Annotated in this window: 60 protein-coding genes (1 of these 60 cut by a window edge); 34 read left to right on the forward strand and 26 right to left on the reverse strand. The window is 63.7% G+C overall.

The genetic code is table 11. The features are described 5' to 3' along the window. The first annotated feature begins 336 nt into the window (after window positions 1–336). From B9A23_RS18100 to B9A23_RS18175, 16 genes are all read left to right on the forward strand, one after another. Complete coding sequence (locus tag B9A23_RS18100; protein WP_139797548.1) at window positions 337–618, forward strand: hypothetical protein; 282 nt, start codon at window positions 337–339, stop codon at window positions 616–618. Further along, entirely contained in the window at window positions 615–851 is a 237-nt protein-coding gene (locus B9A23_RS18105) for a hypothetical protein (protein ID WP_084280514.1), read from the forward strand. Before B9A23_RS18100 ends, B9A23_RS18105 begins: the two co-directional genes overlap by 4 nt. Then, window positions 848–1300, forward strand: coding sequence for a terminase small subunit-like protein (locus tag B9A23_RS18110; RefSeq protein WP_084280515.1), 453 nt, complete (start codon window positions 848–850; stop codon window positions 1298–1300). The genes B9A23_RS18105 and B9A23_RS18110 overlap by 4 nt, the downstream gene beginning before the upstream one ends. Beyond that, a complete protein-coding gene (gene terL, locus B9A23_RS18115) occupies window positions 1269–2777 on the forward strand; it encodes a phage terminase large subunit (RefSeq protein ID WP_217806624.1) in 1509 nt (502 codons plus the stop codon). Before B9A23_RS18110 ends, terL begins: the two co-directional genes overlap by 32 nt. Window positions 2778–2818: 41 nt before the next feature. Then, window positions 2819–4216: an anti-CBASS protein Acb1 family protein gene (locus tag B9A23_RS18120; protein ID WP_084280516.1), complete on the forward strand. Its 1398-nt coding sequence runs from the start codon at window positions 2819–2821 to the stop codon at window positions 4214–4216. Beyond that, a complete protein-coding gene (locus tag B9A23_RS18125) occupies window positions 4213–5367 on the forward strand; it encodes a hypothetical protein (protein WP_084280518.1) in 1155 nt (384 codons plus the stop codon). Before B9A23_RS18120 ends, B9A23_RS18125 begins: the two co-directional genes overlap by 4 nt. 6 nt (window positions 5368–5373) lie before the next feature. Continuing rightward, the gene (locus tag B9A23_RS18130) at window positions 5374–5823 is read left to right on the forward strand and encodes a hypothetical protein (protein ID WP_084280519.1); all 450 of its coding nucleotides are present in this window, start codon (window positions 5374–5376) and stop codon (window positions 5821–5823) included. 12 nt (window positions 5824–5835) lie between these two features. Next, the gene (locus B9A23_RS18135; RefSeq protein WP_084280521.1) at window positions 5836–6873 is read left to right on the forward strand and encodes a major capsid protein; all 1038 of its coding nucleotides are present in this window, start codon (window positions 5836–5838) and stop codon (window positions 6871–6873) included. Between the two features lie 8 nt (window positions 6874–6881). Beyond that, a complete protein-coding gene (locus B9A23_RS18140) occupies window positions 6882–7439 on the forward strand; it encodes a hypothetical protein (protein WP_084280522.1) in 558 nt (185 codons plus the stop codon). A 105-nt stretch (window positions 7440–7544) separates the two neighbouring features. Continuing rightward, a complete protein-coding gene (locus B9A23_RS18145; protein ID WP_084280523.1) occupies window positions 7545–8036 on the forward strand; it encodes a DnaT-like ssDNA-binding protein in 492 nt (163 codons plus the stop codon). A 17-nt stretch (window positions 8037–8053) separates the two neighbouring features. Then, on the forward strand, window positions 8054–8446 hold the full coding sequence (locus B9A23_RS18150; RefSeq protein ID WP_084280525.1) for a hypothetical protein: 393 nt from the start codon (window positions 8054–8056) through the stop codon (window positions 8444–8446). Beyond that, window positions 8443–9639 carry a structural protein gene (locus tag B9A23_RS18155; RefSeq protein ID WP_139797549.1) on the forward strand — a complete coding sequence of 399 codons (1197 nt, stop codon included), beginning with the start codon at window positions 8443–8445 and terminating at the stop codon, window positions 9637–9639. Before B9A23_RS18150 ends, B9A23_RS18155 begins: the two co-directional genes overlap by 4 nt. Before the next feature lie 11 nt (window positions 9640–9650). Further along, window positions 9651–9836 carry a hypothetical protein gene (locus B9A23_RS18160; RefSeq protein WP_139797550.1) on the forward strand — a complete coding sequence of 62 codons (186 nt, stop codon included), beginning with the start codon at window positions 9651–9653 and terminating at the stop codon, window positions 9834–9836. Next, complete coding sequence (locus B9A23_RS18165; protein ID WP_217806625.1) at window positions 9837–10271, forward strand: hypothetical protein; 435 nt, start codon at window positions 9837–9839, stop codon at window positions 10269–10271. Further along, window positions 10271–10714, forward strand: a complete 444-nt coding sequence (locus B9A23_RS18170) for a phage tail terminator-like protein (RefSeq protein ID WP_084280530.1) — start codon at window positions 10271–10273, stop codon at window positions 10712–10714. Before B9A23_RS18165 ends, B9A23_RS18170 begins: the two co-directional genes overlap by 1 nt. Before the next feature lie 39 nt (window positions 10715–10753). Next, window positions 10754–11146 (forward strand): SMP-30/gluconolactonase/LRE family protein, encoded by a 393-nt coding sequence (locus tag B9A23_RS18175; RefSeq protein WP_139797551.1) that lies wholly within the window; start codon window positions 10754–10756, stop codon window positions 11144–11146. 2 nt (window positions 11147–11148) lie between these two features. On the opposite strand, the gene B9A23_RS18180 is transcribed toward B9A23_RS18175, so the two are convergent. Beyond that, the gene (locus B9A23_RS18180; protein WP_084280532.1) at window positions 11149–11433 is read right to left on the reverse strand and encodes a hypothetical protein; all 285 of its coding nucleotides are present in this window, start codon (window positions 11431–11433) and stop codon (window positions 11149–11151) included. Between the two features lie 178 nt (window positions 11434–11611). On the opposite strand from B9A23_RS18180, the gene B9A23_RS18185 reads away from it, so the two are divergent. Together B9A23_RS18185 and B9A23_RS18195 are read left to right on the forward strand one after the other, a co-directional pair. After that, window positions 11612–11848 carry a hypothetical protein gene (locus B9A23_RS18185; RefSeq protein ID WP_139797552.1) on the forward strand — a complete coding sequence of 79 codons (237 nt, stop codon included), beginning with the start codon at window positions 11612–11614 and terminating at the stop codon, window positions 11846–11848. 377 nt (window positions 11849–12225) lie between these two features. Next, a complete protein-coding gene (locus B9A23_RS18195; RefSeq protein WP_084280535.1) occupies window positions 12226–12891 on the forward strand; it encodes an extensin family protein in 666 nt (221 codons plus the stop codon). A 60-nt stretch (window positions 12892–12951) separates the two neighbouring features. Here B9A23_RS18195 and B9A23_RS18200 read toward each other — a convergent pair whose 3' ends face one another. The 5 genes from B9A23_RS18200 to B9A23_RS18220 all read right to left on the reverse strand — a co-directional run bounded on the left by B9A23_RS18200 (window position 12952) and on the right by B9A23_RS18220 (window position 17883). Further along, a complete protein-coding gene (locus B9A23_RS18200) occupies window positions 12952–13572 on the reverse strand; it encodes a response regulator transcription factor (protein WP_084280536.1) in 621 nt (206 codons plus the stop codon). 265 nt (window positions 13573–13837) lie between these two features. Next, entirely contained in the window at window positions 13838–14602 is a 765-nt protein-coding gene (locus B9A23_RS18205) for a proteasome-type protease (RefSeq protein ID WP_084280537.1), read from the reverse strand. A 50-nt stretch (window positions 14603–14652) separates the two neighbouring features. After that, entirely contained in the window at window positions 14653–15465 is an 813-nt protein-coding gene (locus tag B9A23_RS18210; protein WP_084280539.1) for a transglutaminase family protein, read from the reverse strand. A 20-nt stretch (window positions 15466–15485) separates the two neighbouring features. Beyond that, window positions 15486–16433 carry an alpha-E domain-containing protein gene (locus tag B9A23_RS18215; RefSeq protein ID WP_084280541.1) on the reverse strand — a complete coding sequence of 316 codons (948 nt, stop codon included), beginning with the start codon at window positions 16431–16433 and terminating at the stop codon, window positions 15486–15488. Between the two features lie 16 nt (window positions 16434–16449). Further along, window positions 16450–17883 (reverse strand): circularly permuted type 2 ATP-grasp protein, encoded by a 1434-nt coding sequence (locus tag B9A23_RS18220; RefSeq protein WP_084280543.1) that lies wholly within the window; start codon window positions 17881–17883, stop codon window positions 16450–16452. Window positions 17884–18067: 184 nt separating this feature from the next. Here B9A23_RS18220 and B9A23_RS18225 point away from each other — a divergent pair, with 184 nt between their 5' ends. Next, a complete protein-coding gene (locus B9A23_RS18225; RefSeq protein WP_084280545.1) occupies window positions 18068–20128 on the forward strand; it encodes a molybdopterin oxidoreductase family protein in 2061 nt (686 codons plus the stop codon). On the opposite strand, the gene B9A23_RS18230 is transcribed toward B9A23_RS18225, so the two are convergent. Both B9A23_RS18230 and B9A23_RS18235 read right to left on the reverse strand, forming a co-directional pair. After that, on the reverse strand, window positions 20125–20916 hold the full coding sequence (locus B9A23_RS18230) for an alpha/beta hydrolase family protein (RefSeq protein WP_139797557.1): 792 nt from the start codon (window positions 20914–20916) through the stop codon (window positions 20125–20127). The genes B9A23_RS18225 and B9A23_RS18230 overlap by 4 nt on opposite strands. Window positions 20917–21004: 88 nt before the next feature. After that, entirely contained in the window at window positions 21005–21553 is a 549-nt protein-coding gene (locus tag B9A23_RS18235) for a DUF3617 domain-containing protein (RefSeq protein ID WP_176218060.1), read from the reverse strand. Between the two features lie 110 nt (window positions 21554–21663). On the opposite strand from B9A23_RS18235, the gene uvrB reads away from it, so the two are divergent. The 4 genes from uvrB to B9A23_RS18255 all read left to right on the forward strand — a co-directional run bounded on the left by uvrB (window position 21664) and on the right by B9A23_RS18255 (window position 25101). Beyond that, window positions 21664–23853: an excinuclease ABC subunit UvrB gene (uvrB, locus tag B9A23_RS18240; RefSeq protein WP_084280551.1), complete on the forward strand. Its 2190-nt coding sequence runs from the start codon at window positions 21664–21666 to the stop codon at window positions 23851–23853. 101 nt (window positions 23854–23954) lie between these two features. Beyond that, complete coding sequence (locus tag B9A23_RS18245) at window positions 23955–24236, forward strand: type II toxin-antitoxin system RelE/ParE family toxin (RefSeq protein WP_084280553.1); 282 nt, start codon at window positions 23955–23957, stop codon at window positions 24234–24236. Continuing rightward, window positions 24211–24528: a HigA family addiction module antitoxin gene (locus tag B9A23_RS18250; protein ID WP_084280555.1), complete on the forward strand. Its 318-nt coding sequence runs from the start codon at window positions 24211–24213 to the stop codon at window positions 24526–24528. The genes B9A23_RS18245 and B9A23_RS18250 overlap by 26 nt, the downstream gene beginning before the upstream one ends. 6 nt (window positions 24529–24534) lie before the next feature. Further along, window positions 24535–25101 (forward strand): hypothetical protein, encoded by a 567-nt coding sequence (locus B9A23_RS18255; protein WP_084280557.1) that lies wholly within the window; start codon window positions 24535–24537, stop codon window positions 25099–25101. Window position 25102: 1 nt separating this feature from the next. On the opposite strand, the gene B9A23_RS18260 is transcribed toward B9A23_RS18255, so the two are convergent. Genes B9A23_RS18260 through tsaD form a run of 4 tightly spaced genes read right to left on the reverse strand, consistent with a single transcriptional unit; the run spans window position 25103 to window position 29188 of the window. After that, window positions 25103–25639, reverse strand: a complete 537-nt coding sequence (locus tag B9A23_RS18260; RefSeq protein ID WP_084280559.1) for a helix-hairpin-helix domain-containing protein — start codon at window positions 25637–25639, stop codon at window positions 25103–25105. Window positions 25640–25672: 33 nt separating this feature from the next. Further along, the gene (locus B9A23_RS18265) at window positions 25673–27199 is read right to left on the reverse strand and encodes a lipopolysaccharide biosynthesis protein (RefSeq protein WP_254895186.1); all 1527 of its coding nucleotides are present in this window, start codon (window positions 27197–27199) and stop codon (window positions 25673–25675) included. After that, a complete protein-coding gene (locus B9A23_RS18270; protein ID WP_084280562.1) occupies window positions 27144–28139 on the reverse strand; it encodes an NAD(P)H-dependent glycerol-3-phosphate dehydrogenase in 996 nt (331 codons plus the stop codon). Before B9A23_RS18270 ends, B9A23_RS18265 begins: the two co-directional genes overlap by 56 nt. Further along, a complete protein-coding gene (gene tsaD, locus B9A23_RS18275; RefSeq protein ID WP_084280564.1) occupies window positions 28136–29188 on the reverse strand; it encodes a tRNA (adenosine(37)-N6)-threonylcarbamoyltransferase complex transferase subunit TsaD in 1053 nt (350 codons plus the stop codon). Before tsaD ends, B9A23_RS18270 begins: the two co-directional genes overlap by 4 nt. Window positions 29189–29233: 45 nt before the next feature. Between tsaD and hemC the strand changes: the two genes are divergently transcribed. From hemC to B9A23_RS18290, 3 genes are read left to right on the forward strand one after another with little or no spacing between them, the layout of a single operon-like run. Further along, window positions 29234–30196 (forward strand): hydroxymethylbilane synthase, encoded by a 963-nt coding sequence (hemC, locus tag B9A23_RS18280; protein ID WP_084280565.1) that lies wholly within the window; start codon window positions 29234–29236, stop codon window positions 30194–30196. After that, complete coding sequence (locus B9A23_RS18285) at window positions 30193–30882, forward strand: uroporphyrinogen-III synthase (protein ID WP_084280566.1); 690 nt, start codon at window positions 30193–30195, stop codon at window positions 30880–30882. Before hemC ends, B9A23_RS18285 begins: the two co-directional genes overlap by 4 nt. Window positions 30883–30920: 38 nt before the next feature. After that, on the forward strand, window positions 30921–31844 hold the full coding sequence (locus B9A23_RS18290) for a mitofilin family membrane protein (RefSeq protein WP_254895187.1): 924 nt from the start codon (window positions 30921–30923) through the stop codon (window positions 31842–31844). Between the two features lie 691 nt (window positions 31845–32535). On the opposite strand, the gene B9A23_RS18300 is transcribed toward B9A23_RS18290, so the two are convergent. Continuing rightward, on the reverse strand, window positions 32536–33771 hold the full coding sequence (locus tag B9A23_RS18300; protein WP_176218061.1) for a UbiH/UbiF/VisC/COQ6 family ubiquinone biosynthesis hydroxylase: 1236 nt from the start codon (window positions 33769–33771) through the stop codon (window positions 32536–32538). After that, entirely contained in the window at window positions 33750–35438 is a 1689-nt protein-coding gene (locus B9A23_RS18305) for an alkaline phosphatase family protein (protein ID WP_084280570.1), read from the reverse strand. Before B9A23_RS18305 ends, B9A23_RS18300 begins: the two co-directional genes overlap by 22 nt. Before the next feature lie 122 nt (window positions 35439–35560). Here B9A23_RS18305 and B9A23_RS18310 point away from each other — a divergent pair, with 122 nt between their 5' ends. Further along, window positions 35561–37615: a protein-disulfide reductase DsbD family protein gene (locus B9A23_RS18310; protein WP_084280571.1), complete on the forward strand. Its 2055-nt coding sequence runs from the start codon at window positions 35561–35563 to the stop codon at window positions 37613–37615. A 3-nt stretch (window positions 37616–37618) separates the two neighbouring features. Here the strand turns inward: B9A23_RS18310 and B9A23_RS18315 are convergent, their stop codons facing one another. Then, window positions 37619–38392: an SDR family NAD(P)-dependent oxidoreductase gene (locus B9A23_RS18315; RefSeq protein ID WP_084280572.1), complete on the reverse strand. Its 774-nt coding sequence runs from the start codon at window positions 38390–38392 to the stop codon at window positions 37619–37621. 68 nt (window positions 38393–38460) lie between these two features. Further along, window positions 38461–40746 (reverse strand): DNA topoisomerase IV subunit A, encoded by a 2286-nt coding sequence (gene parC, locus B9A23_RS18320; RefSeq protein ID WP_084280574.1) that lies wholly within the window; start codon window positions 40744–40746, stop codon window positions 38461–38463. A gap of 111 nt (window positions 40747–40857) precedes the next feature. Between parC and B9A23_RS18325 the strand changes: the two genes are divergently transcribed. Beyond that, a complete protein-coding gene (locus B9A23_RS18325; protein ID WP_084280575.1) occupies window positions 40858–41382 on the forward strand; it encodes a type 1 glutamine amidotransferase domain-containing protein in 525 nt (174 codons plus the stop codon). A gap of 45 nt (window positions 41383–41427) precedes the next feature. On the opposite strand, the gene B9A23_RS18330 is transcribed toward B9A23_RS18325, so the two are convergent. Genes B9A23_RS18330 through B9A23_RS18340 form a run of 3 tightly spaced genes read right to left on the reverse strand, consistent with a single transcriptional unit; the run spans window position 41428 to window position 43391 of the window. Then, complete coding sequence (locus tag B9A23_RS18330; protein WP_084280576.1) at window positions 41428–42585, reverse strand: iron-containing alcohol dehydrogenase; 1158 nt, start codon at window positions 42583–42585, stop codon at window positions 41428–41430. A gap of 27 nt (window positions 42586–42612) precedes the next feature. Next, entirely contained in the window at window positions 42613–42996 is a 384-nt protein-coding gene (locus tag B9A23_RS18335) for a cupin domain-containing protein (RefSeq protein ID WP_084280578.1), read from the reverse strand. Next, window positions 42993–43391 (reverse strand): hypothetical protein, encoded by a 399-nt coding sequence (locus B9A23_RS18340; protein ID WP_084280580.1) that lies wholly within the window; start codon window positions 43389–43391, stop codon window positions 42993–42995. The genes B9A23_RS18335 and B9A23_RS18340 overlap by 4 nt, the downstream gene beginning before the upstream one ends. Window positions 43392–43492: 101 nt before the next feature. Here B9A23_RS18340 and coaBC point away from each other — a divergent pair, with 101 nt between their 5' ends. Together coaBC and dut are read left to right on the forward strand one after the other, a co-directional pair. Continuing rightward, the gene (coaBC, locus tag B9A23_RS18345) at window positions 43493–44683 is read left to right on the forward strand and encodes a bifunctional phosphopantothenoylcysteine decarboxylase/phosphopantothenate--cysteine ligase CoaBC (protein WP_084280582.1); all 1191 of its coding nucleotides are present in this window, start codon (window positions 43493–43495) and stop codon (window positions 44681–44683) included. After that, window positions 44670–45137, forward strand: coding sequence for a dUTP diphosphatase (gene dut / locus B9A23_RS18350; protein WP_084280584.1), 468 nt, complete (start codon window positions 44670–44672; stop codon window positions 45135–45137). The genes coaBC and dut overlap by 14 nt, the downstream gene beginning before the upstream one ends. A gap of 55 nt (window positions 45138–45192) precedes the next feature. Here the strand turns inward: dut and B9A23_RS18355 are convergent, their stop codons facing one another. The 4 genes from B9A23_RS18355 to secB form a co-directional block, all read right to left on the reverse strand. Next, on the reverse strand, window positions 45193–45939 hold the full coding sequence (locus B9A23_RS18355) for a DUF4136 domain-containing protein (RefSeq protein ID WP_084280586.1): 747 nt from the start codon (window positions 45937–45939) through the stop codon (window positions 45193–45195). Window positions 45940–46144: 205 nt separating this feature from the next. Then, window positions 46145–47164, reverse strand: coding sequence for a tryptophan--tRNA ligase (gene trpS, locus B9A23_RS18360; RefSeq protein WP_084280588.1), 1020 nt, complete (start codon window positions 47162–47164; stop codon window positions 46145–46147). 10 nt (window positions 47165–47174) lie between these two features. Beyond that, a complete protein-coding gene (murJ, locus tag B9A23_RS18365) occupies window positions 47175–48746 on the reverse strand; it encodes a murein biosynthesis integral membrane protein MurJ (protein WP_084280589.1) in 1572 nt (523 codons plus the stop codon). A 36-nt stretch (window positions 48747–48782) separates the two neighbouring features. Then, the gene (gene secB, locus B9A23_RS18370) at window positions 48783–49301 is read right to left on the reverse strand and encodes a protein-export chaperone SecB (protein ID WP_084280620.1); all 519 of its coding nucleotides are present in this window, start codon (window positions 49299–49301) and stop codon (window positions 48783–48785) included. 280 nt (window positions 49302–49581) lie between these two features. Between secB and B9A23_RS18375 the strand changes: the two genes are divergently transcribed. Genes B9A23_RS18375 through B9A23_RS18385 form a run of 3 tightly spaced genes read left to right on the forward strand, consistent with a single transcriptional unit; the run spans window position 49582 to window position 52127 of the window. Further along, window positions 49582–50286 carry a Tim44/TimA family putative adaptor protein gene (locus tag B9A23_RS18375; protein ID WP_176218062.1) on the forward strand — a complete coding sequence of 235 codons (705 nt, stop codon included), beginning with the start codon at window positions 49582–49584 and terminating at the stop codon, window positions 50284–50286. A 28-nt stretch (window positions 50287–50314) separates the two neighbouring features. Further along, window positions 50315–51541 (forward strand): murein transglycosylase A, encoded by a 1227-nt coding sequence (locus B9A23_RS18380; RefSeq protein ID WP_176218063.1) that lies wholly within the window; start codon window positions 50315–50317, stop codon window positions 51539–51541. Window positions 51542–51551: 10 nt separating this feature from the next. Continuing rightward, a complete protein-coding gene (locus B9A23_RS18385; RefSeq protein WP_084280593.1) occupies window positions 51552–52127 on the forward strand; it encodes a Smr/MutS family protein in 576 nt (191 codons plus the stop codon). Here B9A23_RS18385 and B9A23_RS18390 read toward each other — a convergent pair. After that, a complete protein-coding gene (locus B9A23_RS18390; protein WP_084280594.1) occupies window positions 52124–53383 on the reverse strand; it encodes an RsmB/NOP family class I SAM-dependent RNA methyltransferase in 1260 nt (419 codons plus the stop codon). The two genes, B9A23_RS18385 and B9A23_RS18390, sit on opposite strands and share 4 nt — an antisense overlap. Window positions 53384–53456: 73 nt before the next feature. Here B9A23_RS18390 and B9A23_RS18395 point away from each other — a divergent pair, with 73 nt between their 5' ends. Next, window positions 53457–53633 carry a DUF1674 domain-containing protein gene (locus B9A23_RS18395; protein WP_084280596.1) on the forward strand — a complete coding sequence of 59 codons (177 nt, stop codon included), beginning with the start codon at window positions 53457–53459 and terminating at the stop codon, window positions 53631–53633. Between the two features lie 3 nt (window positions 53634–53636). Here the strand turns inward: B9A23_RS18395 and B9A23_RS18400 are convergent, their stop codons facing one another. Both B9A23_RS18400 and B9A23_RS18405 read right to left on the reverse strand, forming a co-directional pair. Continuing rightward, window positions 53637–54065, reverse strand: a complete 429-nt coding sequence (locus B9A23_RS18400) for a DUF4112 domain-containing protein (protein ID WP_084280598.1) — start codon at window positions 54063–54065, stop codon at window positions 53637–53639. Window positions 54066–54070: 5 nt separating this feature from the next. Further along, window positions 54071–54499 carry the end of an ABC transporter substrate-binding protein gene (locus B9A23_RS18405; RefSeq protein ID WP_084280599.1) on the reverse strand. Its footprint extends 1035 nt past the window's final position, so only the last 429 of its 1464 coding nucleotides appear in the window; its start codon lies off the right edge, out of view; the stop codon is at window positions 54071–54073.

Consider the following 54499-nt stretch of genomic DNA (forward strand, 5'->3'; position numbering starts at 1 on the left):
GGCCGCATTGAACGCGGATTCCTGTGGCGCAACAGCGGCGAAGGCAGGGACGATCACGGGCTCCGTTTCGTCTCTGGCAACCCTAATGGAGTGGGCTGATATGAACCAGATAGGTTTCCGCAAACGCTCCGCAAACGACCCCTCGATTTCCGCAAACGCATATTACGATGTTCTAATAAAGCCCGGTTTTCCTACCGCAAACACACTTCAGGACCATTTCCGCAAACGACCGCAAACGCGACCGCAAACGACCGCAAACACACCCCTATGTATTACATACATAGACAGGCCCCGCCTTTGGCAGCGGCGGGCCTGTCCGATGAAGGGTCGTGGCCGGTGATCATCTTCACAACCACACCCAACATCGGAACCGTGCTCAAGCTCGACGGCCAAGAATTTGAGCTGGTGCGGGTTGAGCCGTATTTCCGTCTGGATGGCACACCATCGACGCTGCTCGTTTGGGAATCGACTTGCCCCGGATGTGCCAGCACTTTTGAGGTCAAGAGCGGTCTGAAAGCAAATGCGATCAACCGCCGGTGTGTTGGCTGTAAGCGCGTCGGAAAACCAGTTAGCGGCAAGCGGCGGCGCAAGGTCTCCGTCGAGGTCGTGTGCGCATGACCCACCTCACCCAATGGCTCAACCCCGACGCCTACTACACCGGCCCCGTCGACGCTGACCTGTCCACCCACACCGACCCCTTCGAAGCCGCGCAAGCCATCTTCGCCTTCACGACCGAAGCGAAGACCACGGACCGCACAGCCATGCGCACACGCTGGCCCGAATACCGCGGCAAGGTTCCGCCTGAGCTTGCTGCACAGATCATCGACGCGAATGAAGCGAGGAGTGCATGAAGACCATCCGGACAGATCGCGCGCGCGAGACGTTCATCGAGATGCTGGCTCAGACCTGCAATGTCTCGGAAGCCTGCCGCGCTGCGAACATCAGCCGCAGTGCTGCCTACCAATGGCGTGATGAGGACGCTGACTTTGCGGCTGCCTGGAAGGACGCCGAGGAGGCCGCTGCAGACCGCTTGGAGCGTGAGGCATGGCGTCGAGCTGTCGATGGCACAGACAAGCCGGTTACCTTTCAAGGCGTCATCACGGCGACCTACAAGGAATACTCCGACCGCATGCTTGAGATACTCCTCAAGGCACACCGGCCTGAGAAGTTTGTCGAGAGGGTTAGGAACGAACATACCGGTAAGAATGGCGGTCCGATCCAGACCGAGGACGTGACCACAGCGACCCTGATTGAGGAGGCAAAGCGCCTTGGGATCGACCCTGCCTCGCTCGGCCTCTGACGATCGTGCGGCACGCCTGTCCTTACTCTCGGCTGTCGTGGCCAAGCGCAAGGCCGTCGCGCTAGCACCCGAAGGCAAGCTGCTCGACTTCACGCGCTGGTACTTCCCGGAGCGTGAAGGCATGGAGTTCATCGAGGGGCCGCATCACCGCGTGATCGGTGACACCCTTGACCGTGTACTGACAGGAGAGATCACACGGCTTATCATCAACGTGCCGCCGGGCTACACCAAGACCGAGGCGGCCGTTGTGAACTTCATCGCCAAGGGATTTCATGTGAATCCCAAGGCGCGCTTCATCCACTCCACGTTCTCAGATGACCTTGCCCGCGAAAACAGCGACAAGGTGCTGCAGCTCATCGGGATCGAAGGTTATCAGTCGGTCAAGCCGGTCGAGATCAGGCATGACAGCAGCGCCAAGGATCGCTGGAAGACAACGGCGGGCGGTGGGATGCTTGCAAAGGCGGCGGGCGGTCCCATCACAGGCTTTCGTGCAGGCTATATGGATCGCTCGATCTTTACCGGCGCGCTGGTCATCGACGATCCTCTGAAGCCAGACGATGCGTTCTCGCCGACGAAACGCAAGACGGTCAATCAGCGTGCGACCAACACGTTCCGATCGCGTCTCGCCCATGATGACGTCCCGATCATCGCGATCATGCAGCGCCTGCACAGCGATGATTTTGCCGGGCACTTGCTGACAGGCGGCACCGGCGAGAAATGGCATCACCTCAACCTGCCGGTACTAATCAACAATGCTGAGCCTTACCCCGCCGAGTGGACGCACGGCATACCGATACAGCACAACCTGCCTGACGGGCCGCTCTGGAGCGAGAAGCACAGCGAGGCGGAAATCGAAGTGCTCAAGGCCGACGCCTACACCTTTGCCAGCCAGTACATGCAGCGACCGGTATCGATCGAGGGCGCTTTGTTCGATATGGGCGGGTTCAAGTGGTGGAACGACCTGCCGGTCTTCGACTACTACTCGGTCTATGCCGATACGGCGCAGAAGACGGGCGAGCGCAACGACTTCTCCGTGATCCAACTCTGGGGCCGTGCCGAGCATGGTATCTATCTCGTCGACCAGGTCAGAGGGAAATGGGGCGCGCCTGAGCTGGAGGAAACGGCACTCACGTTCTGGACCAAGCACAGGGGCAAGAACGTTCGCGGCTTCAACATCGAGGACAAGGCGTCCGGTACCGGCCTCATTCAAGCCCTGCGCAAAAAGGGCGTGCCCACGATCGGCATCCCGCGAGCCAAGGACAAGTACACTCGCGGTCTCGATGCGGCACCATGGATCGCGACAGGCATGGTGCACCTTCCTGCAAATGAACCGTGGACCACAGCACTGCGATCCGAACTCCAGATGTTCGACGGGCTTGGTACCGGATGGGACGACCAGGTCGACCCCCTCATGGATGCCATCGCCGACATGCTTGGAGAATTAAACTCCTCTGCTGGCTGGCTCCTCACAAGGTAATATTATTGCGCCGCGGCGCAATTTAACGTAACACATAGCGCATGGCTGCGCACAGTTCTATCATCTCGAACGTCTCGTCGGTTGTCCGCAGCCGATTGCAGCGTGCTTTTCCATGGGCCTACGGTGCCAACTCGAAGCACGATTACGCCGCGGACTATGGGTGGCCCGAGGAGCTCGACTTCCGCCACTTCCACCGCATGTACTCGCGTTCCGGTCTCGCCGCCGCTGCCGTTGACAAGACTGTTGCCAAGACATGGCAGACCATGCCGGCGCTCTGGGAATCGGACGAGCCGACCGAGAGCGAGATGGAGCAGACCATCCGCAAGCATTTTGCCCGACGCAAGATCTGGCGGGCACTGATGGATGCAGACCGGCGCTCGATGGTCGGATGCTATGCCGGTGCCATCATCCTGCTACGCGACGGCCAGAAGCTGGATCAGCCGGTCGGCGCGCTGGCGAAGGGCGTGCAAAGCGTCGTCGGCATCATTCCAGCTTGGGAGGGTCAGTTGACCGTCGTCGAGTGGGATACCCTCGAAACCAGCGACACCTATGGCGAGCCGCTCTATTTCCAGTTCGATGAGCAGGCTGTCTGCGGCAATCAGGCGACCGGTAAGGGCCAGGTCCGCATCCACCGTGACCGCGTCCTGATCTGGTCGGATGACGGCACCGTCAATTGCCGCTCGGCATTGGAGCCGGGGTTCAATGACCTCACCGATGCAGAGAAGATCAAGGGCGCCGGCGGCGAAGGCTTCTGGAAGTCGGCGCGCGGTGCACCGATCATCGAGGCCCCCAAGGGCGTGTCAGCACAAGACGTGCAGCGCGGCTTGAATGCCGCAACGCCTGCCGAGGTCATCGACAAGCTGAACGAGCAAGTCGACGATTTTCAGTCCGGCTTCGACAAGATGCTGATGCTCGGTGGCTTCAGCGTCAATCCGCTCACCATCTCGCTACCCCAGCCCAAGGAGTTCTGGGAGCCGTGCGTCCAGTCCTTTGCGGCATCGATGAGCATCCCCGTCAAGGTCCTCATCGGCAACGTGACTGGAGAGCGTGCCAGTACCGAAGATGCGCGGGAATGGGCGCAGACCAATATGTCTCGCCGCGAGAACCGCGTCCTGCCCATCCTGCACGAGTTCGTTGACCGCCTTGTCAGGTGGGGTGTGCTCGAAAAGCGTGACTGGGTTGTGGGCTGGGCCGACCTTACCGAATCCTCGCCGTCCGAGAAAATGGACCTCGCCACCAAGATGGCGACCATCAACTCGACGCTCGGAAACGAGCCAGCATTCCTGCCCGACGAAATCCGCGAGACCGCAGGGTTCAAGTCCGCCGACGATGTCGAGGGCTTTGCCGAATACCTCGCTGAGCGTGAGGGTCGCGCCGAGGACGCGATGACGGAAGCGGACCCAAGCGGAACCGAACAGCAACAGGAAGCTCAGTCATGAACAAGCAAGTCCGCCTGAATCTCAGCACTGTCGTCAACGCCAGCAAGATTCGCAGCGAGAAGCGCAACGGCCGCGACGTCATTATCGTGCCGAGCGCCACTCTGCCCGACAACATCGTGATGAACGGCAGCGGCGGCTCGATCCTGTACCCCAAGGATGAGATCGAGAAGTCGTACAAGGGTCTGGAACGCACCCCTGCCCCGCTCGGTCACCCAACGGTCAATGGCAAGTTCGTGTCAGCCCGCGATCCCGAGGGACTGACGCAGGGCTGGATCGGTGCCTGGAACGAGAACGTGCGCCGTGAGAATGGCCGCGTTCTGCTCGACAAGGTCATCGATGTCGAAGTCGCCAACCAGTCGGCGGGCGGCAAGGCCGTGCTGGCCGCGATCGAGAAGCAGCAGCCGATCCATACCAGCACCGGCATCCTGATGATGCTCGAAGTCGCCAACGCCGCCGACCACCAGTTCATCGCGCGCGACATGATCTTCGACCACGACGCAATCCTGCTGACGACCCCCGGTGCGGCCACCCCAGAGCAAGGCGTCGGCATGTTCGTGAACGCCGCTGGCGACGAAATCGAGGTGATAAACAACACCTTAGATGACGCCATCGAGCAGGAGGTGACGTGGGCGGCAGAAAGCATCTTGCGCGCTGTTGAAAGAAAAGAACAAAAACCGTTGCTAGAACAACTCAAAAGTTTTATGATGCGGATCATTCAGGGCGACCCGATGCCCGACACCACCGGGGGCGTTTCCCTGAACTCGGAGCATGAAGAGATGGATAAAGCTCAGTTTGATGCGCTTCTGGCTAAGGTGGACGCCCTTGCCGCTGCTGGTCCGGGGCTGACCGAAGAAAAGGTCGTCGAGATCGTCGGCAACGCGCTCAAGCCTGTGACCGATGCTCTGGCTGCACAGGCCAAGTCAGATGCCGACAAGGCCAAGTCAGATGCCGACAAGGCCGAGGCAGACCGTCTCGCTCTGGTAAGCCAGGTCGTTGAGGCCGGTCTGCTCGAACAGGCAGTCGCCAATGAAGCTTCGACGCCAGTGCTCAACGCGCTGCTTGCCAAGCCCAAGGCCGCCTTCCGCGTCAACGGTGCCTACAAGCCGTCGACTGACAAGAAGCCCGCGTTCATCGCGCCTGCTGCGGAGTGATCTGACATGGCACGCTACAACAAGATTTTTGCAGGCCCGGCGCAGGAGAACCTTCCGCAGGTTCAGGAGCGTATCTGCCCGACCGCCGTGCTTCCCGGCACCGCTCTGGTGGAAAACGGTTCCGCATTCGCTCAGGCTGGCGCCAACGCGCTTGGCAAGGTTTACATCGCGCAGGACAACTATCTCGCGCAGAAGGACACAGACACCGCGTGGCCTGCTGGTGACCGCATCGTCGGCATGGAGACGCTCGACGAGCTGTTCTTCAATGTCCGCGTGCCTACCGGCACCAACGTCGCACGCGGATCGCTGCTGACCACCAACTCTGCCGGCAAGTTCGTGATCGCCACGACCGGCCAGCGCGTCATCATGGTCGCGGAAGAGGCCTACAACAACACGTCCGGTTCGGATCAGCTTGTTCGTGCACGTCGTGCGCAGAACATGCTGGCCGCAGCTTAAGGGGGAAGCGAAATGCGTTACTTCGATCAGCAGTTGATCGCAAACCACCCCCGCGAGCACGGCGTGTGGTGGGACGATGTCAGCGCCGAGCGCGAGTTCTTCCACCAGACCGAGGACGCCCTTGCGGCTGTTTCCAACGCCGCCTCTGTCCTGCCGCGCGATGCATGGCTCGACATGGACAACATCACTCGCCGCGTCATGCGTGCAGATGAGGGTGCCGTATGGATGAACGACCTGATGCCGTTGGCCAAGCCGGTCAACATCGGCAAGCTCGTACACCTCAACCGCGTCTCGTCCGATGCCGGCACGGTAGTTCGCAGCATGTCGGGTCAGGTCCCGGTTCCGCTCGACAAGGTGGTCTACGACTACCGTGGCACCGTCGTTCCGATGTTCCACACCGGATATGGCCGCGAATGGCGCGAATGGAACAGCCAGCAGTCGGAAAACTTCGATTCTCTGGCAGACGATCAGGAAGCGCACACCGCCAAGATCAAGCGCGACCAGGCGCTCTATGTCTTGAACGGCGATACCTCCATCGTGTTTCAGGGCTACACTGGCTGGGGCATCCGCAACCACCCGCTCTCGAAGTCGATCAACATCGGCGCTGGTGGCGCGAATATCAACCTCACCACCGCGACGGCCGACCAGCTCGACGCGTTCTTCACCGGTGCTTTTGGCGCGATGCTCGATGCCAACTACATCACCGGCAAGGTCAACATCTACATCTCGCCCGACATCGCGCGAGCATGGGACAAGGCCTACTCTGGCGCATCGGGCTTCAAGAACGGCACCATCATGCAGTTCCTGGCCACGAACCGCCGCATCAACAAGATCGATGTCTCGTACGAACTGAGCGGCAACGAATTCTTCGGGTTCGTGCCGAACGCCGAGTACATCCGCCCGCTGGTTGGCATGGCCGTCAACACAATCGCCATGCCGCGCACCCACCCGCGCAGCAACTACCAGTTCGAACTGGCAGGTGCTCTCGGTCTGGAAATCCGCACCGACTACAACGGTCGTGGCGGCGTGTTCTACAGCATTAGCGTCTGAGGTGGGCCATGAAGACCATTCGCATCACTGGATCCGGAATTTTCGGTAACCCCACCGAAGACAATCCGACCGGAGAGTACCCGATCGGATATGAATTCGAGACCGCCTCCGACCTGCCCGCTGGATGGGCTGGCCGTGCTGTCATCGTTGGCGAAGAACCCAAGCAAGGCTCAGAATTCGTCGTCAACGATAACGATGACAGCGATGTGGGAAAGGCCCGTCGCGAGGTCATCGAAAAGGCTGAGGCAGAGTTCAAGCGCATTCGCAGCAGCTACGACGCCCAGGTGCAGGCTCTTGAAGCCCGTGCGAACAAGGCTGAGGCTGATCTGCAGCTTGCCAATGAGCAGATCGAGGCCCTGAACCTCAAGCTCAAGGCCAGCGAAGCGAATGATGCCGCCACGGCGGAAGAGATCGCATCGGCCATCGCTCTGCTCGACGCCAAGACGGACGCACACTGGACCGCTGCGGGTCTGCCTGCAGTTGATGCAGTTGCGGAACTGACCGGTAAGGCCGTCACCCGCAAGGCAATCGAAGAGGCTGCGCCGGACGCCAAGCGCCCCGCATAATCCTTTCGTCACAGGAGCAAGGCCGTGGCCCTACGACACTACCCAATAGCTGTCGCGGGCGCCACGGCCTTCTTCGTTCCACCCCAATCGCAGGAAAGCTAGACCATGGCAGCCTACGGCACCGACGAAGGCTTTTCGGATTGGCTCGACGAGCAAGGTTACAGGCTGCCTACTGGGGTGTTTCCTGCCGTCCTGCGCGCGCGGGGCAGCACCTATGTGGACAGCTACGAGGTCTACTGGACTGGCTCCCGTGCTGGTGGCGCCATGCAGGAACTGGGCTGGCCACGAGTCAATGCCTTCATGAATTGCATCACCGCTGTACCGGCTGACGCAATTCCGCCGGCTGTGATCACTGCCTCATACCGTGCGGCATGGCTTGAAGTGGAAACCCCCGGCGTTTTGGCCGGTCCGGTCACGACACCTGGCAAGCGGGTGAAACGGCAGAAGGTGGATTCAATCGAGCGCGAGTTCTTTGACGATGGCGCGGCCAAAGTCGGATCGGCAACGGCGTTCATAGACCCGATCATCGATAGCCTGTTGCGACAGTTCATTTGCGACAGAAGCGCAGGCGCATTCATCTTCTCGCTCGGTAGCTAGGACGGGGTACGCAGACCATGCCCGACTTCTATTCGGAGATGGCAGACGTTGCCCGAGATATCCTTGCTCCAACTGATCAGGATGGGCTTGGGCAGGGCACCATAGCCCTCGTCCGCTACACCTCTCAGACAGAGTTCGAGCCATGGGAGTTGCCTGCCCCACCCTCGCGCGAAGTCACCCCTCTGAATGGGGCGGCACGTGGTGTGGGCAAGGAACTGATCGGCGCGCCTGTCGAGAACGGCGGCCAGATCGTGTCCAATGACCTCACTGTGATTGTTGCCCCGTGGGGTGGTGAGGTTGAGCCAGGCCAGGTTCTCGAGCTCGACGGTAAACCGGTGACCATCCTCAAGGTCGAGAGCATTCCTGCGGTTGGTACGACGTGCGCAGTGCGCTTCGTGGTGCGCCGATGACCGAGATTATTCTCGCCCTTATCGCGCTTCTGGAGCCGCGCCTGCGTGCCGCCTTCCTTGAGGCCATGCTTAGCCTTAGGAGCGGAATCAACTACCAGGCGCTTGAGGAAGCTCTTCGCGCCAGTGACATCGATGCCGCGATAACTGCGATGAACATCGATCGAGCCGCCTTCTCGCGATATGTCATTGAACGCCAGAGCGCGTTTGCGGAGGCTGGTACAAAGGTCTCCGCCGAGATCACCAGACAAAGGGCCGCAGCGCAGCCAAAGCGCGACAGGTCCATGCCTGTATTGCGGTCTCCGATCCTGACGCCGCCCGAACCCGCTGGTCCATCACGCCCAACTGAGCCGCCTGCACCGCCTACACTGACGGCACCAGGTGGCGGAGAGGTCATTTTCCGTTTCGACATGACCAATCCTCGCGCCGAGGAACGCATCCGCACCGAGGCAGCGACACGCATCGCCGGTTATGTTGACGAGCAAGTCGCAACAGCCCGTAAGGTCATCGCTGACGGTTTCGCGCGCGGCGAAGGGCCGCAGACCATTGCCACCGACATCGCTGGAAGGGTCAACCCGCTGACCGGACGCCGAGAAGGCGGCATCGTTGGTCTATCGGATCCGCAAGTCGAGTACGTGGATAGCATGCGGACCAGACTGTTGTCCGGTGATCCGGACGAGATACTCAAGGTGTTAGGCCGCTTCAAGGACGGGAAATGGGTTGAGGGCACCGGCATGACGCTGCGCGACCGCCGTTTCGACCGCTCGATCAAGAAGGCCATCAGTGACATTGCTGCTGGAAAGCCAAACCCTCTGTCGCGCGACAAGATCGACGAGATTGCGGCGAAGTACTCTGACCGGCTGCTCGCCCGCCGCGCCGAGGATATCGGGCGTACTGAGACAGCGCAGGGCGTCATGGCCGCTCGGGCCGAGGCGACGCAACAGGCTCTCGACAAGGAAGGGCTGACTTCTGATGCCGTCACCAAGACCTGGCGACATCGAGGCGGCGTCAGACATGCCCGTGACTGGCATCTAAGCATGAACGGCAAGAAGGTGGTCGGGCTCGATACCCCGTTCTTCATGCCTGACGGTACCGTGATGCTTCACAGTCACGATCCACAAGGCGGCGTCCGGAACAACGTCAATTGCCGCTGCGATACCGACTTTTTCATCGACTTTGCGCATGGTCTTAACTGAGGAGAATGACGATGGTTTGTGTTGATTGCGAGGAACGCCGCAAGGCACTGCGTGACGCCATTATGCATGGCAAGATGGCGGAGGCGGTCAATCTGACGGTCGGCGGCCTGCGTGAGATGATCGGTTTCAAGACGGCTGATGCCGACAGCGAGGCCGACGAATCCGCTCCGGCAAAGACGGCAGCGAAGGCAAAGTAAATGAGCGCATCAGCGTGGTCGGGCAAGAACCCGTCAGATTGGGCAGAGCAGACCGACAGGCTCCTGACCGCGCTTTTACGCAACAGCGTGCAGGATCTGGCACAGGTTGCCGCCAAGACCATTCCCGAGGGCGGCAACGTTCCAGTCAAGACGGGCAATCTGGCGCGATCTGTGGTTGTTGATAACAAGCCGCCCACAGTGATTGAGGGGCTTGCGACTGGTGACTATTCGCTCGGGATCGCGAACATCAAACCCGGCGAGACCGTCTACGTTGGCTGGCAGGCGGCGTACTCACGTCGCATGAACTACGGGTTCGTCGGCGCCGACAGTTTAGGCCGCGTCTACAACCAGGCAGGCTTTGGCTTTGCAGAAGCTGCCGCAGCCCAATGGCCAGCGATTGTTGCTAGGCAGGCGGCGGCATTGGGAGGCAAGTGATGCCATCGATCGAGACAACTGACTGGCTGGCCATTAAGGCGCGCCTTGATGGCCTTGTGACCGTTCCTGAAATGTCGTGGTTCGAGCCCGGCGCATTGGTGACGCCACCAAGCGACGCGTCTGGCCCCACCCCTTTCATTCTGGTCTCTGACATCGTCAACGATCCGGTCCGGATTGGCATCTCGGCTCGCGGAGAGTCGGGTGTCGATCATATCCGATCCGGGACCCTTCTACTCACAGTGCAGTGGCCTATTGCCCGCCCAGTAACTCATGCGCAGTTGCGCGAGGTGGCGGGCCAAATCGCTGCCCATTTCAGCGCAGATACCCGTATGAGCTATGGCTCTTCAAAGCTTCGAGTACAGCAGGACGCGACCGTCGTGCAGCCCTACGTCGAAGGGGCCTACAGGGTCAGCATCGTTCGGGTGTCCTGGCGTTCAGTTTGACGGGTGGCCAAGCAAGGCGCGTGATGGCATCTATGCGCGATGAAATCGACTCCGCTCCTCGCTATCGCATTGATTTCGACAGCTTCGGTTGCCGGGCCAGAGACTGATTTTCCCCACCGCAATTGGGGAAAGATTGCTACTCTGGATATGAGTGTTGCGGATGCTTCTGCATGCATTGCGCGCGCCATGGATCGCGAAGGCTCGGTTTTGGTACTACCCGTGGACGGCGGCAATGATATTGATTTCAGCCCCGGCGGGCTTTTTGGCACAACCACGAACGAGCCGATCCTGCGATACAAGGTGCGAGCCGATGGCTCTGTCTCAACCATGCAGCTCTTCTACCGCCATCCCGTAAGCCAGAAGCTGGCGGGGCGTTATGTTGAGAAGCTCCAGAAGCGCTGCCTCAAGGTGCGCCAGATCGATGCGGCGTAACGTTATCTGACGAACTGATGGGTATACCCGACTGCGTTACCCTTGCCATCCGACAGGATTGCATAGTGGTAACCGGACCGGCCAGAGGTCTTGATCCACTGGTACAAGCGACCTTCGGCAGTCACTGATATCGAGTTGGGATAGCCGACGCGGGCAACGATATCCTTCATGGGCATGCCTCGAATGTCGCCGAGTTTCTGAAACTTACGGGCGCCATTACCCGCCCGGAGCACGCCCCATATGATGGGCACAGTCAGCACCGCCGCCGCAATCAACACAAATCCCATTAACGACTCCTGATTTTTGCTGCAAACTTCCCCATCGCGTGGAGCTTGTCCAATCGATGCGCGTCACGAACTAATATTACCACAATGCGCACAACTATTGCGTAAACCTAGCCTGTGTTGTAATGTTCGGTCACGATGGAGCAGCCCAGACGTGATGTGGGCCACAGGAGTGTTGAACATGGCATTGCAGGCTGTAGCAGGGTCGAAGATCTACATCGGGACGCGCGTTGCGCCGAAGTCGGCCGTTTCTCTGGCTGATTTCACCGCTCAAGAAGCGGCTTGGACCGAGATCAAGGGCTGGACGCAGAGCGGTGCGCTCGGTGACACCCAAGAGATCATTTCCCAGAACGTGATCAGCGAAGGGCGTAGGCGGACTCGCGATCACTACCGCCCGGCACCACGGCTAAAAAACTGATGCATGGCATGCCGTACTGATGGCGTAAGGTGCGCTCCCTCAGCCGAGGATTGCCGGTCGATCCGATTTTAATTCTGCGGCTCGGCGCGCCCCAAAAATAGCAGTACCCCTCAGGGCCAACCCAAGGGCCGCGAGTGGTCAGCAAATGGTCAGCAAATGCTTGTTTGTTCGCCATTGATTCACGCTCCGTCTTTCCGTCAGATGACGGTTTGTCGGCGTTTCAGATGGCGTTTTCTCGTTTACACCGAGAGGGTCGGCGGTTCGAGCCCGTCAGCGCCCACCATTTCCCGGCATCCCTTTCTTCTCCGCCCACCTCATCCAGCACGCCTCGCCGCAGCGTTAACGTTCTGGAAACCATAGCCTGCCAATTTTTTGGCATGGAATGGCGCGCGATCACGATCGTTGGGCTTACCGCCCTTCTGGCAGGGTGCATCGGTTCGCCCGAACCGCCCCGCGGCAAACCCGGGCGCGGCACCGCCGCTGCGATAACCCAGACCCCACAAGGGCGCGCCTGCCTTGCCAGCCTTGGCCAGGCGCGGGCGAGCTTTACCCCGCTGGCCGACCAGTACTACGGTGCGGGTTGTTCAACGCTGGGCTCTGTCAGGCTTGCGGCTTTGCAGGGCGATGATGGGCGGCTGGATATTGCGAACCTCGGCCCTGTAACCTGCCCCGTCGCTGCGGCCTTGCAGGGTTGGGCCCGCTTCGGTGTCGATCGCGCCGCCCGGCAGATCCTGGGCAGTCCGCTCGTGCGGATCGAGACGATGGGCAGCTACTCCTGCCGCAATGTGGCCGGGACCAACCGCCTCTCGGCACATGCGACCGCCAATGCCGTCGATGTCGCCGCGTTTCGTCTGGCCGATGGTCGGCGCATTGCCATTGCGGCTGACTGGAATGCCTCTTCACCGCAGATCCGCGCCTTTCTGCGAACGGTCCGCGACAGCGCCTGCAAGCGTTTCGGCACGGTCCTCACGCCCGATTACAATGCCGCCCATCGAGATCACCTGCATCTCGAACCTGGTGGCCTCAAACCCTTCTGCCGTTGACAACAAAAAAGGCGGAGCATTTCTGCCCCGCCTTGATGAACGGTTGATCTGCGTAGCTGCTCAGGCGGCGACGTCGTCCAGTCCGGCAGCTTCGATACGCAGACGCACGGCTTCTGCGGCATGGCGGGCACCAAGCTTGCCCATCATCTTCATGCGGTGAATTTCGACGGTGCGCGGGCTGATGTCTAGTTCACGCGCAATGGCCTTGTTGCTGCAACCTTCGGCAAGACGATCAAGCACTTCGCGTTCGCGAAGCGACAGGCGGGAGATACGCTGGCGGGCTTCGGCTGCACGGGCGCGCTGGGCGCGATAGGCATCCGCTTCCTTCGCCGCGCGGGCCACGGCTTCGTTGAGCGGGCCGATCTGCGATGGCATGGCGAGGTAATCGAGCGCGCCCGCCTTGATAGCGCTCACCACGGCTTCGGTCCGCGGTGCCTCTGAAATGGCTACCACTGGCAGCCATTGCCCGGCGCGCATCATCGAAGCGATCAGATGAGCGATGCCCTCGCCGACCGGCTCGTCATGGGCCAGGACCAGCCCCCCGGACGGCGCGTGAGACAGCAGCTCATCCGCGCTGGAATAGATCTCGGCATGATGCCCGGCTGCGAACGCGAGGCGTGCGAGCTGGGCCCTGCGGGCGGAATCCTCATCAAGGATGTGGAGTGTGACACGATCAACCATGGGTGGCATTAATGCTGTCAAACCCGCGCATGACCACAAGGGTTAGTTTCGGAATGAACCGAAACTGAACTGGCGCATGCCCTTGGTACAGGATTCTCCTTAGGAAGATCGCTTCGGGAACGGATGCAATCGTTGTGATTGGTTTTGCGCCATTGTGGCACGAAATAGAATCAGATGGTTAAACCGGCAAAAGCGGGCCAATCTGGAAAGCTAGCGTTAACTATGATCGGCGCTGATGCCGGGGCTGAATTGGCCGATTCGCGGTTCAGTGGCCCGTTTCCCGTTCACCATCCGCACCGAAGGAATAGTCGGGCAGCGAATGAAACGCCTGGCGCAGGGCTTCGCTCCAGCTTGACGAAATGGCCTTGAAGTAGGGATCGCTGGCAAGGATGCGGCGCTGGTGCAGAGGCTCGAAGCGGTCGCGCTCCATGATCATCAGGTCGAAGGGCAGGCCGACCGAGAGATTGGCCGCCAGCGTTGAATCGAACGAGACCATCATGAGCTTGACCGCATCCTCGAAGCTCATCGACCGGTCATAGCCCCGCAACAGGATCGGCCGGCCATACTTGGTCTCGCCAATCTGGAAGAAGGGCGTGTCAAAGCTGGCCTCGATGAAGTTGCCTTCGGGATAGACCATGAACAACCGCGGTTCCATGTCGCGGATCTGCCCGGCCACGATCATCGACGCGGTAAAGCGCGGTCCCTCGCCGCGCATGCCGCCCTCCTGCCGCCCTTCTATGACGCCGCGCAGCAGATTGCCCACAGTCGTGGCCACCTGGAACATCGTCGGCGTCTCGAGGATCGACGGGCGCCTGTCGCTCGGCGCCTTGTTGCGTTCTTCAAGCTGCGAGATCACCGCCTGCGTCGTTGCCAGGTTGCCGGCGGTCATGATCGTGATCTGGCGCTCGCCCGGCACCGACCAGTGGAACATCTTGCGGAACACCGAGATGTTGTCGACGCCGGAGTTCGTGCGGGTGTCGCTCATCAGGACCAGCCCCTTGTCGAGCACCATTCCCACGCAATACGTCATCGCCTGCCCCGATTTCCTCCGCCCGGTCCCGCTATCGAGTCCGGGAGGAGCTATTGTTCCACACGCTGTTGCTCGACGGCAAGCGTCACATGCAGGCTTTCGCCGCGCGCACCGAACCTTATCCCCGTGATTGGCGCCGCGTCGCGATAATCGCGCCCCGTGGCAACACGGACATAGCGGGCATCGGGGCTGATCCCGTTCGAGATGTCGAAGCCCACCCAGCCCAGTCCCTCGACAAACGCTTCCGCCCAGGCGTGGCCGGCGTCCTGCTCAACGCGGTCGTTCATCATCAGGTATCCGCTGACATAGCGCGCCGGAATCCCCAGCGACCGCGCAGCGCCGATGAACACGTGCGCATGGTCCTGGCACACGCCGCGGCCCGCCGCCAGCACGCCCTCGGCGGTCGTCGCGGCATCGGTATGGCCGGTCGAATACTCCACCCGTTCCCGGATCAGCGCCGAAAGCGCGTGGAGCATCGGCAGGGTATCGCCGCCCTGCGCAAGGCCTGACAGCAGGGATCGCATGCGTTGCCCTGCCTTGGTCAGGTCAGTCTGCTCGACGAACTGCCACATCGGCAGGAATCCGGCGTGCTTGCCGATGATCCCGGACTGGTCGTTGGTGTCGACCACTCCCTCGCAGCGGATCGTCACCTCGCTCACGCCCGGCTCAAACGAGATCAGCGAGACGTGATTGCAATTGGGATCGTCATATTCGACCTGCAGACGGGCACCTTCGAAATGCATCTGCCAGTCAAGGATGCGCTGCCCGGAAGAAGACTTGGGCTTGAGCCGCAGACGTTGCAGACCTGCCGCGACCGGGCCGGAAAAAACATAGTGCGTCGTATGATCGATGGCGAGGCGCATGGGCTGTCTTTTCCGGAAGCTCAGTCGATGAAGCGGTAATCGCGCTGCACCTGCATGGCCAGAGCGGTATTGTTGCGAATGAACGTGCCGATGAATTCATGCAGGCCCTGTTCAAAGATCGCATCGATGGTGATCTGGTGGAACTGGCAATCGGCATCGCGCAGGATTTCGTGGCAATGCATCTCGGTGCCGTATTCCCGCGCCAGGCTGGCAAGGTTCGATCGCAGCTTGGAATAGCAGAACGCCAGGCTGCGCGGGAAGCGCCCGTCCAGGATGAGGAATTCGGCAATACCGCGCGGGTCCATGCGACCGGCGTTGAGCCAGCGATAGGCCCGTTCGCCCGCTACAGAGCGCAGCACGTTCTCCCACTGCACGTTATCGAGGCTCGATCCGACATAGGATACCGACGGCAGCAGCACGTAATACTTCACGTCGAGAATGCGCGCGGTGTTGTCCGCCCGCTCGATGAAGCTGCCAAGCCGCGCGAAATTGTAGATCTCGTTGCGCAGCATCGTGCCTTCCATGGCGCCGCGTACCTGCGTCGATTGCCGCCTCACGAGATCGAGCACATCGCCGAGGCGCGTCTCCGACACCGGCCGCGCCAGCGCTTCCTTGAGCCGCATCCAGCCGTCATTGACCGATTCCCACACCTCGCGGGTGATGCCGCCACGGACCATGCGCGCATTGGTGCGCGCCATCTCGGTCATGTTCAGGACACTGCCGGCGTTGTCCTTGTCGCGCAGGATATAATTGAAGACGTGGGCGCCGGTATATTCGGTTCCGTAGCGGGTCTCGTAGCCGGGCCGAAGACCAAGCGTCACGATCAGCGACCGCCATTCATCCGAAGCGTCCGAAGCATCGCGCGTCAGCGCCATGCGGAAGCCCGCTTCGATGAGGCGCGAGATATTCTCCGCCCGCTCCAGATAGCGGAACAGCCAGAAAATGCCGTTTGCAGACCGTCCTAACATGCGAAATCCTTGGGCATCAGTCGTCCAGAACCCAGCTGTCCTTGGTGCCGCCGCCCTGCGACGAGTTCACCACCAGCGACCCTTTCTTGAGTGCCACGCGGGTCAGCCCGCCAGGCGTGATATCGACGCCATTGGGGCTGACCAGAACGAACGGGCGCAGATCGACATGGCGCGGCGCAAGCCCGGCCTTGGTCAGGATCGGCACCGTCGACAGCGACAGCGTGGGCTGCGCGATATAGTTTTCGGGCTTGGCGCGCAGCTTCGTCTCGAAAGCCGCCAGTTCCTTGCGCGACGAGGTCGGCCCTATCAGCATGCCGTAGCCGCCAGAACCGTGAACTTCCTTGACGACGAGTTCGGCTAGATTGTCGAGCACGTACTTCAGCGATTCCGGTTCGGCGCAGCGCCAGGTCGGCACATTCTGCAGGATCGGCTTTTCGCCAGTGTAGAATTCGACGATCTCGGGCATGAACGAATAGATCGCCTTGTCGTCGGCAATCCCGGTGCCCGGCGCATTGGCAATGGTGATGCCGCCGGCGCGATAGACATCCATGATGCCCGGCACGCCCAGCACGCTGCTTGGATTGAACGAGAGCGGGTCGAGGTATTCATCGTCGACCCGCCGATACAGCACGTCGATCGGTTCGTAGCCGCAGGTGGTGCGCATCGCGATCCGGCCATTCTCGACGCGCAGATCGCTCCCTTCCACCAGTTCCGCGCCCATCTGGTCAGCCAGGAAGGCGTGTTCGAAATAGGCGGAATTGTAGATGCCCGGCGTCAGCACCGCCACGACCGGCTTCTTGCCGTCGCAGGCCGGCGGCGAAGATGCGGCCAGGCTGCGTGCCAGGCGGCGCGGGTAGTCCGACACCTCGCGCACTCGCACGCGCGTGAAGAGTTCCGGGAACATCGCCATCATCGTCTCGCGGTTCTCCAGCATGTAGGAGACCCCGGACGGTGTGCGGGCATTGTCTTCCAGCACCATGAAATCATCCTCGCCCGTGCGGACAAGGTCGATCCCGACAATGTGGGTATAGACCCCGCCCGGCGGCGTGAAGCCGACCATTTCGGGCAGGAATGCCTCGTTGTTCCTGAGCAGGCGCGCCGGCATGCGGCCCGACCTCACGATCTCCTGGCGATGATACAGATCATGCAGGAAAGCGTTGAGTGCGCGCACCCGCTGTTCAATGCCGCGCGACAGCTTGCGCCATTGCTGCGCAGTGATGATCCGCGGCACCATGTCGAAGGGAATGAGGCGCTCCTCTGCGTCCTCGTTGCCATAGACATTGAAGGTGATACCGGTGCGGCGGAAGAAGGCCTCGGCCTCGCTGCCCTTGCGCCTAAGAAGATCCGGCGGCTGCTCGTCGTACCAGTTGCAGTACCCTGCGTAGGCAGACCGCACCGAGCCATCGGCGTTAAGCATCTCGTCATAGGACGAGGGCGAGTTTGTTGTCATAGGCACATCCCGTCTGTGCCCCAAGCTTGCACAACGCATCCGCTTTGCCAAGCACGCCCATGCTGCACCTGCGAAATAATTTTGCACCACTGTGACGGTGATGATCCGCCAAGCAATTCCACTTGCCTGCAGCGCTCCGGAATGAGACTTAATCGCTCAACTAAAAGTGCCGGGAGAAACAGCGATGCCTCAGGTCCATCACCGCACCTGCCATATCTGCGAAGCCAATTGCGGCGTTCTGGTAGAGGTCGAGGCGGGCAAGGTGCTCTCGATCAAGGGCGATCCTGCCAATCCCCTGTCGCGCGGCCATATCTGCCCCAAGGGCACCGCGCTGCAGGATCTGCAGGAAGATCCCGACCGCCTGCGCAAGCCGCTCAAGCGTGTCGGATCGCAATGGCACGAAATCAGCTTCGAACAGGCCTTTGCCGAGATTGGCGAGAAGACGCGCGCCATCCTCGCGCGCGATCCTGCCAGTTCGGCGATCTACGTCGGCAATCCCAACGCCCATTCCTATGGCAACGCGCTCAACATCGGCTTTCTCGAAAAGGCGCTGCGGACGAAGAACAAGTTCTCGGCCAGCACGGTCGACCAGATGCCGCACCAGGTCGCGAACCTGCGCCTGTGGGGCCACGCCAGCATGTTCCCGATCCCCGATGCAGACCGCACGCAGACGCTGGTCATCCTCGGCGGAAACCCGATGGCCTCGAACGGCTCGCTATGGACCGTCCCCGATTTCCGCGCCCGCATGAAGGACCTGCGCGCGCGCGGCGGCGAACTCGTCGTGATCGACCCGCGCCGCACCGAAACTGCAAAGATCGCCGACCGCCACCTGTTCATCCGTCCGGCCACCGACGTATTCTTTCTCGTTGCCCTGCTCAAGGCGGTCATGGCCCGGAAGCCCCACCACCCGGTGCAGGACTTCGTCACCGGCCTGGCCGAAGTCGGCGCGCTGATCGGCCGCTTCGATGCCGCAGCCTGCGCCGCCGCCTGCGCGATCCCGCTTGGCGAAATCGAAAGCCTTGCCGATCGCTTCGCCAGCGGCCCCGCCGTGCTCTATGGCCGCATGGGCACAGCCACGCAGACGCATGGCACGCTCAACGCCTGGCTTGTCTCATTGATCAACATTGCATCCGGTCAACTGGACCGTGAAGGCGGCTGGGTCTTCGGCAAGCCGGCGGTCGACACGCTCAGCGCCCTGCCTCCCGGTTCCATCGGCAAGCACGCCTCGCGCGTCTCGGGCCATCGCTCCGTCCTCGGCGAATTTCCCGCCGCCGCGATGGCTGAGGAGATCGAGACGCCGGGCGATGGACAGGTCAAGGCGCTGTTCGTGGTCGCGGGCAACCCGGTCCTGTCCACGCCCAACGGCACCCGCCTGGCCAAGGCCCTTGAGTCGCTGGAACTGATGGTCTCCATCGACATCTACCGCAACGCGACCAGCGCCCACGCCCATTACATCCTGCCCCCGACCGGCCCGCTGGAGCGCGATCACTACGGCCTGTTCCTCCTGCCGATGGCCGCCCGCACGATCGCGGTCTATTCACCTCCGACACTTCCCCAGAGCGATGGGTCGCTGCACGACTGGGAGATCCTGCGAGGCCTCGCGAGCGCGATCAGTGGTGAACCGGTGCAGGCGCCGACCCCGCGCGAGGCGCTTGACGGGCTTCTCCGCACCGGTCCCTATGCACTTACGCTCGAGCAGGTCGAATCCCACCCTTCAGGTATCGATCTGGGCCCGCCACCTGTCGGTCACCTACCCGAGACCTTGCGAAACCCTGACAAGACCATCGATGTCGCCGTGGACGAGTTCATGGCGGCTCTCTCTGCGGTGGAAGTGCCTGAGATCAACCCCCTCGACACCTCGCTGCGTCTGATCGGCCGGCGTCATTTGCGCACCAACAACTCCTGGCTTGCCAATAGCCGCCGGCTCATCAAGGGCCCGGATCGCTGCACGGTGATGATGCACCCGACCGATGCCGAACAGCGCGGCATCGCTGATGGCGCCGCCGTCACGGTTCGTTCAAGTGCCGGGGAAATAAAGCTTTCCGCCGAAGTGACCGAGGACATGATGCCCGGCACCGTCTCCATCCCACACGGCTGGGGCCACGGCCGCCCCGGCGTCGCCATGGCCAACGCGCTCGGCAAACCGGGCGTCAGCGTCAACGACCTGACTCTGAATGAAATTGACCCCCTCTCCGGCAACGCCGCGCTCAGCGGAATCGCGGTGGAGGTCGAAGCGGCTGCCTAGTAAGCCGCCACCAACCGCTTGAGCATTGCCGCGACATCGGGGTGTGCGGCAAAGCCCAGGTGCGTGCAACGCATTGGAATCGCGAGGTCTCGCTCCCCCTTGCGGCCGCAGGAGGACCGGGGCGAGACGATGCCGTCGCGGGCGCTCCACAGCGCCACGGTCGGCACGGGCGGCTTGGCTGCCATGTCCTGCCCGATTGGCGGCTCGTCCACCGAATGGCCAGCGATCAGCTGATAGGCGCGCCAGGCGTTGTTGGCACGGCGGTCACCGGAAAAGGGCGTGCCCATGGTGACGACCAGTCGCACGGCTTCGGGATGGCGCTTGGCAACTTCGCGCGCAAAAATGCCGCCGAGGCTCCAGCCGACCAGCACCAGCGGCTCGCCTTCCTTCCGCGCCATCGTCAGCACCCGTTCGCACAGGCGGTCGAAGCGGTCCTCGGTGGGACCGAAGTTGAAGCCCAGCCCCCAGTCACTGACGCGATGCCCGGCAGCCTCCAAGGCGATGCGCAACGGCTTCATCCGTGCCGGATGCGTGCCGAATCCGGGCAGCAACATCACAGCGCGCGATTCTGGCGCTTGCTCATCCATCGCACGGTTCCGGCGCGAGGCCTGCCAATGTTCGACCGGGGTGCGCAATTCACCCAGCAGCGCCTGCCATTTCGGTCCGCGAACGTCGGCCGGGCGTGGCTGCAGGGCAAGGCTTCCGCGCCGCGCGATCTCCTCGCGCAGCAGCGAAAGCCGCGCCGTCGCCTGCCCAAGTCCCGCCGCACGCTCGTGAAGATTGAACATCATTGCCATTGCCTGCGCGCTATCGACCTAACCGCCGATGAACGCCAGCATTTGGCAATTGTTTCAAATTCGCGTCAAGAAAGGGCAGTCAACTCTGCTCGTCGCCCTTGCAATCGCCCTGGTGCTTCGAGGTCAGCCCCATCTGCATCACCATCTGCTTGCCGTTGGGCGCGGTGCCGTTGAGATCCATGGTCATGTCATAGGTATCGGGGCTGTAGGTCCCGGTGAGCGTCATCGTGGCGGCATTGCCAGTGTCAGCGCCGGTGCCCTTGCAGGTCATCGTTGCATCGATCTTGCCATTACCCATGGTGAAGGTGTCGTACTTGCAGTCCTCACCCTGCTGGCCAAAGAACTTGCCGCCGGGTTTTTCCGCCTCCTCCTTGGTCAGACACGACGCGAAGGTGCGGGTTTCCCCGAGCATCTTCTGCATCGCCGCCTTGGCTTCGGGCGGCATGCCTTCCACTTCGAACTTCTTGAACTGCATGGTCAATTCCCAGCGACCGGGATTGAGCTTCATGCCTGCGTCCGCCACAGACTTCGCCACTTCCGCCGTGCTGGCGTTCTTCTTCTCGACCGTTGCGCCATCGTTGCAGGCGGCGAGCAAGGCCAGCGGGACCAGGACAACTGCAGCACGCATCGTACATTCCTCTCTTGTTCCGACGCGCAGGCTAACACCCTGCATGGAAAGCGCCAGTGCGCCCGCGCACTCCGGTTGAACGGACGCGGTTTGTTCCCCATATCGCACTCATGGCCGAACTCGTTATTCGCAGGGGACTCGAAGAGCCCGACACTTCCGGCACTTTCGTGCCGCACAAGCCGCAACGCCCCGACAAGGTCGAAGGCGGGAAGCGCTTCAAGGTCGTGTCAGAATACGAGCCAGCGGGCGACCAGCCCGCCGCGATTGCCGATCTGGTCGCTGCGGCGCGCGATGGTGACCAGACGCAGGTCCTGCTCGGCGTGACCGGGTCGGGCAAGACCTTCACCATGGCCAAGGTGATCGAGGAACTTCAGCGCCCTGCCCTGATCCTTGCGCCCAACAAGATCCTGGCTGCGCAGCTCTATGGCGAGATGAAGAGCTTCTTCCCCGAGAACGCGGTGGAGTACTTCGTCTCGTACTATGACTATTACCAGCCAGAAGCCTACGTCCCCCGGTCCGACACGTATATCGAGAAGGAAAGCTCGACCAACGAGGCTATCGACCGCATGCGCCACTCGGCCACGCGATCGCTGCTGGAACGCGATGACGTGATCATCGTCGCCTCGGTCTCGTGCATCTACGGCATCGGCTCAGTCGAGACCTATTCGGCGATGATCTTCGACCTCAAGGTCGGGCAGACGGTCGACAGTGGCGAGATCATCCGCAAGCTTGTGGCGCTGCAGTACAAGCGCAACGACGCGGGCTTTGCGCGCGGCAACTTCCGCGTGCGCGGCGACAATCTTGAAATCTTCCCCTCGCACTATGACGATACTGCCTGGCGCGTGAGCTTCTTCGGCGACGAGGTGGAGGAGATCGTCGAGTTCGATCCGCTGACCGGCAAGAGCGGCGCGAAGCTTTCGAACGTGCGCGTCTATGCCAACTCGCACTACGTCACCCCCGGGCCGACGATGCAGCAGGCGGCGCAGGCGATCCGCTTCGAACTGACCGAGCGGCTCAAGGAACTGGTCGAGGAAGGCAAGCTGCTTGAGGCGCAGCGGCTGGAGCAGCGCACCAACTTCGATCTGGAGATGATCGCTGCCACCGGATCATGCGCGGGCATCGAGAATTACAGCCGCTTTCTCACCGGACGTTTGCCGGGCGAACCGCCGCCAACGCTGTTCGAATATCTGCCCGACAACTGCCTGCTGTTCCTTGACGAAAGCCACCAGACGGTGCCGCAGATCGGCGCGATGGCGCGCGGGGACCATCGCCGCAAGCTGACGCTGGCCGAATACGGCTTCCGCCTGCCTTCGTGCATCGACAACCGCCCGCTGCGCTTCAACGAGTGGGATGCCATGCGCCCGCAGACCATCGCGGTTTCGGCAACGCCAGCGCAATGGGAAATGGAGCAGGCGGGCGGCGTCTTTGCCGAACAGGTGATCCGCCCCACTGGCCTCATCGACCCGCCGGTGCTGATCCGCCCGGTCGAGGATCAGGTGCAGGACTGCATCAACGAGTGCAAGCTGACCGCCGCCAACGGCTATCGCACGCTCGTGACGACATTGACCAAGCGCATGGCCGAGGACCTCACCGAGTTCATGCACGAAGCAGGGTTGAAGGTGCGCTACATGCACTCCGACGTCGAGACGCTGGAGCGCATCGAACTGATCCGCGACCTGCGGCTGGGGGTCTATGACGTGCTGGTGGGCATCAACCTGCTGCGCGAGGGGCTCGACATCCCCGAATGCGGCTTGGTGTGCATTCTCGATGCGGACAAGGAAGGTTTCCTGCGCAGCGAGACCTCGCTGATCCAGACTATCGGTCGCGCCGCGCGCAACGTCGATGGCCGCGTGATCCTCTATGCCGACCGCATGACCGGCAGCATGGAACGCGCCATTGCCGAAACCGACCGCCGCCGTGCCAAGCAGGAGGCCTACAACCTCGAACACGGCATCACCCCGCAGACGATCAAGCGCAACATCCACGATATCGTCGCCGACACGGCGAGCCGCGATGGGGTGCTGGTCGACATCGACGCAGACGGCGCCAACAACCTCGTAGGCCACAACTTGCGCGGCTATATCGAGGAACTCGAGAAGAAGATGCGCGCTGCCGCGGCGGATCTCGAGTTCGAACTTGCTGGCCGCCTGCGCGACGAGATCAGGCAACTGGAGGCGTCAGAGCTAGGCTTGCCCGAAGGCGAGCGCAAGGCGCCGATCGTGGGGCGGAGCAACGAAGGCAAGCCGGGTACGCGCAAGACGCGATATGGGAAGAGCCAGAAGACGAAGTGGGGGAAGTGAGTCATTTTTCGGAATCTGTTTCCACAGCTTTGCAAAAGAATCTTTCCAGATCAGATTGTTGAAAATTAGCGCAAAGGAGATCTGCGTAATATTATACAGCCATGATCGTCAGCTTTGCCAACAAGGAAACCGAGGCCGTCTGGTCCGGCCTGCGCAGTCGAAAGCTGCCTGCCGAAATCCAGCAACGTGCCCTTGCCAAGCTGGCGATGCTTGATGCGGCTGGTGAGTTGGATGACCTGAAAAATCCGCCGAGCAATCGCCTTCACGACCTCAAGAAGGATCGCACAGGGCAACATTCCATTTCCATTAACAAGCAATGGCGCATATGTTTCGTCTGGAAAGACGGAAATGCCCACAATGTCGAGATCACCGATTACCACTGACGAGGAATGGCTGCACAACCCGCATGCCGGGGAACTGCTTGCGTCCGAATTCATGGAGCCGCTCGGGCTGGATGCTGCATCGCTTGCTTCGGCGATCGGGATCGACGTGGCACGCGTTCTTGCACTTTTGACTGGTAACACGCGGGTCGATGGAGAAATGGATCTCCGGCTTGCCCGCTATTTCCGCATGTCGGAAGGCTTTTTCCTTCGCCTGCAGGACCAGTTCGAACTGCGCGAAGCCAAGCGATCGCTGCAGTCCGATCTTGATCGCATCGTTCCCCGCGCAGCCTGATTTTCTGTGAAGACAGTTCTAGTCACCGCCGCAGCCCTCACGCTTGCCGCCTGTTCGAAGACACCGGCCGCCCAGCCGCGCGAGGGCGCGCCGGAGAGCGCGGTGCGGCTGGCCATGCCGGAGGGCGAGGCCTTGCCGGGGATCAGGGATAGCGCATCAAGCCCGCAGTGGTCGCTCTCGGACGACCAGCAGTCAGTGCGCTTCGGCCATCCCGGGGAGCCGCCGCTCGAATCCATTGCGTGCCGGCAGGGCGTGCTGGTGGTGACACGCCATGCGGCAGCACCGGTGGGAGCGCAGGCGCTGTTTGCGCTGGTCGGCAGCGAGGGGATCATGCGGCTGCCGGTGGATGCCACCCCGGTTGCAGGGCAGCGCGGCTATGTCTGGCAGGGCACGCTTGCCGCCGACGATGCCCGCGTGAAGGTGCTCGGCGGTGCCTATACCGGCACGCTGCCGGGGGCCGGCATGATCAAGGTTGCCGCAGGAAACCCGGTGCGCGACCTGATCGCACGTTGCCGGCGTTCGGCCCCGGCAACCGCGCCCGCACCCATCGCGCCGGCGCAGGTCGCGGAATAGCTCAGACCTTGCCGAACCGTGCCTCGTAGGCAGCGGTATCGCCGCTGGCCAGGAGACGCGCCTGTTCGACCCAGTTGTCGCGCGTGGCGCGGCCGGCGAAGCTGCCGAGCTGTGCATCGATCCGCGCGATGTCCTCCTCGGTCCAGGCCGCGATCTGCGCATAGCTGGTCACGCCGAGCGAATGCAGCAGGGCCTTGAGCTTGGGACCGACGCCCTTGATGCGTCCAAGATCGTCGCCGGATGCGGAATGGGCGAGCGCAGCTTCGACTGCCTCTTCGGTGGCGGCGGCAGCAACCACCTCGCCAACGCCTGCCATCGTGCCGACAACCGGTGCTGGGGTGACCAGCGTTGCGGCACTTGGCGCATCGATCAATGCTGTGTTGCGGGCAGCCTTTTCAGCGCCTTCGGAAAGTACGTCCTGATATTCACGCTTTTGCGGCTTGGGCTTGGTGCGCCCCCATACCCACCATACCACGAAAGCGACGAGCAGCACGATGGCGGCAAGTGCGATCTGGTTGCCTTGGATGGACTCGAGCATGTGCAAACCCCCAGGGAGAATTGATGCGGCCCGTCAGGCCGGCTTCTGTTTGCGGAACAGCACGCGGTCTTCCGGACCGAACGCGCGCACCCACAGCATGTAGCAATAAATACCCAGAATCGCAGGAATGCCAAACGCCAGTTCAGCCCATTCGGGCAGCCAGGTCATGGCGATGCCGACAGCCAGCGCGGGAACGATCGCCCAGGCAAGGCCCCAACGCCAGTTGCTGATCGAGTGACCAAGCAGGCGCGCCAGCACTCGCGACTTCACCGCCGAAGACAGCCCCAGCGACAGTGCTAGCGCCAGCGAAGCGGCAGCGGCAACGTACATCGGCCCCCACCCGGCATTGCGGGCAAGGAGAATGAGCGCAATCGTCAGGACGGCCTGCAGGGCTATCGTGCCAAGGCTGATCCACAGGTTGCGCATGCGGGCAAGGTAGACCAGCGCGGCCTCGCTCACGACCGCCTTTGACGCCACGACCTCGGCAATCAGCAGGAAGGCAAGGGCTGCCGTGCCGGAAACGAAGGCAGGCCCGCCCAGGCCCATCAGGCCCTCACCCGGGATACCCAGCGCCATGGCAATACCGATCTGCGCCGCGCCGATCCAGAAACCGACCTGACAGACCTGCTTGGCGATCGCGGCATAGTCCTTTTCCTTGACGCTGCGCGTGATTACCGGACCGAGCACCGGTTCGAAGCTGGTCTTGAGCTTCTGCGGCAACGAGGCGAACTGCTGGGCGAAGTAATAGATACCGACCGGCGCTTCGCCCACGAAGAAGCGCAGGATGAACACGTCCAGCTTTCGCGTGCCCCATTCGACGGCATCGGCGCCGGCCAACGGGATGTTGCGGCGGGCAATCTGCCAGAGTGGGCCAGGACGTGGCTTCCAGACATGGGGCAAGCCATAAGTGCGCAAAAGTACGAAGACGGCCACGCCCGTCGCCGCCCAGACCGAGGCGAGATAGGCAAGGCTCAAGCCGGAGGAGGGCCAGACGAAGAAGAACGCACCGGCGGCGATGGAGATGGTCCAAGGCTCCACCACCGAACGCGCACGCACGGTCGTCGCCACATCGAAGCGGTAGGCCAGCGCGGCCAAGGCCAGATCGCCCAGGGCAAGACCGGGGATCGCCAGCACGAGCAGGCGATCGGCCAGGGTGAAGTTGCCGCTGGGATACATCGACTGCGGAAACAGGTAGATCAGCGCCCCCATGCCAAGCGCCAGCGACATGGCCAGAAGCACGGCATCGCCCACGACATTGGCGGGATGCTCGTCATTCTCGGCAAGGCGCTGCGCCAGGCCTCGCTTCTGGCCGAGCGTTGCCAGCATCCCGGCAAATTCGACCATGACCAATGCCGAGGCGAAGCGTCCCATCGCCGGTGCACCGTACAGGCGGCTGGCGATGAACAGGAACGGCATGCGCGCCAGCAGGCGCAGCAGGAAACCGAGGAAGTTCGTGCGCCCACCCTTGGCGAGCGCGGCGATGTCCTCCTGGCGGGGCGGTGTTTCAGACAAGCAGCGATTCCGCCTTGAGAGGGCGCGAAAGCAGGCCAGCCACCACATCGCGGGCAGGCGCAGCGCCTTCGAGTAGTGTCACGACGGCTTCAACGATCGGCATGGAAATGCCGCGAGTGCGTGCAATCTCGGCCAGGACCGGAGCGGTAAAGGCTCCCTCTGCCACGGAGTTCTTGGCACCTAGCACTTCGGCCGCGCTCGCCCCTTCGCCCAGCGCCTTGCCAAGCGAGAAGTTGCGGCTGGAGGTGGAGGAGCAGGTCAGCACGAGGTCTCCCAACCCGGAAAGACCCGAAAGGGTTTCGGCCCGCGCGCCCAGCGCCAGCCCGAAGCGCTGCATCTCGGCAAAGCCGCGGCTGATCAGTGCCGCGCGGGCATTCTGGCCGAGGCCCAGACCATCGACCACGCCGCAGGCGATGGCGAGCACGTTCTTGACCGCACCACCGATCTCGGCCCCCGCCACGTCATCGGAGTAATAGGGACGGAAGGTCGGGCGGGCGATGGCATCTGACAGGCGCTGCCATTGCGCCTCGCCGCCGGCACAGGCCAAGGTCACCGCCGTAGGCAGGCCGGCTGCAACTTCGTGCGCAAAGGTCGGCCCCGAAAGCACGGCAATGTCCGCGCCCGGCGCAGCATCACGGGCAACGTCGGCCATGAGCCGGCCGGTGCCAGCCTCGATCCCCTTGGAGCACAGGACAACGTCGCCACTTGTGCGCCCCATTGCGCCGAGCACGCTGGCCAGAAACTGCGCAGGTGTGACCATCAGCAGCACCGGCAGCGTCGCCATCTCGGCAAGATCGCTGGTCGCGCGGATCGACGAGGCAAGGCGAGCCGACGGCAGGAACAGGCTGTTCGTCCGCGCCGAATTGATCTCGGCCACAAGTTCGCTCTCGCGCGCCCACAGCAGCACCTCGCGCCCGTCGCTGCTGAGCATCTGCGCCAGCGCGGTGCCCCAGGCCCCTGCGCCGACCACGCCAACCCTTGCGGTCATGCCTTCACCCCTGCGCCACGCACTGGCGCGGCATTGTCGTCTAGCGGCCAGCGCGGGCGCGCCGCCACGTCGAGCGGGTCGGTATATCCCAGAGCAAAGCGTTCGGCGCCAGCCCAGCCGATCATCGCGGCATTGTCTGTGCACAGTTTCGGCGGCGGGGCGACGAGCGGCAACCCGTGGCCTTGGGCAAGCGCCTCGAGCGCGCCGCGCAGCGCGGCATTGGCAGCAACCCCGCCTGCCACGACAAGCGCGGTCATCCCCGGTGAGGCGGCACCCAGCGCGATGCGCGTGCGATCGACGACGCAATCGAGCGCGGCCTGCTGGAATGAGGCGGCGATATCGGCGTCGGCGTGAACGCCGGCATCTTTCGCCCGCATCACCGCGCTCTTGAGCCCCGCGAAGGAAAAGTGCGGCTCCCCGCTGCCGACCAGCGGGCGCGGCAGGGGCACGGCCTTGGGATTGCCCTCACGCGCGAGACGCTCCACCGCCGGACCGCCGGGATAGCCAAGGCCGAGGATCTTGGCCGTCTTGTCGAAGGCTTCGCCCAGCGCGTCGTCGATGGTCGTTGCAAGGCGGCGGTACTGACCCACACCGGCCACTTCAAGAATCTGGCAATGCCCGCCCGAGACCAGCAACAGAAGGTAGGGATAGGCCAGCGCCGGATCGGCAAGGCGTGGCGAAAGCGCGTGGCCTTCAAGATGATTGACGGCGACCAGCGGCTTGTCAGCCGCCATGGCCAGCGCCTTTGCGGTAATGAGGCCAACCATGACGCCGCCGATCAGGCCTGGGCCCGCCGTCGCGGCGATCGCATCGACATCATCGAGCCCCAGCCCTGCATCGGCAAGCACGGCCTCGATCATCGGACCCAGCACTTCGACGTGCGCGCGCGCAGCGATTTCGGGCACGACGCCGCCATAAGGGCGATGCTCTTCGTCTTGCGAAGCAATGCGTTGCGCGACGATTCGCGCCGCCAGCGTCGTGCCATTGCCGTCGATCACCGCGGCGGCGGTTTCATCGCAGCTTGATTCTATGCCAAGGATCAGGGCCATCTGGCGCTTTCCTCTAGTGATAATCCCGTTTACGGCAAGCAGTGCATGAACACATCGCCACAACCTGCCGCGCCCATAGCCGCCAAGCCTGAACGCCCGCTGAGGCTCGGCACCCGCCGTTCGCCGCTAGCCATGGCGCAAGCCGAGGAAACCCGCGATCGGCTTTGCGCTGCCCACGGCTGGGGACCGGACATGGTCGAGATCGTCCCGGTAACCGCCAGTGGCGACAAGATCCTTGACCGGCCACTCGCCGAAATCGGCGGCAAGGCCCTATGGACCAAGGAACTCGACGCCTGGCTGTTCGATGGCGAGATCGACTTCGCGGTTCATTCCATGAAGGACGTCGAAACGCTTCGTCCTGAAGAATTCTGCATTGCCGCCGTACTTCCCCGCGCCGACGTGCGCGACGTGCTTGTGGGTGCGGCCTCCATTCATGCCATTCCACCCGGCGCGCGCGTCGGTACCAGTGCCCCGCGCCGCGCCGCGCAGATGCTGCACGCCCGCCCGGACCTTACGATCGTCGGCTTTCGCGGCAATGTCGCCACGCGTCTTGCCAAGTTGCAGGCTGACGAGGCCGATGTGACCCTGCTTGCCGCCGCAGGCCTGCAGCGCCTGGGCGAAACCGGCGTGGGCACACCGCTTTCGGAATTCGAATGGCTGCCTGCCCCGGCGCAGGGTGCCATCGGCATCGAATGCCTTGTGGCAAGCGAGGACGTCCGCGGTTGGCTTGGCGCCATCGACGACCGGCCGACGCACGAGGCGGTGCTGGCCGAGCGCGCCTTGCTGGCGGCACTCGGCGGCAATTGTCACAGCCCGATTGCAGTACTGACCACGCATCACGATTCCTCGCTGACCGTGCGCGCGGCGATCTACAGCCCTGATGGTGCCGAACGGATCGAGGCCAGCGAAACCTTTGCGCCTGCCGACAAGGAGGGGCCGCGCCGTCTTGCGCATCGCTTGCTGTCGGCAGCGCCAGAATCGGTGACGGTGCACTTCTCGGGCGAATGAGCGCCTCGGAATTGTTGCCGCTGGTGGTAATCCGGCCAGAGCCGGGAAATGCCGCGACGTGCGCGGCAGCGCGCGAGATGGGGCTGCAACCTGTCGGCGCTCCGCTGTTCGAAATCGAGCCGGTAGAATGGGATGTACCGGCCATGCACTTCGACGCCATCCTTGCCGGCAGCGCCAACGTCTTTCGCCATGGCGGTCCGGGCTTGGCACGTTTCGCCGATGTTCCGGTGATCGCCGTGGGCGAGACGACCGCAGCCGAGGCCCGCGCAGCCGGCTTTGCGATCGCACGCATCGGTGGAGGGGGGCTCCAGCCGATCGTCGCGACGCTTGCGCCGGGCAATTACATCCGAATCGCAGGTGAAGATCGCGTCATTCTGGACCCGCCCGAAGGCGTGCGAATCGAAACCGCAGTCGTCTACGCCGCGCTCAAACGTGCCTTCCCGGCACAGTTGCAAGGCGTGCTGGCGCAACCGGCGGTGGTCCTGCTGCACTCCGGAGAAGCGGCCCGCCATTTCGCACGCGAATGCGAAAGACTTGGAATCCGGAAGGAAAATCTCCATCTCGCCTGCCTTGCCCCTCGTATTGCGGAACTCGCCGGCAGTGGCTGGGGCTCGGTAGCGGTGGCTGCGGGCAGGACCGATAACGAGGTTCTGGAACTAGCGCACCGGATGTGCCAGACAGTGTGACTTCGGGGCGACAGGACAAGCGAAAACGCATGGAGGAAATGGGTTATAGTCCGCGCAGAGCGGGCCAGCGAACCGGCATTGGCGGGCGATCGGTCGCCGCGCTGGTGGCGGGATGCCTGCTGGCTGGCGCGGCGGGCGCGGCCTGGCTGGGCTGGCGCAACGGCCTGATCGACGTGCGCGTTGATGATTCGGGCGTTCCGCAACTGGTCACTTCACCCTCTGCGGCGCCCTCGCCCAGCGCGTCTGCCGCAGAAGTCGCCGCCACGCAGGCGCAGATCGGCGCGCAGGTTGACAGCACGGCCGCCAAGATCGCCATGCTTGAACAGCGGCTGGCCGAACTTAACCAGCAGGCCATCGCTGCATCGGGCAATGCGACCCACGCCGAAGCGCTGCTGCTGGCCTTTGCCGCGCGCCGCGCGCTGGAGCGCGGGCAGCCGCTGGGCTGGATCGAGGCGCAACTGCGCGCCCGCTTCGGCGAGACGCAAGGCGCCGCGGTTGATCGCGTGACCGCCGCCGGCGCCATGCCGGTGACCCTCGCCCAGCTTGGCGAACAGTTCGAGGTGCTGGCGCCGGTGCTGGCTGGCGGCAAGACGGACGAAGGCACCCTGGACTGGCTCAGCCGCCAGGTTTCCGACCTGTTCGTGATCCGCCACGACGATTCGCCTTCGCCCGCGCCGGAAAGTCGCCTGCAACGCGCCCGCGCCTTCCTTGCGGGCGGCAAGATCGAGGCGGCTGCGGCAGAGGTCGAGAAGATGCCCGGTCGCGAGGCCGCCGCCGATTGGCTCGTCCGCGCGCGCGACTACATGGCGACGCAGCGGGCGCTGGATCAGTTAGAAGCTGCGGCGCTGATGGGCGCGCAGCCGGTTGCCGCACCTGCGCAGGCGGTTGCGCCGGAGCCAACGGCAAGCGCATCGCCTGCAGTGCCGCCGGCGCTACCGGCGGAGTCTACGCCGCAGATATGAGGTGGAAGTCAGGAACGGTAGGTTAGTCCGCTTTTGCGATTTTCACACCAAGGGCTGCCGTTCAGTATTCGACCCCGTTGCTGGCGCTGTGTAATACTGCCACCCTCTCCCGATGTGGAGAATAATTTTGTGGTTGCTCATCGCGATCTTTGTCCTTGGGGCAACCTATACCCTTGCGATCTCGCCCCACTCATCATTCAACCGTGCAGGTCTCGCAGGAGCAAGCGGGCGGATCGATACAGGCAAGAAGTTCGGGGTCTCCATCGGCAACAATCCGAGAGACATTGAGGTCAAATTCACAGCGTTGGGCTTCGAAAAGGTCGAGTTGACGAAGGCGCGATCTTGCCATGGCTTCGATTATGCTGAGGACCAAAATCTTCAATTGTGGTTCGACGACAGTTGGCGAAGGGGAACATTGTGCGTTGTAAGCTCAGGCAGCAGAATAATGTATCTGAGTTGGAGTTACGGGGTAGGATTTCCGTGAGCTGTCCTGAGGTCTCTGGTTCCGATTCCCACCCCAAAGCAGCCAATCAAGACCCAGTCTTGCAAACCTAAATCCCGTCGTCCCGGATTTCATCCGGACTTGGCTTTTCTTCTTCAGCGCTGGGCTGGAAGTAGGAGCCAAGCCCCGTGTCGAGCACGGGGCGACGATTAGGGGAAGGCGGTCAGGGGCGGCGCTCTGCCGCCCAACTCACGCCGCGCGCAGCAGCTTGGGCAGGTCTCCGCTCATGCCGCGTGCTTCGTCCATGAACCAGCGCTTGAGGGGCGCGGCGCGTTGGACGCCGGCCATGCCGAGGCGCCGCACCGCCGAGGGCAGCTTGCCGGGGATGCCGAACAGGCGGGTGAGAACATCAGTGGCGGTGGCGACCATGAAGGTGTCGGCGGCGCGCCAGCGTTCGTAGCGGGCGAGGAGTTGCGCATCGCCGACGTCCAGCCCCAGCCTCAAGCCATCGGACAGCACCTCGACCAGCGCCGCGACATCGCGCAGGCCGACGTTGAGGCCCTGTCCCGCGATCGGGTGCATGCCGTGCGCGGCATCGCCGATCAGCGCCAGCCGGTCCTCGACGATCCGCGCGGTGTGGTGGAAGTTGAGCGGATAGGACGTGCGCGGGCTGGCGAGTTCGATCTTGCCGAAGATGCCGTGCATCCGGCTCGCCACCTCGTTCAGGAACATCGCCTCGGGCATGGCCAGCACGGCAGCGGCGTCCTTTTCCGCCACGGTCCAGACCAGCGCGGAGCGGTGCTTGCCGCCTTCATCAAGCAGCGGCAGCAGCGCGAACGGGCCTGCCGGATAGAACACTTCCCACGCCACGTTGCCATGGGGCTTTTCGTGCGTCAGCCCGGCAATGATCGCACGGTGGCCATAGTCCCACTTGGCGGGCGTGAACCCGGCTTCGTCGCGCGTCGGGCTCTTGCGCCCTTCTGCCGCAACCATGAGCCGCCCCTTGAGCAGGCGGCCATCGGACAGGGTGACCGAAACGCCATGCTCGCCGCGTTCGCGGGCGACGACGTGGCTGTTGGGGTGGAAGGTGATCGCCTCTTCCCGCGCCGCAACGCCGTACATCGCGATGCGCAGATCGCGGTTGGCGTACATGCGGCCCAATGAGCCATCTGCCTCACCGGGCTGGAAATCGATCCGGCCCGGCTTCATCCCGTCGGTCACCGCGATCGAGGCGATCGGGCAGCCCTTGGGCGCCAGTTCCTCGGCCATGCCGAGGTTGGTGTAGAGGTTCCAGCTGGCGGTCGAGATTGCCGAGGCACGACCATCGAACCCTTCGGCGGTCTGCGCCGCAGGGTCCGAATTGTCGACCACGTGGGACGTTATCCCCGCCTTGGCGAGGCCGATGGCCAGCGTCATGCCGACGAGGCCACCACCCAGAATAACGACGTCAGCTTGCGACTCGTTCACTTGGTCATCACTCCGCATGTGTTTGCGGTGCCACCATCGAGATCGAGGCAGCGTCCGTCAAATGCCCCTTGGGGGGTCTTGAGGCCGATCAGTGCCGCGAGTGACGGCGCGATGTCCACGGTTTCAACGGGGCTGGGCTGTTCGAACCCAGTCATGCCTTTGCGCCAGAACAGGATCGGCACGCGGCGGTCATAGTCCCACGGGCTGCCGTGCGTTGCGACATAGCCCTTGCGCGCCTGCGGGATGGCGACCACGCCGCGCTTGAGCATCACCACGAAATCGCCCGAATGCAGCGGGTTGTAGGAAGCGCGGGCGCGCTCGGTCAGGGACCAGGTCTCGGGCGAGCCGTGCGGCATCGGTGTCGCGGCGATCTCGGCGGCGGACAGCACCTTTTCGACAAAAGGACTGTTCATCAGGATGGCGCTGGCATCGTCGATGATCTTGCCCTTGAGACCGACGTCGAGATCCTTGCGCAGCCAGTAGTCGCCCGCCGGTCCGTCCGACAGGATCAGGCCCTTCGGCTCAAGGCCATAGCGCTTGCCGAGCGTGGCAGAGAGCGCTTCGGCAGAAACTTCGGGCCCTACGCGCGAGGTCTTCTCCAGGGCCTGTTCATGCAGGCGCTCAGGGATGTCGAACCCGCCATGGTCAGCCGTAAGCACCACGGCATAGTCGATGCCGCGCTTGTCGAGGCTGGCGAAGAAATCGCCAAGCGCAAGGTCGAGCTGCATCAACTGGATGCACATTTCCGCGCCTTCGGTGCCGGTCGCGTGGCCGACATAGTCGGTCGCCGAAAGGCTCACGGCCAGAAGATCGGGCACGGTGTTGCGGCCAAGCTTCTGCTCGTCGACCAGCTTTACGGCAAGGTCGAGCGTGGCGCGATCGAGCCGGGGCGACACGCGGATGCCTTCGGCGTCACCGGCCTTCAGGGCAAAGTGCCTGTTGCCCACCGAAACGTCGCCCGCCTGCACCGCACGATCCGCACGGCGGCAGTATGCGGGCAGCGGGAATTCGCCCGCGCCCTTGGCCAGAAGCCTGTCGATCTCGGCATTCTGGGCAACTGCGGTGGGGCCGAGTTCGCGCCCGGCGAGCGTGACGAACTGCTTGCCCTTCCACCAATAGACCTGGTCGATGTCATGCCCGCCCATCATCAGCGCGCCACGATCCTTGCCGGAAACCGCGATGTTGCGCGCTGCCGGATTGGCCTTCTTCATCCATTCGCCCAGCGTGGGGACGAGCAGGTGCACGGGCGAGGCGACATAGTCCTTCGATCCCGCCGTGCGCTTCGAAACGTCTTCGGCGCAATAGACCACCTTGGGCCCGGTGGTCACGGACTGGTCGATCCACGAATTGGCGATGATGCCGGTGTGCGTCGGGCGGTTGCCGGTCAGGATGGTGGAGTGGCCCGGGCAGGTTTCGGTTGCCGCGTGGCTCTGGAAGCCGGCGGGGAACACGCCGCCTTCGGTCAGTCGGGCAAAGCCGCCGGTAAAGTGCTGGCGATACTGCGCAAAGAGATCGCCCGAGAACTGGTCAATCGAGATGGCCACGATCAGACGGGGGGCGCCAGCCGGCACCGCCTGGCTGACGGCGGGAGAAGGCGCGGCATCCTGCGCGGCAACGGGAACAAGCGGCAGGGCCAGCGCCGCAATTGCAGCAGCGTAACGGGTCAAGGTCTTCACGCGAAACATACTCCTGTGGGCACGTGCTCTGGACTTGAGGGAAGGCCAGCCTTAGGACGCCCAAGAGCGCTACGCATGGCCCGCCCGGCGCTCCCGTTCAAGGGGCCAATTTGGGACCGGTGACGCCCGAGATGCCGAAACGCGAAATAGCCGGGATCAAGACCTTGCGCATCATAGCCCTGTTTGTGACGCTGCTGTGGCTATCGGCCCTGACTGCGCCGTTCCCGGCTGCAGCCGCGCCCAATCACATGCGCGCCAGCCTTGTTGCCGAGGGTCCTGCCGCGCCGGGCGAGACAGTGACGCTTGCCCTGCTGATGCAGCCTGAGAAAGGCTGGCACGGTTATTGGTCCAACCCCGGCGATGCCGGGTACGGCCTCAATCTCGAATGGACACTGCCCAAGGGCGCCAGCACCGGCGCATTGCAGTATCCGGTGCCGCAGACGCTGCTGATCCAGGGCCTGATGAACCACGTTTACGAGCATGACTATGCCGTGCTCGTGCCGCTGAAGCTGCCAGCCAATGCCACGCCCGGAACGCTCCTGCCGATTGCGGTCAAGGCCCAATGGCTGGTGTGCACCAACGAGATCTGCGTCCCCGAACGCGCCGAACTGCAGGGCACAATCACTGTGGGACAGGGCGCGAAGGACGCCCGCTTCGAAGGCTGGCGCGCGGCACTGCCCGCCCCGCTTGACCGCGCTGGAACCTTTGCCGTCACCGCCAAGACACTGCGCCTTGCCCTGCCTTTTCCGGCATCGGCACCACTCGATTCGCCGCATTTGTTCCTGTCGACCGAGGCGCTGATCGACTATGCCGCGCCGCAGCGTTTCTTCCGCGATGGCGACACATTGATCGTCGAGGCGCCTTTGGCGAAGTCCCCGAAGGCCGGGCCGAAAATCGAAGGCGTGCTGGCCATGGGCAAGGACTCCGGAGGGATCGCCTTTACCACGGCTTCGGGCGCTGTGCCCGATGGCGGCACTGAAGTGGGCGGCACTGCGGCATTTTCGGTGGCGACGCTGGCTCTTGCGTTGCTCGGAGCATTCCTTGGCGGGCTGATCCTCAACGTCATGCCCTGCGTATTTCCGATCCTCAGCCTCAAGGGGCTGGCCCTGGCGCGGGGCAATTCGCACAACGCCAAGTCCGAGGGACTGGCCTATACCGGTGGCGTAGTCCTTGCCTGCCTTGCCCTTGGCGCGGTGATGCTTGCACTGCGCGCAGGCGGCGAGCAGGTGGGCTGGGCGTTCCAGTTGCAGGAACCGGGCGTGGTCGCGGTGCTGCTGCTGCTGGCTGTCGCCATCACGGCCAACTTTGCCGGACTTTACGAACTGCCGGGCCTTTCCGTGGAGCGAGGAGCGGGCAACTCCGGCGCGTTCGGAACCGGGTTGCTGGCCGCTTTCGTGGCGACGCCCTGCACCGGACCGTTCATGGCCGCAGCGATGGGTGCTGCGCTGGTCCTGCCAGTGTGGGCCGCGCTTGGGGTGTTCGCGGCGCTCGGCCTCGGCCTGGCGCTGCCGTTCCTGTTGCTGGGCTTCGTGCCCGCTTTGCGCCGCCTCCTGCCCAAGCCAGGCAAGTGGATGGACCGCTTTCGTCGCGCGATGGCACTGCCGATGGGCCTGACGGCGCTCGCGCTTGGCTGGCTCGCCTGGCGGGTCGGCGGGGCGAATTTCGCTGCGGCCGCAATCGCGATTTCTGCAGCGCTGGTCGTGGTGCTGGCCTTTGCCGGCAAGGGCCAGCGTCGAGGACGTGCGGTGATGGCATGGACTCTGCCCGCCACCCTGCTGCTTGGCGCCACTGCCCTTGCCGGGGCACCTCGGATCGCCACGCAGACGGCAGGTGAAAGCGGCGGCGTGCTTGGCGCCAAGCCCTTCAGCGAAGATGCGCTTGCCAAGGCGCGAAAGGCAGGCAAACCCGTCTTTGCCTATTTCACTGCCGACTGGTGCCTGTCATGCAAGGTCAACGAAGGCACCTCGATCGAGCGCGAAAGCACCCGGGCCGCATTCGAGAAGGCGGGCGTAGTCGTGCTGGTAGGCGATTGGACCCGCCGCGATCCGGCGATCACGAAATTTCTTACCGCGCAGGGCGCGGCGGGTGTGCCGCTCTACTTGTGGTATCCCGCAGGCGGAGGCGAAGCACGCCAGTTGCCGCAGGTGCTGACGCCGGATCTGCTCGCGGGATTGCCGAACGGGTAAAGCTCAGAGCGACTGGCCATCGTCCAGTGAGATGAAAGTGCCTGTTACCTGCCGCGAAGCGTCGGACGCGAAGAAGAGCATCATATCGTCGAGCGCGGAGATTTCGGTCAGCCGCTTGCGCGGCCACGAAGCGATCTGCGCCTTGCCGCCCTCGCTGTCGAACCATTCGCCGTCGATTTCGGTGCGGATATAGCCTGGCTGGATCACATTCACGTTGATGCCCAATCGCGCCCATTCGCGCGCAAACTGCCTTCCGAGATGCTGTACGGCGAGCTTAGTCGCGGCATAGGCGGCATCGCCGGTCGCAGTCATTTGCGCGGTGATCGATCCGGTCAGGATGATCCGCCCTCTTTCCGATTGCTTCGATCCTGCGGCGATCATGCGCCGCGCCCCTTCGCGCGCCGTCAGGTACACGCCGTTGAAGTTGGTGTCGACGACGCGGCGCATGGCATCAGCCGCCAGATTCACCGAGCGCCCTGCTGCGACGATCCCGGCATTGGCGACAACCACGTCCGGCACCCCCACCGCCGCTTCAGCCGCGTCGAAGGCGGCGACGATCGATGCCTCGTCGGTAACGTCGAGCGCCACGGCGAGAGCCTTGCCACCGCTGGCGTTGATTTCGTCAGCCAGCGCGGCCACGCGATCGACCCGGCGCGCGCCGATCACCACCGCAGCGCCCGCTGCCGCAAAGAGCCGCGCAAAGTGCGCGCCGAGCCCGGACGAGGCGCCGGTTATCAGCGCGATGCGGCCTTCCAGCGAATAGCGGGGGCGTTCCATGATCCTCTCCTCATCTTGCAGGAGATCGATTTAACTGATCCGTTAAATCCCGCAACCCGCCGAGAGTCTCAAAACCGGTTGTCGCGCGGGAAGCCATTTGGCGGCAGCCTTCCGGCAGCACCACGCGCCACCTTCCACGGCAGCAGGTCCTTCTCCACGCGGGTGCGACCGGATTCGCCGCCCATCGTCCAGGTCAGGCCGTCTTCAAGCTTCAGCGTGATGACGTCCGACATCTCCCCGTCCTTGTAGCGCTGCAAGGTCACCCCCTGCCCCTTGGCGAGCAGCGGCACTTCGGACAGGGCGAAGATCACCAGCTTGCGGTTTTCGCCGATCACCGCGACGTGATCGTGCTCGGCCGCAATCTCGCGCACGACGGCAAGCTTGACGCCGGGCTTGGTCGAAACCACGCCGCGTCCCTTTCGCGTCTCGGCGAGGAGCTCGTCCATCTCGGCAGCAAATCCCCGGCCGGTATTGGCCGCCAGCAGCAACTGGCCCTTGGGCTTGTAGACCGTGACGCTGACGATGTGCGCGTCGCTGTCGATATCGACCATCGTGCGGATCGGTTCGCCAAAGCCGCGCGCACCGGGCAGCTTGTCGGCGCCCACGGTGTAGAAGCGGCCGTTGTCGACCGCGACGAGCAGTTTGTCGGTGGTCTGGCAGTGGAACGCGAAGGCCGGGCCATCGCCTTCCTTGAACTTGAAATCGCCATCAAGCGGCACATGGCCCTTGGCGGCGCGGATCCAGCCCCTGGCGGAGAGGATGACCGTGACCGGCTCCTTCTCGATCATCGCGTCCATGCTGAATTCGCGCGTTGGCGCGGCTTCGGCGATGGTGGTGCGGCGTCGGCCGAGCGGGGTATCCTCGGCATAGTCCTTGCGCAGGGCATTGAGATCGCGCTTCAGTCGGGTGCGCTGGCGGGCCGGACTGTCGAGCAGCTTCTGCAACTCCTCCTGCTCGGCCAGAAGCGCATCACGCTCCTTGCGCAGTTCCATTTCCTCCAGCTTGCGCAACGAACGCAGCCGCATGTTGAGAATGGCTTCGGCCTGGCGGTCGGTCAGCTCGAACTCGGCCATCATCACTGGCTTGGGCTCGTCCTCGGTGCGGATGATCTCGATGATCCGGTCGAGGTTGAGATAGGCGATGATGTAGCCGCCCAGCAGTTCCAGCCGGTTGGCGATCTTGTCGAGCCGATGCTGCGAGCGGCGCAGCAGGATGTCGATCTGGCTGATCACCCATTCCTGCAGCACCAGCTTCAGGCCCAGCACGCCCGGCGTGCGGTGCGAATCCAGCACGTTGAGGTTGAGGCCGAAGCGGTTCTCAAGGTCGGTCAGCTTGTAGAGCGATTCCTTGAGCAGGTCGGGATCGACGTTCCGGCTCTTCGGGATCAGCACCAGCCGGATCTGCTCATCCGATTCGTCGCGGATGTCTTCGAGGATCGGCAGCTTCTTGTCGGCAATGAGCTGTGCGATCTGTTCGATCAGCTTGCTCTTGGGCACCATGTAGGGAATTTCGGACACGACCAGTTGCCACTGCCCGGCTCCCAGTTTTTCGATGCCGGTCTCTTCCCAGTTCCCTGCCTCATCGCGTCCGGTCGAGAACCGTCCGCGCACCCGGATCGCACCGCGCCCGGTCTCGTATGCGTTGGAAATGACCGCCGGACTATCGACGATCACGCCGCCGGTGGGCAGGTCGGGGCCATGGAACACTTCCATCAACTGGCTGTGTTCGGCCTGTGGATTGTCGATCAGCAGCAGGGCAGCATCGATGATCTCGGCCACATTGTGGCTCGGGATGTTGGTCGCCATGCCCACTGCGATGCCGCTGGAGCCGTTGGCCAGCAGGTTCGGGAAGAGGCCGGGGAAGATCTCCGGCTCCTCGTCCTCTCCGTTGTAGGTCGGCACGAAGTTGACCGTGCCTTCATCGAGCCCGGCCATGAGCTGCATCGCGGTGCGCGTCAGCCGCGCCTCGGTATAGCGGTAGGCAGCGGCGTTATCGCCATCGACGTTGCCGAAGTTGCCCTGTCCCTCGACCAGCGGATAGCGCAGCGACCAGTCCTGCGCGAGGCGGACCATCGCATCATAGACCGAGGCATCGCCATGCGGGTGATACTTGCCGATGACATCGCCCACCACGCGGGCCGATTTCTTGAAGGCGTCAGTCGGGTTCAGCTTCAACTGCCGCATCGCCCAGAGCAGGCGGCGGTGCACCGGTTTCAATCCATCGCGCAGGTCGGGCAGAGAGCGCGCGGTGATCGTGCTCAGCGCATAGACGAGGTAGCGCTCCGACAGCGCGGAATCGAACGGGGCATCGACAATTGCGTCGAAAGGATCGGGCTCGGTCGTGTCTGTCGCCATGGTCGGAACGTCCTAGCAACACGAGGAGTGGAGCGAAAGTCACGGAACAACCGCAGTCCCCGGCAATTCTAGGATGCAAGCACTCCCCCCGACATTTTCAAGGAGCATCCCATGAGCAAGCGCGTGTTGATCGTCGCGACCGATGGTTTTGAACAGTCCGAACTCGAAGGCCCGAAGAAGGCCCTCGAAGACGCCGGTATCGAAACTGTCGTCGCCAGCCTCAAGCCCGGGTCGATCACTGGCTGGAAGGACAAGAACTGGGGCGATGCCGTCGCCGTGAACATCACGCTCGATGAAGTGGACGCCAGCGAATACGACGCGCTGCTGCTGCCGGGTGGGCAGATGAACCCCGACATCCTGCGCATGGACGACCGCGCGGTCGATATCGTCAACGAGTTCGACGACCTCGACAAGCCGATTGCCGCGATCTGCCACGGCCCCTGGCTGCTGGTCGAAGCCGATGTCGTCGATGGGCGCACCGTCACCGGCTGGCCCTCGATCATGACCGATCTCGCCAATGCCGGCGCCGATGTCGTCGATCAGGAAGTCGCGGTTGACGGCAACCTCATCACCAGCCGCAAGCCGGACGACATTCCGGCCTTCTCGAAGGCGCTGATCGAAGCACTGGCTGACTGATAAACGCGTTCCCCTCCGGACAATCCGTTCGGAGGGGATTCCGCTTTATCCGAACACCTCGGCATAGAGCCGTTCGATTTCCGCCGCGTCAGGCACGCGCGGATTGTTGGACGGCGATCCGGAAGCCAGCGCCTGCCGCGCCATTTCGGGCATGACCTCGAACCATCTTTCCCGCGATATGCCATGGGATTGCGGCGTCGGCACTGACAGATCGCGATTGAGCGCGCCCAGCTCATCCAGCAGCCTTGCCACGGCCGACTGATCGCCTTCCTCGACCGACGCGATCCCCATCGCTCTTGCGCAGGCCGCATAGCGCGGCAGCGCAGCCGGTGCCGAAAACGCCGTAATCGCCGGCAGCAGCATCGCGTTGGAAAGCCCATGCGGCACGTGAAAAAACGCGCCGACTGGCCGGCTCATGCCATGAACCAACGCCACGCTGGCGTTGGAAAAGGCAATGCCGGCGTGGTGCGCGCCGACCATCATCGCCTCGCGCGCTGCACGATTGCCGGGTTCTGCACAGGCGGTGCGAATGTTCGGCGCGATCAGCTTCATCGCCGAGATCGCCATGGCGTCCGAGAAAGCGTTAGCCCGCCTCGACACATAGGCCTCGATTGCGTGGGTAAGCGAATCGATCCCGGTGTCGGCGGTGAGGCGCGCCGGCTTGGCCATGGTCAGTTCGAAATCGACCACGGCGATGGTCGGCAGGAAGGCCAGCCCTGCGCATAGCATCTTCTCGCTCGTCACCTCGTCGGTCACGATGGTGAAGCGCGTCGCTTCCGATCCCGTGCCTGCCGTGGTCGGCACTGCTATGATCGGGAGGCCTGGGGCATCGGTGGTGACAGGCGCTTTCAACGTCGGCACCGGGCGCGGTTCGAGCGCGAGGGCGGCGATGACCTTGGCCGTATCGATCGGGCTGCCACCGCCAAAGCCGATTACGCAATCGCTGCCGCTCAGGCGCAAAGCCTTGAGCGCCTGTTCGACCACGGCCACCGTCGGGTCCGGCACCGTCTCGGCAAAGACTGTTGCCACGATGCCGGCTGTGCCCAGCACCGCAAGCAGCCGGTCGACCATCCCGCTCTGCGCCAGAAAGCCATCAGTGACCACAAATGGGCGGCTCAGGCCGCACTGCGTCATCGCTTCGGGCAGTTCCGCCAGCGCACCTCCCCCGATGCGAATGATCCGTGGCAGCGTTATGGCAACCATGTGAAATGTCCTTTCCCGCCGAGCCCTTCAGTGCCGGGGCCGGCTTTCCGTGCCCTCACCCGGCGTGATGTACAGCGCGCGGCCGGGCACTGCCACCTCGGCAGAATGCCAGATGCCGGCAGGTACGACTGCGAATTCGCCTGCATGCAGCCGAACGCGCGTCTCCGTGCCGTCCTCATCGAGCACCAGTGTCATTTCCCCGTCGATCTGGAAGATCAGCTCTTCGCCTCCGGGATGCCGCTCCCACACCTGCCAGTCTTCGGCGCTTTCGAACATGGTGACGAGGCGGCCCGGCGGCAGTTGGGTGATCCCCGTTTCCCAGAACACATCATCCACTTTCACCGGCAGGCATTTGCCAGGGCCGACAAGCTGCACAAAGTGTTCGCCCAGCACGAACGGCCCGGCGTTCAAGCGGCGATGTCCTGCAGGCGATGGTGTGGCAACATCCGCCACGCCGCCAGCATCAGCAGCACGTGCCCAGCCTCTACGGCCATCTGCAGTTGCCAGCCCGGATAAGCCCCGATTGCGGCCAGGTTGATCGCGCGGCCGACGAAGGAAGTGCCGAACAGCAGTGCCGGGACCAGCATCAGGTCGGCATTGCGGCGCCACGCGCCCCACATCATGCAGAACGCTGCCACGCCGAAAAACGCGGTGAAGTCGGCGCGGATGGTCGAGATGCCGCCGACGCCGCTGGCGGCAATGCCGAACCCGGTGGCCTGCTGCACGGGATCGGTCAGGAAGCCGATCGCCAGAAAAAGGTCGAACAGCCCCGCCAGGAATACCAGCGCCGTCAGTATCAGTCTCATCACTCGATCCCCCGTTATGGTTTGGACAAGACTGTGCCCGAACGGTGCTGCCTGCGCAAAAGGATTGCGCCGCTGTCGCTGCCATTGCACAAGCCGCAGCCATGATGGGAACACGCATCCTGCTTATCGTCGGCGGCGGCATTGCGGCCTACAAGTCGTGCGAACTTGTCCGCCTGCTGCGCAAGGAAGGTGCCGAGGTCACTTGCGTGCTGACCGAAGGAGCTGCGCATTTCGTCACCGCGATGACGCTGGCAGCGCTTTCGGAGAACCCCGTCCACACCACGCTTTGGGACCTCAAGAACGAAGTCGAGATGGGCCACATCCAATTGTCGCGACAGGCCGATCTCGTCGTCGTATGCCCGGCCACGGCCGACCTCATGGCCCGCATGGCGGGTGGCATTGCCAATGATCTTGCCACAACGCTGCTCCTCGCCACCGACAAGCCGGTGCTTGCCGTGCCTGCCATGAACGTACGCATGTGGCAGCACCCCGCTACGCAGCGCAACGTGGCCACACTGCGCGGCGATGGGGTGACGGTGATGGAGCCCGACGAGGGGGCGATGGCCTGCGGCGAATTCGGCCCCGGCCGCCTGCCCGAGCCGCCTGCAATCGTCGCAGAGATCGCGCGCCAACTTGGCAGCGAGGCCAAGCCTCTCGCCGGCAAGCACGTCCTCATCACCGCCGGCCCCACGCACGAACCGATCGACCCTGTTCGCTACATCGCCAACCGATCAAGCGGGAAGCAGGGCTTCGCCATCGCCGCCGCTGCCGCCCGCGCCGGAGCCAGGGTCACGCTCGTATCCGGCCCGGTCAACCTGCCGGCACCGCCCGGCGTGACCCGGATCGACGTGGAAACCGCGCGCCAGATGGCCGCCGCCGTAGATGCCGCGCTGCCCGCCGATGTCGCCATCATGGTCGCCGCCGTGGCCGACTGGCGCAGCGCCGGAGAGTCCGAGCAGAAGATCAAGAAGGACGGGTCCGGCCAAGTCCCGCCGCTGCAGCTCGTTGAAAACCCCGATATCCTCGCCACGCTGTGCAAGTCCGCGCGTCGCCCGCGGCTGGTAGTCGGCTTTGCCGCGGAAACCAACGACGTGCTCGATCATGCCCGGGCAAAGCTTGCGCGCAAGGGTGCGGACTGGATCGTCGCCAACGATGTCGCAACGCACCAGATGGGCGGCGAGGTCAACGGGCTGCATATCGTCAGCGCCCGTGGCGTCGAAAGCCTGCCCGAACTCCCCAAGGATGCCGCTGCTGCGCTCCTGATCGAAAGAATTGCCGATGCACTCGCCTGAAGTTCCCGTCCTCGTGAAGCGCCTGCCCCACGGCGAGGATTTGCCGCTGCCGGTCTATGCCACAGATGGTGCAGCCGGAATGGACGTCGTCTCCGCCGAGGATGTCGATCTTGCCCCCGGCGCGCGCCATGCCGTCGCTACAGGACTCGCCGTTGCCATCCCGGCCGGGTACGAAATCCAGGTTCGCCCGCGCTCGGGCCTCGCGCTCAAGCACGGCGTGACCGTGCCTAACACGCCAGGCACGATCGACAGCGATTATCGCGGCGAACTCAAGGTCATCATGATCAATCTTGGTAGCGAGGTGTTTTCGATCCGCCGGGGTGACCGCGTCGCCCAGCTTGTCGTGGCACCCGTCACGCGGGGCATCTGGGTTGAAGCCGCGACACTCGACCACACGGCACGGGGCGAAGGTGGCTTCGGCTCCACCGGCGGTCTTTCCGCGCTCAAGGGCTGAATCGAAAGGGGCCCCGCATTGCTGCGAGGCCCCTTTGATCCTGAAGTCGTGAAGGTCAGTTGACCTTCTTCACCGTCTTCTTTTCCGGTGCGATCGAGATGCGCACCGTTTCGCCGTTGTGGCCGGGGAAGTCTGTGAACATCGCCTCGACCAGGTTCGGCACGACATAGGACAGGCGGTTCGACGACGAGGCTGCTTCAGCCTTGCCTTCGAACAGGCGCTGGCCATCGACGCGGCGATCGATCTTGAGATCCATCATCGAGGTGTAGACGGTGACCACGTCCACGCCGCCGGCGCCAAAGCCCGAACCGCCGTAGAAGAACGGATCATACCAGCCATAGCCCCAGCCGCCACGGCCATAGAAGCCTGGGCGGCCCCAACGCCCGTAACCGGCACCCCAGCCCGGGCCCCAGCCGCCCCAGCCACCCCAACCGCCCCAGAACGGGTCGGCAAAGCCGGTGGAGCGAACGCGATCACGTCCGCCGTCGATGCCATAGTCGAACTTGACCAGAAGGTCGGCCGCTTCGGGGCTGGCCGGCTGATAACCCAGCTTTTCCATCTGGCGCCCGACGAGCGAGGCATATTGCGAGAATTCGAGGCCGCCTGCATCGCGCGGATCGTCGGCAACAACCGCAAAGGTCTGGCCAGCCGGCGCCGGAAGCTGCGCCTGAAAGCGCTTCACGTCCGCCTTGAACGGCGTTGCGCACCCCGCAAGCGAGACCAGCATGAGCGAAACCGCCGAGAGCCCGAGCAAGCGGCGCCGGGCGGGCGATCGTGGCGTGTTCTTGAAAGGCGTATTCATCCTGCGACTCCTAACATGCGATCCGCGCCCCTGGCCCCCGTCCCTTCGGCCGCGTGCGAACTCTCTCGAGCCCGCAACGAAGATGCCGGTCGCATTCCATGCTTAGCATGGGCTCTTTCTGGACAGGAAGTGCTGAATGCACGTTGAATGGAGCCTGCAACATATGTTGCAGGCTCGTGATGTTTTGCATCAGTCTCGCTGAAAATCAGCCCCTTACGAGGCCGAGCGCCTGATAGGTCTTCGCCAGTGTTGGCGCGGCGAGATCGCGCGCCTTCAGCGCACCCTTTGCCAGAATCGCATCCAGCGCCTCGCCGTCGACGCGCAATTCGCGATAGCGCGCCGCCATCGGCGAAAGCGTCTCCACCAGCAGTTCGCCCAACGCCGGCTTGAACTGACCAAAGCCCTTGCCTTCGAACTGAACCAGAACGTCCGCCGGCGTGGTCCCTGCCATTGCCGCATAGATGCCGACGAGGTTGTTCGCTTCGGGACGCCCGGCAAGGCCTTCCACCGTGCCCGGCAGCGGCTCGGGATCGGTCTTGGCCTTCTTCACCTTCTGCATGATTGCGTCGGCATCGTCGGTGAGGTTGATGCGGCTCATGTCAGACGGATCGGACTTGCTCATCTTGGCCGAGCCATCGCGCAAGGACATGATCCGCGCAGCCTCGGGCGGGATGATCGGATCGGGCAGCGTGAACAGCGGGGCGTCCTCGGCGCAGAAGTCGTTGTTGAACTTCTGCGCGATGTCGCGCGCCAGTTCGAGATGCTGCTTCTGGTCCTCGCCCACCGGCACGTGCGTCGCCTGATAGAGCAGCACGTCGGCCGCCTGCAGCACGGGGTAGGTGAACAGCGCAACGCTCGCGCCCTCGCGGTTCTTGCCCGCCTTGTCCTTCCACTGCGTCATGCGGTTGAGCCAGCCCATTCGGGCGGTGCCATTGAGCAGCCACTGCAGTTCGGCATGGGCGGGAACCTGCGCCTGGTTGAACAGGATCGACTTGTCGGGATCGATCCCGCACGAGACCAGCGCCGCCACCATCTCGCGCGTGTTTGCCGCCAGCTCGCTGGGGGAATGCGGCATCGAGATCGCGTGCAGGTCAGCCAGGAAATAGAGGCACTGCCCACCCTTGGCCGACCATTCGTCCTGCATGCGCACCCAGTTCCGGATCGCACCCAGGTAGTTGCCGAGGTGGAGATTGCCGGTTGGCTGGATGCCCGAAACGATACGCATTGCAGTGCCTTCAGTTGGAGCGGCGACGCCGCAGGAGAAGCTTGAGGTCGTCCACCCGGAAAGCCCCGGTCAGGACGGCAGCGAGGCCATAGACGACGACCCCAGCGGTGACCAGAGATGCCATGGCCGCGATGCGCAGGGTCCATGTGCCATGGACATAGGGCATGACCAGTCCCTGCCCCGCCCACAGCACGGCGCCCATCGCGAGCGCTGCCAGCGCCAGTCGCACCGTCCGCCGCTTCAATCGTGCATCGGCGGCAAAATGTCCGCGCCCCACCAGCGTGCGATAGAGCAGCCAGACGTTGACGGTCGAGGCGATCGCGGTTGCCAGCGGCGGCCCCATGTGCCTGAGCGGCACGATCAGCGCGAGGTTGCCTACCAGGTTCACCACCATCGATATCGTGGCATAGCGCACCGGCGTCTTCGTATCCTGGCGCGCGTAGTATCCCGGCGTAAGCACCTTGACGAGGATATAGCTCGGCAGCCCGATCGAGAACGCGGCCAGCGCCTGCGCGGTAAAGTGCGTGTCCTGCGCGTCAAACTTGCCATAGCCGAACAGCGCCGCCGCAATCGGCTCGCCGCACAGCACCAGCGCAACCGTGGCGGGCAACGTCAGCAGCAGCGCCAGTTCCATGCCGCGGTTCTGCGTCTCCATCGCCGCCGCTTCCTCGCCCCCGCCCAACTGGCGCGAGATCGTGGGCAGCAGCACAGTGCCAAGCCCGATGCCGATCAGCCCCAGCGGCAACTGGTTAAGCCGGTCGGCCATGTAGATATAGGTGACCGAACCGTGATCGAGCAGCGATGCGGCAAGGGCCGTCGAGATCACCAGGTTGATCTGCACTGCCCCCGCGCCCGCCGCCGCCGGCAGTATCAGTTTGAGCAGTTGCTTCACTTCCGGTGAAAGGCGCGGGCGTCGCAGCCGTAGCCGCACCCCATTCCTGCGGCAGGCCCACGCCAGCCACAACAGTTGCAGCGCGCCCGAGACAGAGACGGCAATCGCCTGATTGCGCGCGGTCACCAGCGGATCGTCGGAATGAAAGCCCAGCAGGGCAACGATCAGCGTCAGGTTCAGCAGGATCGGCGCCGCTGCATTGACCCAGAACTTGCCCAGCGAGTTGAGAATCCCGCCGAACAGCGAGACGATGCTGATCAGCATCAGGTACGGAATCGTCCAGCGCGAAAGCTCTACCGCATAGGCGAACTGCTCCGCGCTGACCCCGTTGAACTTGCCCGACAAAAGCAGCGTCACCGGCCAGGCGAAGATCTCGAGCACCACCGTCATGAACAGAAGCACCGGCAGCAGCACGGCCAGCGCCGCTTCCGCAAAGTCCAGCCCGTCGCGCAGGCCCTTGCCCTCGGGGTCAGCGACCTTCTTGTTGAACATCGGGATGAAGGCGCTGGCGAACGCCCCTTCCGCGAACAGGGCGCGGAACATGTTGGGCAGCCGGAACGCAACAAGGAACGCGTCGGATGCGAACGCTGCGCCGACGAAGCGCGCGAATAGGCTGTCACGCACCAGCCCGAGAATGCGGCTGAGCAACGTCAGCCCGCCGATTGAACCGGTGGCCTTGAGGAGGTTCATAGCCGCATCCTTCGGGCCACCGGATCAGGTATCAGATCAGGCGTTGCCTGCGGGTTCGGCTTCCGCGGTCGCTTGGGCCTGCGCCAGTTGCTGCATATACAGGCCGTTGAAATCGATCGGTTCCAGCATCAGCGGCGGGTAGCCGGCATCGCGCACGGCATCGGCGACGATGCGACGGGCGAAGGGGAACAGGATGCGGGGGCCTTCGGCGAACAGGAACGGATGGGCCTGGTCATCGGGCACGTTGCGCATGCCGATGAGGCCGCAATAGGCCAATTCGACGATGAACGCGGTGCCCTGCGCACCCTTCGAGGTCACATTGATCTTCAGTTCGATCTCGTGGATTTCAGGCTGGATCAGACGAGCCGAAATGTTGAAATCCACGCCGATTTCGGGCGCTTCGGTCCATTGGTAGGATTCGGGCGCGTTCGGATTCTCGACCGAGAGGTCCTTCACGTACTGCGAGATCAGGCCGATCGCGGGCGAGGTGTCTTCGCCATTGGGCACCGGACCATCGAGATTGAGATTCGAAATGATGTTGCCTTCGTCGGCCATGAGACACGTGCTTTCTGTGTGGGTTTCCCTTGGCCGCGCGCCTAGCATCATGCCCGAAAGGCCGCAATCCGCCTTCGCTGTGCCCGTGTCCATGCGGTCTGCCGCGCTCTTCTGGCGCAGGTGAGCAACAACCGGGCGAGATTCTTTGCCAAGGGATGAGCCCAAAGGGTCATGCACGCGTTGTTCATTTGTAATCCGTACCTATTTGAGGCACGTTGGAATGACGCCGTGAGCTCTGGTCTTCCGAACCTGGGCCATGGACAGTTCGGGAATCTTGCGCGTGATTGTTCAAATTGTGATCCTGGCGATGATTGCAGCCTTTCTGGGCCTGCGACTCTATTCTGTTCTCGGCCGCCGGCCGGAGCGGGACGAGGAACCGATGCGTCGCAGGATCGAGCAGCCTGATCCGTCGGCGCAGAACCCGGCAGGTTCGAATCGGACCCAGCAGCCCATTGCCCCTCGCGCGGCAGAGGCGGGGTCGCTCGCTGGCCGTTCGCGTGAGCAGCTCGTGCCCGAGGTAAACACTTTCGACAATTCGGCCGAAGCTGGCGTTCGCGCGATCATCGCTGCTGATCCCCGCTTCGATGTGGCGCAGTTCCTTGCAGGCTCGAAGGCTGCCTATGCCATGATCCTCGAAGCCTTCTGGCGCGGGGACAAGGAAGAACTTACGCAGCTTTGCGATGCCGATGTGCTCGAGGGCTTCACCTCCGCCATCAACGCGCGCGTCGAAGCTGGCGAAACGATCGACGCCCGCGTCATCCGCGTCGAGGAAGCGCGCATTGTTGCTGCTTCGATCGAAGGCAAGATGGCCCGCATCTCCGTCCGCTTCCTGGCCGACATTGCATCTGTCACGCGCGACAGCGAAGGCCGCGTGATTGCCGGATCGCTCGATGACGCAATCGAAGCACGTGACTTGTGGACCTTCAGCCGCGACCTGACCTCGCGCGATCCGGACTGGCTGCTCGACGAGACCGACGAAGCCTGACGGCAGACCTCGGGGCAACGAGCGCACGATGATGAGGGGTCGGACTAGAAGCAGCATTGCGACGCTGCTGGCCGCCTTGCTGCTTGGAAGTTGTGTCCGCCTTGTGCCGGAAACATCCGGCCCGCGCCCGCAGCCGCTGCCACAAGGCCAAGCACCAGCTCCTGCTCCCCCAACGACCGCACCCACCGCCGCGCTTTTGGGCGTAAAGGCCGGACCAATGGCGACAGGACTCGGCTTCAGGCGCGACAATGCGATTGCCGCACTCCGTACGTTCGCGCGATCGTGCGCACGCGTCACCAAGCGGGCGGACAACTCCGGGCTGACCCAGCCCCAGGACTGGCAGCCCGCTTGCTCTGCCGTGGGCACGTGGCCCGAAGCGGATGCCCCCCGCTTCTTCGCCGCTTACTTCGAGACGGCCGAAGTCGGCGAAGGTTCGGCTTTCGTGACGGGTTACTTCGAACCCGAAATTTCCGGAGTGCGCCAGCGGCAACCGGGCTTTGATGTTCCCATCTATGCCATGCCGCCCGATCTGGTACGGGCCAGGCCCGGTGATGCGCCGCCACTTCCCGATGGGCGGATGCCGCTTGGCCGCTATGACGAAGCGGGCGTCTTCACCGCCTATTACGATCGCAGCCAGATCGAGGCTGGCGCACTTGCCGGCAAGGGTCTGGAAATTGCCTGGGCGGCCGATCCGGTCGAGGTGTTCTTCCTGCAGATCCAGGGGTCTGGCCGGCTGCGAGGGCCTGACGGTTCGGTAATCCGGCTCGGCTTTGCAGGACAGAATGGTTATGCCTACACCGGCATCGGCTCGTTGATGCGCGAACGGGGCCTGATCGGGTCATCGCCCGGCCAGTATTCCGGGTCCATGCAGGGCATCCAGCAGTACCTGCGCGATTTCCCCGACGATGGTCGCCGGCTGATGCAGCAGAACCGCAGCTTCGTGTTCTTCCGCGAGATGACCGGCGCTGGTCCGGTCGGCGCGCTCAACGTGCCGGTCACGCCGGGCGCCACGGTTGCAGTCGATCCGGCCTTCGTCCCGCTCGGCGCACCGGTCTGGCTCCAGCTTGATCGCAATGACGCCAGCGGCCTGTGGGTGGCGCAGGACACCGGTGGCGCGATCCAGGGCGCCAACCGTTTCGACAGTTTCTGGGGTGCCGGGGCCGAGGCCAGGCGCGTAGCCGGCGGCATGAGCGCACGCGGCCGCGCCCTGATTCTCCTGCCCAAGGGGACGCTGGCGCGTCTCAACCGGCAGTGAGCGGCCGCTGATGGCACGGGCGCCGCGCGGCCTTTCGGCCGAGGAAGCCGCGTTGTGGAACAGGGTGGCGGCTACAATCACGCCGCTTCACCCACCCCGTGCCAAGGCCAAGCCGGTCGTTGCAGTCGTCAGCGCGGCGCCAACGCCTGCGCTGCCAGTGCGGCGCGTAAAAGGCCGCGTGCCCCAGCCCCCGGCACCTCCCCCGCCACCGCGCCCTGTGTCACGGCCCCTCGAAAGCCATGGCCTCGATTCAAGCTGGGATCGCAAGCTTTCCCACGGCGCGATCGCACCCGACGTGACGATCGACCTGCATGGCCTTGGCCTGGATGCGGCGCATGGACGACTGAACGGTGGCATAGCCCAGGCGCTGGCCATGGGGGCGCGGGTCATGCTGCTGATCGCGGGCAAGCCGCGCTCGAGCGAGGAGCGCGACGCACGTGGCAACCAGCGCGGTGTCATTCGTGCCAAGCTGCTCGATTGGCTGGCACACAGCCCCCATGCCGATCGCATTGCCGCCGTCCGCCCGGCCCAGCCCCGCCACGGTGGATCAGGCGCGGTCTACATCGTGTTCCGAAAGACGCGCTAGATCTTTCGCCAGCGCGCGGCGAAGAAGCCGTCGATCCCGCCCTTGTCCGCCAGCATCCCCGGATCGCTACGGAAATTCCCATCCTGGGCGGAAAGCCCTGCCGGCAGTTCCTCATCCATGACCGGAACCTGCCAAAGTCCCGTGAAAGCAGCAGCCTGAAGCTCGCCCTCGGCAGGCTCGAGCGAGCATACCGCGTAGACCAGCGTTCCCCCCGGCGCGAGCCAGCCCGCCGCCCGCTGCAGCATCGCCGCCTGCAATGCCACCAGTTCCTCAAGCGCGGCATGGCGGTGCAGAACATCGGGATGACGGCGACAAGTGCCAGTGGCGCTGCACGGCGCATCGAGCAGGATCGCATCGAATGGGGCATCGGGCTGCCATGTCAGCGCATCGGCAACGACGACCTCCGCCTCGAGCCGGCTTCGGCGCAAGTTCTCGGTCAGCCGCTCGGTCCGGCGGGAGGACTTGTCGAGCGCGGTGACCTTCCAGCCGGCAGCTGCGAGTTGCATCGTCTTGCCACCCGGCGCGGCGCACAAGTCGAGCGCGCGACGGCCTTCGCCAGCGCCCAGCAAACGTGCCGGAACACTGGCCGAAAGGTCTTGGACCCACCACGAACCTTCCCCGAACCCTGGCAAGACCTCTACCGAACCTGCACGCGCCATGCGGATGTGCCCCGGTGCGAGGGACTGCCCGCCAAGTCTTTCTGCCCAAAGCGAAGTTTCAGCAGGATCGCGCAGCGTAAGGTCCAGCGGCGGCGGTTCGGCCAACCCTTGCGCGATCACACCGACCCGATCTCCCCACGCCTCGCTCCAGCGCGCCGCGACGGGGGGCGGCAAGGTGGGTGCAGGCGGCAATGCGGCTCCGCCCCTGGTCACCGCGGAGAACACGCCATGCGCGAGACGGCGCGGGCCACCGACCAGCAGCGGCAAGCCGGTGGCGACAACGGCGTGGCCCGGCAGTCCCAGGCGAAGTGCCTGTGCCAGCATGATGCGCAGCACCGAACGCGCCTTGGCGTCTTCGGGGAGCACCTGCCGGGTCGCGCCATCGATCAGGGCATCAAGATCAGCCATCCAGCGTAGCGATTCCTGCGCGATAGCCAGTGCGAGCGCGCGATCGTCGCCGCGTTCGATCCCGCGCAGGATTGGCGGCGCTGCCTGATCGAGCGGATCGCCGCGGCGCAGAACGGCATCGAGCAGGCGCAGCGCGGCGCGGCGGGCGGGAACGCCGGGAACTTCATCGGGAGCGGTGGATCGGGCCATGACAGCGGCCTATCGGCGCTTGTGCCCCAATATGCAATTGCAGTTCGGCGCAGGAGCGCCCATCTCGAACCCCATGGACAAGCCCACACCCCGCGCCACCAAGCGTCCGGCAGACTTCACGCAGCCAGCGCACTGGACCAACGAGCCCGCGCCTAAGCCCATGGCGATCGAGCGCGGCGACGATCCTGACGGCCTTGATCCCACCCGCTTCGGCGATTGGGAGAAGAACGGAATCGCGATCGATTTCTGATTGTCAGCCTTCGATGACGCGCGCCTGCGGGTGATGCTTGTCGAGATGCTTGCGCAGGATCTTCAGGTTCTTCGAGTTCGAGCGGAAGAACAGGTCGAAGGCATCGCCGACGACCGGCACGGCGCCCAGGGCAGTATCGAATGCCACATTCGCGCCCATGCGCCACAACTTCCACTTCGGCAGGCCTAGATTGCGCGCTTCCCAGACGATGTAGGCGCCCATCGCCGCTGTGACCAGATCGCCGACGACCGGCACGAGGCCGGCAATCGCATCAAGCCCGACATCGCGGCGGATGCCCGGGATGGTAAAGCTGCGTTCGAGAACGCGCTCAAGCATCTCCACGCGCTTGAGAACCGATGCCGGATCGTTGCCCAGCCCCGGAAGTTCAGGACGCAGCGGTTGCGGGCGGGGGGCGGAAGAGGTGGTCGTCATGGATCCTATCTGGGAAGCCAGGCCATCGGCGGCAAGGGATGCCAGCCCCACGGCACCGCTGCAAAACCGCTGACGCTGCCGCGCACCATAGACCAGCGCATCGGCCGGGCTATCGGGATAAAGCCATTGGCGGCGGTAATCTCGGCCTCAGCCTCGGCCAGCAGCGCAGCGCGTTCGGCCGGGTCGTTCGCGCGGCGCGCCTCGGCAGTGCGCTCGTCGCCTGCGGGACTGCATACGGCCTTCTGTACCGTGCAGGAGAGCTGGTTCAGGAACCACGTGGCCCGGCCATAGCGCGCGGCGATATCGACCAGCCGCAGGTCGGCACGATCGTTCTCGCCCACCTGGCGAACCGAAAGACCGATCTTGGCAAAATCGGCGCGCAACTGCTCCAACACATAGGCCGAACCCGGGCCATCAGGCATGGCAATGTTCAG

Source organism: Novosphingobium sp. B1, from assembly GCF_900176395.1.
In the GTDB taxonomy this organism is placed as follows: domain Bacteria; phylum Pseudomonadota; class Alphaproteobacteria; order Sphingomonadales; family Sphingomonadaceae; genus Novosphingobium.

Excerpts from the sequence above, each read along its gene's own strand:
- B9A23_RS18105 (WP_084280514.1), top strand. The coding sequence starts at position 615 with ATGACCCACCTCACCCAATGGCTCAACCCCGACGCCTACTACACCGGC.
- B9A23_RS18110 (WP_084280515.1), top strand. The coding sequence starts at position 848 with ATGAAGACCATCCGGACAGATCGCGCGCGCGAGACGTTCATCGAGATG.
- B9A23_RS18120 (WP_084280516.1), top strand. The coding sequence starts at position 2,819 with ATGGCTGCGCACAGTTCTATCATCTCGAACGTCTCGTCGGTTGTCCGC.
- B9A23_RS18125 (WP_084280518.1), top strand. The coding sequence starts at position 4,213 with ATGAACAAGCAAGTCCGCCTGAATCTCAGCACTGTCGTCAACGCCAGC.
- B9A23_RS18130 (WP_084280519.1), top strand. The coding sequence starts at position 5,374 with ATGGCACGCTACAACAAGATTTTTGCAGGCCCGGCGCAGGAGAACCTT.
- B9A23_RS18135 (WP_084280521.1), top strand. The coding sequence starts at position 5,836 with ATGCGTTACTTCGATCAGCAGTTGATCGCAAACCACCCCCGCGAGCAC.
- B9A23_RS18140 (WP_084280522.1), top strand. The coding sequence starts at position 6,882 with ATGAAGACCATTCGCATCACTGGATCCGGAATTTTCGGTAACCCCACC.
- B9A23_RS18145 (WP_084280523.1), top strand. The coding sequence starts at position 7,545 with ATGGCAGCCTACGGCACCGACGAAGGCTTTTCGGATTGGCTCGACGAG.
- B9A23_RS18150 (WP_084280525.1), top strand. The coding sequence starts at position 8,054 with ATGCCCGACTTCTATTCGGAGATGGCAGACGTTGCCCGAGATATCCTT.
- B9A23_RS18155 (WP_139797549.1), top strand. The coding sequence starts at position 8,443 with ATGACCGAGATTATTCTCGCCCTTATCGCGCTTCTGGAGCCGCGCCTG.
- B9A23_RS18160 (WP_139797550.1), top strand. The coding sequence starts at position 9,651 with ATGGTTTGTGTTGATTGCGAGGAACGCCGCAAGGCACTGCGTGACGCC.
- B9A23_RS18165 (WP_217806625.1), top strand. The coding sequence starts at position 9,837 with ATGAGCGCATCAGCGTGGTCGGGCAAGAACCCGTCAGATTGGGCAGAG.
- B9A23_RS18170 (WP_084280530.1), top strand. The coding sequence starts at position 10,271 with ATGCCATCGATCGAGACAACTGACTGGCTGGCCATTAAGGCGCGCCTT.
- B9A23_RS18175 (WP_139797551.1), top strand. The coding sequence starts at position 10,754 with ATGAAATCGACTCCGCTCCTCGCTATCGCATTGATTTCGACAGCTTCG.
- B9A23_RS18180 (WP_084280532.1), bottom strand. The coding sequence starts at position 11,433 with ATGGGATTTGTGTTGATTGCGGCGGCGGTGCTGACTGTGCCCATCATA.
- B9A23_RS18185 (WP_139797552.1), top strand. The coding sequence starts at position 11,612 with ATGGCATTGCAGGCTGTAGCAGGGTCGAAGATCTACATCGGGACGCGC.
- B9A23_RS18195 (WP_084280535.1), top strand. The coding sequence starts at position 12,226 with ATGGAATGGCGCGCGATCACGATCGTTGGGCTTACCGCCCTTCTGGCA.
- B9A23_RS18200 (WP_084280536.1), bottom strand. The coding sequence starts at position 13,572 with ATGGTTGATCGTGTCACACTCCACATCCTTGATGAGGATTCCGCCCGC.
- B9A23_RS18205 (WP_084280537.1), bottom strand. The coding sequence starts at position 14,602 with ATGACGTATTGCGTGGGAATGGTGCTCGACAAGGGGCTGGTCCTGATG.
- B9A23_RS18210 (WP_084280539.1), bottom strand. The coding sequence starts at position 15,465 with ATGCGCCTCGCCATCGATCATACGACGCACTATGTTTTTTCCGGCCCG.
- B9A23_RS18215 (WP_084280541.1), bottom strand. The coding sequence starts at position 16,433 with ATGTTAGGACGGTCTGCAAACGGCATTTTCTGGCTGTTCCGCTATCTG.
- B9A23_RS18220 (WP_084280543.1), bottom strand. The coding sequence starts at position 17,883 with ATGACAACAAACTCGCCCTCGTCCTATGACGAGATGCTTAACGCCGAT.
- B9A23_RS18225 (WP_084280545.1), top strand. The coding sequence starts at position 18,068 with ATGCCTCAGGTCCATCACCGCACCTGCCATATCTGCGAAGCCAATTGC.
- B9A23_RS18230 (WP_139797557.1), bottom strand. The coding sequence starts at position 20,916 with ATGTTCAATCTTCACGAGCGTGCGGCGGGACTTGGGCAGGCGACGGCG.
- B9A23_RS18235 (WP_176218060.1), bottom strand. The coding sequence starts at position 21,553 with ATGCGTGCTGCAGTTGTCCTGGTCCCGCTGGCCTTGCTCGCCGCCTGC.
- uvrB (WP_084280551.1), top strand. The coding sequence starts at position 21,664 with ATGGCCGAACTCGTTATTCGCAGGGGACTCGAAGAGCCCGACACTTCC.
- B9A23_RS18245 (WP_084280553.1), top strand. The coding sequence starts at position 23,955 with ATGATCGTCAGCTTTGCCAACAAGGAAACCGAGGCCGTCTGGTCCGGC.
- B9A23_RS18250 (WP_084280555.1), top strand. The coding sequence starts at position 24,211 with ATGTCGAGATCACCGATTACCACTGACGAGGAATGGCTGCACAACCCG.
- B9A23_RS18260 (WP_084280559.1), bottom strand. The coding sequence starts at position 25,639 with ATGCTCGAGTCCATCCAAGGCAACCAGATCGCACTTGCCGCCATCGTG.
- B9A23_RS18265 (WP_254895186.1), bottom strand. The coding sequence starts at position 27,199 with ATGTGGTGGCTGGCCTGCTTTCGCGCCCTCTCAAGGCGGAATCGCTGC.
- B9A23_RS18270 (WP_084280562.1), bottom strand. The coding sequence starts at position 28,139 with ATGACCGCAAGGGTTGGCGTGGTCGGCGCAGGGGCCTGGGGCACCGCG.
- tsaD (WP_084280564.1), bottom strand. The coding sequence starts at position 29,188 with ATGGCCCTGATCCTTGGCATAGAATCAAGCTGCGATGAAACCGCCGCC.
- hemC (WP_084280565.1), top strand. The coding sequence starts at position 29,234 with ATGAACACATCGCCACAACCTGCCGCGCCCATAGCCGCCAAGCCTGAA.
- B9A23_RS18285 (WP_084280566.1), top strand. The coding sequence starts at position 30,193 with ATGAGCGCCTCGGAATTGTTGCCGCTGGTGGTAATCCGGCCAGAGCCG.
- B9A23_RS18290 (WP_254895187.1), top strand. The coding sequence starts at position 30,921 with ATGGGTTATAGTCCGCGCAGAGCGGGCCAGCGAACCGGCATTGGCGGG.
- B9A23_RS18300 (WP_176218061.1), bottom strand. The coding sequence starts at position 33,771 with ATGCGGAGTGATGACCAAGTGAACGAGTCGCAAGCTGACGTCGTTATT.
- B9A23_RS18305 (WP_084280570.1), bottom strand. The coding sequence starts at position 35,438 with ATGTTTCGCGTGAAGACCTTGACCCGTTACGCTGCTGCAATTGCGGCG.
- B9A23_RS18310 (WP_084280571.1), top strand. The coding sequence starts at position 35,561 with ATGCCGAAACGCGAAATAGCCGGGATCAAGACCTTGCGCATCATAGCC.
- B9A23_RS18315 (WP_084280572.1), bottom strand. The coding sequence starts at position 38,392 with ATGGAACGCCCCCGCTATTCGCTGGAAGGCCGCATCGCGCTGATAACC.
- parC (WP_084280574.1), bottom strand. The coding sequence starts at position 40,746 with ATGGCGACAGACACGACCGAGCCCGATCCTTTCGACGCAATTGTCGAT.
- B9A23_RS18325 (WP_084280575.1), top strand. The coding sequence starts at position 40,858 with ATGAGCAAGCGCGTGTTGATCGTCGCGACCGATGGTTTTGAACAGTCC.
- B9A23_RS18330 (WP_084280576.1), bottom strand. The coding sequence starts at position 42,585 with ATGGTTGCCATAACGCTGCCACGGATCATTCGCATCGGGGGAGGTGCG.
- B9A23_RS18340 (WP_084280580.1), bottom strand. The coding sequence starts at position 43,391 with ATGAGACTGATACTGACGGCGCTGGTATTCCTGGCGGGGCTGTTCGAC.
- coaBC (WP_084280582.1), top strand. The coding sequence starts at position 43,493 with ATGATGGGAACACGCATCCTGCTTATCGTCGGCGGCGGCATTGCGGCC.
- dut (WP_084280584.1), top strand. The coding sequence starts at position 44,670 with ATGCACTCGCCTGAAGTTCCCGTCCTCGTGAAGCGCCTGCCCCACGGC.
- B9A23_RS18355 (WP_084280586.1), bottom strand. The coding sequence starts at position 45,939 with ATGAATACGCCTTTCAAGAACACGCCACGATCGCCCGCCCGGCGCCGC.
- trpS (WP_084280588.1), bottom strand. The coding sequence starts at position 47,164 with ATGCGTATCGTTTCGGGCATCCAGCCAACCGGCAATCTCCACCTCGGC.
- murJ (WP_084280589.1), bottom strand. The coding sequence starts at position 48,746 with ATGAACCTCCTCAAGGCCACCGGTTCAATCGGCGGGCTGACGTTGCTC.
- secB (WP_084280620.1), bottom strand. The coding sequence starts at position 49,301 with ATGGCCGACGAAGGCAACATCATTTCGAATCTCAATCTCGATGGTCCG.
- B9A23_RS18380 (WP_176218063.1), top strand. The coding sequence starts at position 50,315 with ATGATGAGGGGTCGGACTAGAAGCAGCATTGCGACGCTGCTGGCCGCC.
- B9A23_RS18385 (WP_084280593.1), top strand. The coding sequence starts at position 51,552 with ATGGCACGGGCGCCGCGCGGCCTTTCGGCCGAGGAAGCCGCGTTGTGG.
- B9A23_RS18390 (WP_084280594.1), bottom strand. The coding sequence starts at position 53,383 with ATGGCCCGATCCACCGCTCCCGATGAAGTTCCCGGCGTTCCCGCCCGC.
- B9A23_RS18395 (WP_084280596.1), top strand. The coding sequence starts at position 53,457 with ATGGACAAGCCCACACCCCGCGCCACCAAGCGTCCGGCAGACTTCACG.
- B9A23_RS18400 (WP_084280598.1), bottom strand. The coding sequence starts at position 54,065 with ATGACGACCACCTCTTCCGCCCCCCGCCCGCAACCGCTGCGTCCTGAA.